This is a genomic window from Streptomyces sp. sk2.1, assembly GCF_008120935.1.
Lineage (GTDB): Bacteria > Actinomycetota > Actinomycetes > Streptomycetales > Streptomycetaceae > Streptomyces.
The window spans coordinates 132,008-187,084 of sequence record NZ_RDBO01000055.1; the positions used below are offsets into that span (position 1 = coordinate 132,008).

Consider the following 55,077-nt stretch of genomic DNA (forward strand, 5'->3'; position numbering starts at 1 on the left):
GCCCCTGCCCGCACGGTCGGCCGGCAGAAAACGTCGCACCGGCCTCGCGACACAACGCACAAGGCCCGTATCTCCGAAGAGATACGGGCCTTGTGTTGTCACTGTGGGGCTAACAGGATTTGAACCTGTGGCCTCATCCTTATCAGGGATGCGCTCTAACCAACTGAGCTATAGCCCCGCCGCGCTGCGCGCTGACATCTGAAGATTAGCGCACGTCGGGGCCAGTCCCAAAATCGATACCCCGCGCCCTACTCGTCCTCGGCCAGCGTGAGCTCGACACCGCCCACGAAACCGGCCGACAGGTTGTAGATGAAGGCCCCGAGCGTCGCCAGCGCGGTCGCCAGGACCACGTCGATCACCGCGATGACCGAGGTGAAGATCAGGACCCTCGGCAGCGACAGGAACGACTGGAGGTCGAAACCGTTGCTCTCGTTGGAACCGGTGGCCTCGCTGATCGTGCCGCCCACGGTGGAGAAGACGCCCATCGCGTCCATCACCATCCACAGCACCGCCGCCGCCACCACCGTGCAGATGCCCAGCGCGATGGACAGCAGGAAGCTGACCTTCATCACCGACCACGGGTCGGCCTTGGCCACCCGCAGCCGTGCCTTGCGGGTGCGCGGGGTCGTCCGCGCACCCGTACGCGGCCGACGGGCCGCCTGAGCGGTTCCCGAGCCCCGTGCGCCGCCCTGCGTCCCGCCCGCGGGCGAGGGGTACGCCTGCGGCGGGTGGTACGGCCCGCTCGCCTGCCCCGGCCCGGGTGCGCGCTCGCCCGGCAACGGCCCGGCCGCGTAACCCTCGTACTGGGGCTGAGGCCCCCGGGTGTCCGTCACAGTGCCCCCTTGGGAGTCCGTGGCAGGGCCACGGGCACCGTTCGCTCCGGAAGCGGCCGAACCGGCGCCCGTGGCTCCACTCACGCTCTACTCCTCGTGCTCCCCGGCCGAAGGCGACGTGCCTTCGACATTGCCCTCGGCGTCCTCCGCCGTCGCGGCCCCGGTGTCCTCGGACCCCTCGGCCTCGTCGGCCTCTTCGGCCTCGGCTTCGGCATTGCGCGCGATGCCCACGACGGCATCCCGCTTGCCCAGGTTGATCAGTTGGACGCCCATGGTGTCACGGCCCGTCTCCCTGACTTCATTGACTCGCGTGCGAATCACACCACCGCCGAGCGTGATGGCGAGGATCTCGTCCGACTCCTCGACCACCAGCGCGCCGACCAGCGAACCACGGTCCTCCACGATCTTGGCGGCCTTGATACCCAGACCGCCGCGGCCCTGGACGCGGTACTCGTCGACGGGGGTCCGCTTCGCGTACCCGCCGTCGGTGGCAGTGAACACGAACGTACCGGGCCGGACAACATTCATCGAGAGCAGTTCGTCGCCCTCGCGGAAACTCATGCCCTTGACACCCGAGGTCGCACGGCCCATCGGGCGCAGCGCGTCGTCCGTCGCAGTGAACCTGATCGACTGGGCCTTCTTGCTGATGAGCAGCAGGTCGTCCTCGGCCGAGACCAGCTCCGCGCCGATCAGCTCGTCGGCCGTGCCCTCGGCGCCGTCCGCCGTCTCCCGCAGGTTGATGGCGATGACACCGCCGGAACGGGGCGAGTCGTAGTCCTTCAGCGCGGTCTTCTTCACCAGACCGCCCTTCGTGGCCAGGATCAGGTACGGCGCGGCCTCGTAGTCGCGGATCGCCAGGATCTGGGCGATCCGCTCGTCCGGCTGGAAGGCCAGCAGGTTGGCGACGTGCTGGCCGCGGGCGTCCCGGCCGGCGTCCGGCAGCTCGTAGGCCTTCGCCCGGTAGACCCGGCCCTTGTTGGTGAAGAACAGCAGCCAGTGGTGGGTCGTCGACACGAAGAAGTGGTCGACGATGTCGTCTTCCTTGAGCTTCGTGCCCCGCACGCCCTTGCCGCCGCGCTTCTGCGAGCGGTAGTCGTCCGTCTTCGTGCGCTTCACGTAGCCGCCACGCGTGATCGTGACGACGATGTCCTCCTCGGCGATCAGGTCCTCGATGGACATGTCGCCCTCGAAGGGCACCAGCTTGGAACGCCGGTCGTCGCCGAACTTCTCGACGATCGCCGCCAGTTCCTCGCTGACGATCTGCCGCTGCCGCTCGGGTGACACCAGGATCGCGTTGTACTCGTTGATCTTCGCCTGGAGCTCGTCGTGCTCCGCCGTGATCTTCTGGTGCTCCAGCGCGGCCAGCCGGCGCAGCTGCATCTCCAGGATCGCGTTCGCCTGGAGCTCGTCGATCTCCAGCAGGCCCATCAGGCCCTCGCGCGCCACCTCGACCGTCTGGCTGCTGCGGATGAGCGCGATGACCTCGTCGATCGCGTCCAGGGCCTTGAGCAGGCCGCGCAGGATGTGCGCCCGCTCCTCCGCCTTGCGCAGCCGGAAGCGCGTGCGCCGGACGATGACCTCGATCTGGTGCGTCACCCAGTGCCGGATGAACGCGTCGATCGAGAGGGTGCGCGGCACGCCGTCGACCAGCGCCAGCATGTTGGCGCCGAAGTTGGTCTGGAGGTCGGTGTGCTTGTACAGGTTGTTCAGGACGACCTTGGCGACCGCGTCCCGCTTCAGCACGACGACCAGTCGCTGGCCGGTGCGCGAGGAGGTCTCGTCACGGACGTCGGCGATCCCGCCGATCTTGCCGTCCTTCACCAGGTCGGCGATCTTCTGCGCCAGGTTGTCCGGGTTGGTCTGGTACGGAAGCTCCGTGACGACCAGGCACTGCCGGTTCTGGACCTCCTCGACCGCGACCACCGCGCGCATCGTGATCGAGCCGCGGCCCGTCCGGTACGCCTCCTCGATGCCCTTGCGGCCCACGACGAGCGCGCCGGTCGGGAAGTCCGGCCCCTTGATCCGCTCGATCAGCGCGTCCAGGAGCTCCTCCTGCGAGGCGTCCGGGTGCTCCAGGTACCACTGCGCGCCGTCCGCGACCTCGCGCAGGTTGTGCGGCGGGATGTTGGTCGCCATGCCGACCGCGATGCCCGCGGAACCGTTGACCAGCAGGTTCGGGAACCGCGCCGGCAGGACCGTCGGCTCCTGGTTGCGGCCGTCGTAGTTGTCCTGGAAGTCGACGGTCTCCTCGTCGATGTCCCGGACCATCTCCATGGACAGCGGCATCATCTTGCACTCGGTGTACCGCATGGCCGCGGCCGGGTCGTTGCCCGGGGAACCGAAGTTGCCGTTGGAGTCCACCAGCGGCATCCGCATCGACCACGGCTGCGCCAGGCGCACCAGTGCGTCGTAGATCGAGGAGTCGCCGTGCGGGTGGTACGTGCCCATGACGTCGCCGACGACGCGGGCGCACTTGTAGAAGCCCTTCTCGGGCCGGTAGCCGCCGTCGTACATCGCGTACAGCACCCGACGGTGGACCGGCTTGAGGCCGTCCCGCACGTCCGGCAGCGCACGCGAGACGATCACGGACATCGCGTAGTCGAGGTAGGAGCGCTGCATCTCCGTCTCGAGCCCCACGGGCTCGACACGCATGCCCACACCGGCGGCGGGCTCCTCTTCAGGTGTCACAGGGGTGTTCTCGTCGGCCATTGCTGGTCAAAGTCCTTTCGAGCGGCGGCTTGGCTGGTACGGCCGACTCAGATGTCGAGGAAGCGGACGTCCTTGGCGTTGCGCTGGATGAACGAGCGCCGCGCCTCGACGTCCTCGCCCATCAGCACCGAGAAGAGGTCGTCGGCCTGCGCCGCGTCGTCCAGCGTGACCTGGCCGAGCACCCGGTGGTCGACGTCCATCGTGGTGACGCGCAGCTCCTCGGCGTTCATCTCGCCGAGGCCCTTGAAGCGCTGGATGGAGTCTTCCTTGATCCGCTTGCCGTTCTGCTTGCCCAGCTCGACCAGGGCGTCGCGCTCCCGGTCCGAGTACGCGTACTCGAAGTCGTCCCGGCCCCACTTGATCTTGTAGAGCGGCGGGCGGGAGAGGTACACGTGCCCGGCCTCGACCAGCGGACGCATGAAGCGGAAGAGGAACGTCAGCAGCAGGGTGTTGATGTGCTGACCGTCGACGTCGGCGTCCGCCATCAGGATGATCTTGTGATAGCGGAGCTTCTCGATGTCGAAGTCCTCGTGGACCCCGGTGCCGAAGGCCGAGATCAGCGCCTGGACCTCGGTGTTCTGCAGGATCTTGTCGACCCGGGCCTTCTCGACGTTCAGGATCTTGCCGCGGATCGGCAGGATCGCCTGGTACATCGGGTTGCGGCCGGACTTCGCCGAACCACCGGCGGAGTCGCCCTCGACGATGAAGATCTCGCACTTCGTCGGGTCGTTGGACTGGCAGTCGCTCAGCTTGCCCGGCAGCGAGGCGCTCTCCAGCAGCCCCTTGCGGCGGGTCAGGTCGCGTGCCTTGCGGGCCGCCACACGCGCGGTGGCCGCCGCGATGCCCTTGCGGACGATGTCGGCGGCCTCGTTCGGATTGCGGTCGAACCAGTCCGTGAGGTGCTCGTGGACCACCTTCTGGACGAAGGTCTTCGCCTCCGTGTTGCCCAGCTTGGTCTTCGTCTGCCCCTCGAACTGCGGCTCGCCCAGCTTCACCGAGATGATCGCCGTCAGACCCTCGCGGATGTCGTCGCCCGTGAGGTTGTCGTCCTTCTCGCGCAGCAGCTTCTTGTCCCGCGCGTACTTGTTGACCAGCGTGGTCAGCGCGGCGCGGAAGCCCTCCTCGTGGGTACCGCCCTCATGCGTGTGGATCGTGTTCGCGAAGGAGTAGACACCCTCGCTGTACTGCGTGTTCCACTGCATGGCGATCTCGGCCGAGAGCAGACGCTCCTTGTCCTCGGCCTCGATGTCGATCACCGACTGGTGAATGACGTCGCCCTTGCGGGAGTTGAGGTACTTCACGAAGTCGACGATGCCGCCCTCGTAGTGGTACGTGACCGTGCGGACCTGCTCCGCCTCGGCGCCCTCGGCCACCTCGGCGACGTCCGCGCCCAGTGTCGCCTTCGCCGACTCGCGCTCGTCGGTGAGCCTGATCGTCAGGCCCTTGTTGAGGAACGCCATCTCCTGGAAGCGGCGCGACAGGGTCTCGAAGGAGTACTCGGTCGTCTCGAAGATGTCCCCGTCGGCCCAGAAGGTGACGGACGTGCCCGTCTCCTCGGTGGCCTCGTTGCGGGCCAGCGGGGCGGTGGGCACACCGAGCTTGTAGTCCTGCGTCCAGCGGTAGCCGTCCGTCCTGACCTCGACGGCCACCCGCGTGGACAGGGCGTTGACGACGGAGACGCCGACGCCGTGCAGACCGCCGGAGACCGCGTAGCCGCCCCCTCCGAACTTGCCGCCGGCGTGCAGCACCGTCAGCACGACCTCGACGGCGGGCTTCTTCTCCGACGGCACGATGCCGACCGGGATGCCGCGGCCGTTGTCGATCACGCGGACCCCGCCGTCGGCGAGGATCGTGACGTCGATCGTGTCCGCGTGCCCGGCCAGGGCCTCGTCGACCGAGTTGTCGACGACCTCGTACACGAGGTGGTGGAGGCCGCGCTCACCGGTCGAGCCGATGTACATGCCGGGTCGCTTGCGGACCGCGTCCAGGCCCTCCAGGACAGTGATCGCACTGGCGTCGTACGAGGCGGACGCCTCGCCGGTGCCCGAGGTCTCGCCCATGGCGGCGTCCTCGGCGTCCTCGCCGGGTGCGGACGGAATGTTCTCGTTGGGGTTGCCGGAATCGGCCACGAAGCGCCCTTTCTGGCACAGCACAGGCCGTTCTCCGGGCAAACGGGAGCGGCTGCGTCGTTCGGCTTGTAATCGACGACTCCCGCAAGGATGCGGGATTGTTCACCAGTCTACCGGTAGCGCTGACATGAATGGGGGTTTGCGGGTACCTGAGTCCGCATGTGCCGCCCTCAACGAGCGGCTGACGACTCCCCATATTCAGGATGGTGCCTCAAGCGGCTCACGCGGGCCTTGAGCGCTTCGGCCTGTCAACCTCCCGCTACCGTGAGGGACGCCCCATTCCTCCCACCCGGATCCGACCTCCGCACACCCCCGACCCCGGTCCGGCGGACCCCGTCCCACCCGGGCCGCACAAGGACACGACGGCCCCGCCCCGATACCGGAAACAGCGCCCCCAGAAGAGCACGGGGCATGCCTCGAAGACCCCTGAGGCAGGGAAAAGCGCAGGTCAGCCGTAGGTGTCGCCCGGTCCCGTACTCCCCGGCGCGCGCAGCGGACCGAACCTGCGCTGCGGACCGCCGGGCCCCAGCACCTTGATCATCCGGACCGTGCCGTGCCCCAGATCCGCGTTCAGCCGGGCCACCAGCTGGGGCGCCAGCAACCGCAGCTGCGTCGCCCACGCCGTCGAATCGCACTGCACCGTGAGCACCCGCTCGTCCGGCTCCTCGTCGTACCGCAACGGCACGCAGTGTTTGGCCAGATCCTCACCGACGATCTGCGGCCAGCGCCCCATCACCCCGCCCACCGCGGCAGGCGTCTCCCAGCCGCGCTCGGTGATCAGCCGGTTGATCGCCGCGCCCAGCGGCAGCGGATCGCGCCCGTCCGCCCGCGCCCCCRACCGCAGGCCGCCGCCCCGCCTGGCCTGTTTCCTCTGCTGCGCCGCCGCGCCCCGCGCCCGCGCCTGCTCCTTCGCCGCGCGCAGCGCCACCCGCGCCAGATCGACCCCCGACGGCTCCGGCACGCTCTTCTTGCCGGGGTGCTCCCGCGCCGGCTCCCCGGCCGCGCCCGCCATCTCGCCGAAACCGCTCACAGCCGCTCCACCGCCCCCGCGGACACCGCGTACCGCGCCCCCGTCAGCACCCCCGGGACGTCGTCGTCCACCGCGGCCGTCACCAGCACCTGCTCGCCCGGGGCCACCAGCTCGGCCAGCCGCTCGCGGCGCCGTGCGTCCAGCTCCGCGAAGACGTCGTCGAGCACCAGCACCGGCTCGTTGCCCTCGCCGCGCAGCAGCTCGTACGAGGCCAGCCGCAGCGCCAGCGCGTACGACCAGGACTCGCCGTGGCTCGCGTACCCCTTGGCCGGCATCCCCCGCAGCCCCAGCAGCACGTCGTCGCGATGCGGACCGACCAGCGTCACGCCCCGCTCGATCTCCTGCTTGCGCACGTCCGCCAGGGCGGCGATCAGCCGCTCGTACAGCTCCTCGCGGCCCCGGGCCGCCCCCACGTCCGCCCCGACCGAACTGCGGTACTCCAGCGCCACCGGGCCGCCGCCCGGTGCGACGTCCCCGTACGCCTTGTCCGTCAGCGGCTGCAGGATGGCGATCAGATCCAGCCGCTGCGCCAGCAGCTCCGCGCCCACCCGGCCCAGATGCTGGTCCCACACGTCCAGCGTGGACAGGTCCATCGACCGGCCACCGTGCCGACGTGCCATCGCCGCCGACTTCAGCAGGGTGTTGCGCTGCTTGAGCACCCGTTCGTAGTCCGAACGCACCCCGGCCATCCGCGGCGAACGCGCCGTGATCAGCTCGTCGAGGAAGCGCCGGCGCTCCCCGGGGTCGCCCTTGACCAGCGCCAGATCCTCCGGCGCGAACAGCACCGACCGCACGATCCCCAGCACATCACGCGGTCTGACCTGCGACGATCTATTGATGCGGGCCCGATTGGCCCGGCCGGGATTGAGCTCCAGCTCGATCAGCTGGGAACGCTCTCCCTGGGTCACGGCGGCCCGTATGACGGCCCGCTCCGCGCCCATCCGCACCAGCGGGGCGTCGGAGGAGACCCGGTGGCTGCCGAGCGTCGCGAGATAGCCGACCGCCTCGACCAGGTTCGTCTTGCCCTGGCCGTTGGCCCCCACGAACACGGTGACGCCCGGGTCGAGAGGCACCTCGACCCGGGCGTACGAGCGGAAATCGGCCAGCGAGAGATGCGTGACATGCATGGTGTACGCCGACCTTTCCGGCTTCCTGCTCCGTGCTTCGTGGAGGGGCCGGACGCCAGGTCCGGCCGCTTCCCGTGCGGCTACTTCTTGCTCTCGACCGCGTGGCCGCCGAACTGGTTGCGCAGCGCGGCGATCATCTTCATCTGCGGGGAGTCCTCCTGGCGCGAGGCGAACCGCGCGAAGAGCGACGCCGTGATCGCGGGCAGCGGCACCGCGTTGTCGATCGCGGCCTCCACCGTCCACCGGCCCTCGCCGGAGTCGGCGGCGTAGCCGCGGAGCTTGTCCAGGTGCTCGTCGTCGTCCAGCGCGTTGACCGCCAGGTCGAGCAGCCAGGAACGGATGACCGTGCCCTCCTGCCAGGACCGGAAGACCTCGCGCACGTCGGTGACGGAGTCGACCTTCTCCAGGAGCTCCCAGCCCTCGGCGTAGGCCTGCATCATGGCGTACTCGATGCCGTTGTGGACCATCTTCGCGAAGTGGCCGGCGCCGACCTTGCCCGCGTGGACGGAACCGAAGTCGCCCTCGGGCTTCAGCGCGTCGAAGATCGGCTGGACCTTCGCCACGTTCTCGGCGTCGCCGCCGTACATGAGCGCGTAGCCGTTCTCCAGGCCCCAGACACCGCCGGAGACTCCGCAGTCCACGAAGCCGATGCCCTTGATACCCAGCTCGACGGCGTGCTTCTCGTCGTCGGTCCAGCGGGAGTTCCCGCCGTCCACGACGATGTCGCCGGGCGACAGGAGACCGGCCAGCTCGTCGATGGTGGCCTGGGTCGGGGCTCCGGCCGGAACCATCACCCAGACGACCCGGGGGCCCTTCAGCTTGCCCACGAGCTCTTCGAGACTCTGGACATCGGAGACGTCCGGGTTGCGGTCGTAACCGATGACGGTGTGGCCTGCGCGGCGGATGCGCTCGCGCATGTTGCCGCCCATCTTGCCGAGGCCGACGAGACCGAGCTCCATCAGAGATTCCTTAAGCGTTGTGCCGATTCGTACCCAGGGCCGAGCCTACGCCCGGCCGGGGACGGACCGCCGGACGGACCGACGGGCACGCCCGGCACCGAGCGGGCCCGTCGGGACTGTTTCGACAGGCCCCGTCCGGGGCCCGGCCGCGAGGTCAGCCGGAGAGGCGGACCGGCATGATCAGGTACTTGTAGGCCTCGTCCGCCTCGGCGTCCACGGCCGGACGACCGCTGAGCAGCGCGGGCTTCGTGGACGTCGTGAAGGAGAGCTGGGCGACCGGGGAGTCGATGGCGCTGAGCCCGTCCAGCAGGAAGGTCGGGTTGAAGGCGATCGAGATGTCGTCGCCCTCCAGGACCGCGTCGACCCGCTCCACAGCCTGTGCGTCGTCGCTGGAACCCGCCTCCAGGATCAGCACGCCCTGCTCGAAGCTGAGCCGCACCGGGGTGTTCCGCTCGGCGACGAGGGCCACACGCTTGACGGCCTCGACGAACGGGGCGGTCTCGATGACCGCGACCGAGTTGAACTCGGTGGGGAACAGCGTGCGGTACTTCGGCAGGTCGCCTTCGAGCAGTCGCGTGGTCGTCCGCCGGCCCGCGCCCTCGAAACCGATCAGGCCCTCACCGGCACCCGAGCCGGACAGCGCCAGCGTCACCGTGTCACCGCTGGTCAGGGCCTTGGCGGTGTCCAGCAGCGTCTTGGCGGGCACCAGGGCGACGGCCGAGGCGTCCGGGTTCTCCGGCTTCCAGAGGAACTCGCGGACCGCGAAGCGGTAGCGGTCGGTGGAGGCCAGGGTGACGGTGTCGCCCTCGATCTCGATGCGCACACCGGTCAGCACCGGCAGCGTGTCGTCGCGGCCGGCGGCGATGGCGACCTGGGCGGCGGCGGAGGCGAAGACCTCACCGGGAACGGTGCCCGTGGCGGTCGGCATCTCCGGCAGCGCCGGGTACTCCTCCACAGGAAGGGTGTGGAGGGTGAACCGCGAGGAGCCGCAGACCACGGTCGCCCGTACACCGTCTGTGGAAATCTCCACCGGACGGTTGGGGAGGGCGCGGCAGATGTCGGCGAGCAGTCGGCCGGAGACGAGCACCGTGCCGTCCTCCTCGACCTCGGCGTCCACCGAGACCCGGGCCGACACCTCGTAGTCGAAGCTGGAGAAGCTGAGGGCGCCGTCCTCGGCCTTCAGCAGAAGGCCCGCGAGAACGGGCGCCGGCGGACGGGCCGGGAGGCTACGGGCCACCCAGGCCACAGCCTCCGCGAGTACATCGCGCTCCACCCGGATCTTCACCGGAACCGCCTCCTGCTGTTGCTCGCTCGCCCTGCTGGCCTTCGTCGTCTGGATCGGGTCTCCCGCCGACTGGGGAGGGAGGACGCCGGGAACCAGTCTGACGTACGGCACCGACACTCGGTGCTGCTCGGGGTCAAGTCGCGACAAGGGGCTCGGAGCGCTCCGGCCCCGAGTTGTGCACAGGCCCCACTTCGAAGCGAATCCCGAGCTAACTCTAGTCGGCAGTAGTAGTAGGGCCTGTGGAAACCGTGGATAACGTCGTTGCCGCAGGTCAGGCCCAGTTTTTTGTCCACTGCCCCTGTGGGCGGCACCGGTGGACAACACGGTGCTTCTGTGGACGCCCGAAAGTTCTGCACACCCGATGCACAGGGCAGGGCACTTTCTCCCCAGGGCTGTCCCCAGCTTTACCCAGGTTCCCCACAGCCCAACCGACCCTCTTGGTGTGACGCCTTTCACTCGGCGCGGTGACGAGCGGTGTCGTGTTGCCGAACAGTGGACAGAGGTGTGGAGAAGCTCGAGAAAGTTGGGGACAACGAGGCCGCGTCTGTGGGCCACCGGTGGACAACATCATCGGCGACCTGTGGACGAATATTTTGTCCACAGGCTGTGGATGGTTGTTGGCCACAAATCCCCAGGGCCTTGACCTGGCCTGATGGAGTATCGGTAGTCGCCCCTGTGGAAGCAATATGGACAACTTCCGGATCCCCAGGCTGTGGAGGGAAAAAACTGCCCAGATCTGTGGAGAACAGCAGGTCGGCGGCAGGTATTCGAACACCGAGGTGCCGCCGGAGCCCCGAAGAAGGGTCCGAGCAGGGGTCCGGAGCGGTCGCGGAGGCGGTCCTGCGGGGGTTCCACAGGCGATTCCGGCCCCTTCCGGCCCGGCGCAGAACGGTTCTGGGCGAAGACACCGGAGCATCCGGGACGGCCGGGGCGGGCGGTCCGGACGGGGCGCGGACCGGGGCGGGGGACGTGCGGGCGCGGCCGGCCGTGAGCGGGCCGGGGACGGAACGCACGAAGGCGCCCGGGAGACCCTGCTGAGGGGTCCTCAGGCGCCTTCATGACGCGTACGGAGCACGGGGGACGGGGAAGACGGTGCGCGAGGCACGGGGACGCGGGGACGCCGTGGGTATGGCCGCCCGCGCCGGTGCTCCGCGTCCGGGCGCGTCCGGACGCGCGCCTGGTCCGTCAGCCGTTCTTGATGCGGTTGGTGAGCTCGGTGACCTGGTTGTAGATGGAACGCCGCTCCGCCATCAGCGCGCGGATCTTCCGGTCCGCGTGCATGACCGTCGTGTGGTCGCGGCCGCCGAACTGCGCGCCGATCTTGGGCAGTGAGAGGTCGGTGAGCTCCCGGCAGAGGTACATGGCGATCTGGCGCGCCGTCACCAGCACCCGGCTGCGCGACGTTCCGCAGAGGTCGTCCACCGTCAGGCCGAAGTAGTCCGCGGTCGCCGCCATGATGGCCGTCGCCGTGATCTCCGGCGCCGAGTCCTCGCCGCCCGGGATCAGGTCCTTCAGCACGTGCTCGGTCAGCCCGAGGTCCACCGGCTGGCGGTTGAGGCTGGCGAAGGCCGTGACCCGGATCAGCGCCCCCTCCAGCTCCCGGATGTTCCGGGAGATGCGGGAGGCGATGAACTCCAGTACCTCCGGCGGGGCGTTGAGCTGCTCCTGCACCGCCTTCTTGCGGAGGATCGCGATCCGCGTCTCCAGCTCCGGCGGCTGCACGTCGGTGGTCAGGCCCCACTCGAACCGGTTGCGCAACCGGTCCTCCAGGGTCACCAGCTGCTTGGGCGGCCGGTCCGAGGAGAGCACGATCTGCTTGTTGGCGTTGTGAAGCGTGTTGAAGGTGTGGAAGAACTCCTCCTGCGTCGACTCCTTGCTCGCCAGGAACTGGATGTCGTCGACCAGCAGGATGTCCACGTCGCGGTAGCGCTTGCGGAAGGTGTCGCCCTTGCCGTCGCGGATCGAGTTGATGAACTCGTTGGTGAACTCCTCGGAGCTCACGTACCGCACCCGGGTGCCCGGGTAGAGGCTGCGGGCGTAATGCCCGATGGCGTGCAGCAGGTGGGTCTTGCCGAGCCCGGACTCCCCGTAGATGAAGAGCGGGTTGTACGCCTTGGCGGGCGCCTCGGCGACCGCGACCGCGGCGGCGTGCGCGAACCGGTTGGACGCGCCGATGACGAAGGTGTCGAAGAGGTACTTCGGGTTCAGCCGGGCCGCCGGTTCGCCGGGGCCGGGCGTGGCGGCGGGCTGCGAGGAGCCCATCGGGCCCCCGCCGCCGGGACGCCCGGTGCCGGCGCCGCCCTGGCGGTGCTGGGGCTGGGGCTCCGGCAGCTCGGGGCGCTGCGGCTCGTAGCCCTGGCGTTCGGGCGGCTGCGGACGGTAGTCGTGCTGCGGCTGCTGGGGACGGCCGCCGCCGTACGGCTCGCGCCACTGCTCCGCGGCGCCCTCGCGGTCCTGGAACCCGCCGAGCCGGGGCTGCTGCCAGGAGAGGTCTTCCTGGGTGCGCGGCCAGGCGCCGGGCTCGGGGCGCTGCTGCTGGTACTCGGGGTAGGCCGGCCGCGCGGTCGGCATGCCGTCGTCCGAGGGCCGGTGCCCGTATCCGTCGTAGGCGTCGCCGTGCTGCCGCTCGTCGTGCTGCTGGCCCGGGTAGCGGTGCTGCTGGGGCTGCGGGGGCTGGTGCATCGGCGGTGCAAGCGGGCTCGGGGGCTCGCCCGCGGAGTCGTCGACGGTGATCGCGATGCGGATCGGACGGCCGCACTCCCGGCTCAGCGTCTCGCTGATGAGTGGCGCGAGCCGGCCCTCCAGGACGCGCTTGCCCCATTCATTGGGGACGGCGAGCAGGGCCGTGTCGGCCACCAGCGCGAGCGGCTGGCAGCGCTCGATCCACTGCTTGTCCTTCGGCTCGATGCCCTGCTGGCCATCCCCGAGGAGTTGTTCCAGCACGCGTGGCCACACTGCGGCAAGATCGGCAGGTACGTCAGCCACAGGGCACGCTCTCTCGCTGGTCCCACGAATGTGTGGTTCTCGGGACGGGATGGTTCGGGATGGGTGAGGACCGGCAGGCAGGAAGAAAAAGCACCGGAGCCCAGCCACGGTAGTCAGGGCGACCCGCGTCGTTCAAGTTGTTGTCCACAGCCTGTGCACAGTGGCGGGTGTCGAGGAGCCGGTTTGACCGGATGGCGTAGCCGCGCGTACCGTGACCAGGTCGAGTTGTCGATGGCTGCTGCCGCCTGCCTCCGATGGGCAAAGATCACGATCTGTGATCGTGAAGCGGTGCACTAGAGCGTTTACGCGAGTCTCTCGTGGGCGCACGGTGACAGCCAGGCGATGTCCCGCCAACACACGAGTCATTTCTGGAGCCCCCGAGTGAGCAAGCGCACCTTCCAGCCGAACAACCGTCGTCGCGCGAAGACCCACGGCTTCCGGCTGCGTATGCGCACCCGTGCCGGCCGCGCGATCCTCGCGTCCCGCCGCAGCAAGGGTCGCGCCAGCCTGTCCGCCTGATCGCTTTAACAGGTCATGACGTGCTGCCTACCGAGAATCGGCTGAGGCGGCGCGAGGACTTCGCGACCGCGGTACGTCGAGGACGCAGGGCAGGCCGCCCGCTTCTCGTCGTCCACCTACGCAGCGGTTCAACGGACCCGCACGCAACTGGGGAGAACGCTCCCCCGCCGCGTGCGGGTTTCGTTGTCAGCAAAGCAGTGGGTGGAGCGGTGATACGCACAGCGGTGAAGCGCAGGCTTCGCCATCTGGTCCGCGATCGGCTCGCGCTGCTGCCCCCCGGTAGCCTGGTTGTCGTACGGGCGCTGCCCGGAGCGGGCGACGCCGACCATGATCAGCTGGCCCGAGACCTGGATGCCGCTCTCCAGCGGCTGCTGGGAGGGGGCGCGCGATGAAGTACCCGCTGCTGGCTCTCATCAAGCTGTACCAGTGGACGATCAGCCCACTCCTCGGGCCTGTCTGCCGCTACTACCCGTCGTGTTCCCACTATGGATACACGTCGATCGACCGGCACGGGGCGATCAAGGGGACTGCGTTGACGGCCTGGCGCATCCTGCGGTGCAATCCGTGGTCACCCGGTGGCGTGGACCATGTTCCACCACGCAAACGTCCGCGTTGGCATGAGCTCCTGCGTAATGCCATGCGCGGTGGCAAGGGCGGGGACTCCGCCGCTGACGTGCCTGCTCGGGAATCGGCTTCCGAATCCCGGAGCTCGGCCGCAGAGACTTCGCCCAATGCTCAAGGAGCCTGATTAGTGGACACGATTGCCAGTCTGTTCAGCTTCATCACCTGGCCCGTCTCATGGGTCATCGTCCAGTTCCACAAGTTGTACGGGGCGATCTTCGGTGACGACACCGGGTGGGCCTGGGGCCTGTCCATCGTGTCCCTGGTGGTGTTGATCCGGATCTGCCTGATCCCGCTTTTCGTCAAGCAGATCAAGTCGACCCGCAACATGCAGGTGCTCCAGCCGAAGATGAAGGCGATCCAGGAGCGCTACAAGAGCGACAAGCAGCGTCAGTCCGAAGAGATGATGAAGCTGTACAAGGAGACGGGTACCAACCCGCTCTCCTCGTGCCTTCCCATCCTGGCGCAGTCGCCGTTCTTCTTCGCCCTGTACCACGTGCTCTCGTCGATCGCCTCGAACAAGAAGATCGGCGTGATCGACCAGTCGCTGCTCGACAGCGCCCGTCAGGCCCACATCTTCGGTGCCCCGCTCGCCGCCAAGTTCATGGACAGCGAGGAGAAGGTCCAGGCTCTCGGCGCCTCGCTGACCGATGTCAGGGTCGTCACCGCGGTCATGATCGTGCTGATGTCGGCCTCGCAGTTCTTCACCCAGCGCCAGCTGATGACGAAGAACGTCGACCTGACGGTCAAGACGCCGTACATGCAGCAGCAGAAGATGCTGATGTACATCTTCCCGGTGATCTTCGCCGTGATGGGCATCAACTTCCCCGTCGGTGTCCTCGTCTACTGGCTGACCACCAACGTCTGGACCATGGGTCAGCAGATGTACGTGATCAACCAGAACCCGACCCCGGGCAGCAAGGCGCAGGACCAGTACCTGGGACGTCTGCTGAAGAGCGTCACCACGCACGGCGAGGTCCGCGGAAGGACCCGTCGCAACACCGTCAAGCGGATCGTGGCCAAGGGCCCGGACCGCAACGACATCGAGCGGAAGTTCATCACGGGGCTCGCCAAGCTGGGGCTCGTCGCCCAGGAGGACGGCACGGTCATCAAGGGCGAGACGTCCGATGCCGATGCCGAGGGCACGGCCGCGCAGCGTCGTCAGCAGCCCAAGCGCCAGACCAAGGCCCAGCGTCAGACCGGTGGCACGGCGGCCAAGGGCGCCGATTCCACCGAGTCGGACTCCAAGACTTCCCTGCAGAAGGGGAAGGCCCCGCAGGACGAGAAGCCCAAGCCGGCGGGCAAGCCTGCGTCCGGCTCCTCACGCCAAGCCAAGTCCGGGCAGCGCAAGGGTCCGCAGCGGCCCAAGCACCCGTCCAAGAAGTAAGAAGGAGTCCATCCGTGACGGAAGGCACCACCTCCACGGCCGCTGAGGGCAGCGACACCTTGACCCGCCTCGAGCAGGAGGGCGAGATCGCAGCGGACTACCTCGAGGGCCTGCTCGACATCGCCGATCTCGACGGCGACATCGACATGGACGTCGAGGCGGACCGGGCCGCGGTCTCGATCATCAGCGACTCGGCACGTGAACTGCAGAAGCTCGTGGGCCGCGACGGTGAGGTGCTGGAGGCGCTCCAGGAGCTGACGCGACTCGCCGTGCACCGGGAGACCGGGGACCGCAGCCGGCTGATGCTGGACATCGCGGGCTTCCGGGCCAAGAAGCGGGCGGAGCTCGCCGAGCTGGGCGCCAAGGCCGCGGATGAGGTCAAGAGCACCGGCGAGCCGGTGAAGCTGGACCCGATGACTCCGTTCGAGCGCAAGGTCGTGCACGACGCGGTCGCGGCCGCCGGTCTGCGCAGCGAGTCCGAGGGCGAGGAGCCGCAGCGCTTCGTCGTCGTTCTCCCGGCCTGACCGGCCCCTTTGCTCCACCGGCCCCGTCTGTTCGCAGGCGGGGCCGATCTTTGTCAGCCTGATAGTCAGCCACCCACAGTGCGGTAGTGCGGTAAGGAAGGACGGTTCCCGTGACGGCGGAAGTAGAGCTTCCCGAGGCGCCGGAAGAGGCGCGCGCGGTTTTCGGCGAGTTCTTCCCGGAAGCTGTTCGGTACGCGGAACTGCTGGCGGACGCCGGAGTGAAGCGGGGGCTGATCGGGCCGCGCGAGGTCCCCAGGCTGTGGGAGCGGCACCTGCTGAACTGCGCGGTGCTCTCCGAGGTCGTCCCCGAGGGAGTCACCGTCTGCGACGTGGGCTCGGGTGCGGGGCTTCCGGGCATTCCGCTGGCGCTGGTGCGACCGGACCTCAAGATCACCTTGCTGGAACCTCTGCTCCGGCGGACGAATTTCCTCCAGGAAGTCGTCGAGCTGCTGGGCCTGGACCATGTGACGGTCGTGCGCGGCCGAGCCGAGGAGGTCCTGGGGACGCTGCAGCCGGTTCACGTGGTGACGGCCCGCGCGGTGGCCCCGCTGGACCGGCTGGCCGGCTGGGGTGTGCCGCTGCTGCGCCCGTACGGCGAGATGCTGGCGCTGAAGGGGGACACCGCCGAGGAGGAGATCGCCGGGGCACGTGCGGCCCTGAGCAAGCTCGGTGTGGAGGAGACCGAGGTGCTGCACGTCGGCGAGGGGGTGGTCGACCCGATGTCGACGGTGGTGCGTGTGGTGGTCGGGGAGAGCCCCGGCGGTGTGAGGTTCGCCGCAAAGAGGGCCAAGGCCGCGCGGACGAGCCGCACGCGACGTCGTCGCTGACGACTCCGACCATGCGGCGAGGTCAGCCGTAATGGGCGATTACTACCACTTAATGATGGTTCTCTCGGCATGTGGCCATACGTGACCATGCGGAGTGTCGTGCCCCTGCGGCTGGGCCGCAGGGGCATCGTGTTTCACGTGAAACGTCGCTCTCTGCTGCAGGAGTTCATCAGGCGCGGTCGTGCGGCTGCCGCGCCACGGCATCGCAAGCCCGTGAGGGCTACGGAGTTGTCCACAGAAGAGGAATCATCCACAGAAGAACCGACCTCGCTGGTTCACGACCCCGAAAGCATGGCAGGCTCTGTTCATTGCGAGCCTGAAGTCGAGGAGAGTGAATCCTTGCGGTCCGACGCCAACTTCGCGGGACCGATGACCGATCCGGTCCCCGGTCCCCGAACCGAATCGGCGGGGGAGGGTGTTTCACGTGAAACACCACCGCCGATGGACGACACACCCATCGGTCGTGCGGCCCAGCTGGCGGTCGAGGCCCTCGGCCGCGCCGGCGAGGGCATGCCCCGGCCTGACCGTACGCGCGTCATGGTGGTGGCCAACCAGAAGGGCGGGGTGGGCAAGACCACCACGACGGTCAACCTTGCCGCCTCGCTCGCGCTCCACGGCGCGCGCGTTCTGGTGGTCGACCTCGACCCGCAGGGGAACGCCTCCACGGCTCTGGGCATCGATCACCATGCCGAAGTCCCCTCCATCTATGACGTCCTGGTGGACAGCAGGCCACTTTCCGAAGTGGTCCAGCCCGTTCGGGACGTCGAAGGTCTCTTCTGTGCCCCCGCCACCATCGATCTCGCCGGTGCGGAGATCGAGCTGGTGTCGCTGGTGGCACGGGAGAGCCGGTTGCAGCGGGCGCTCCAGGCGTACGAGCAGCCGCTGGACTACATCCTCATCGACTGCCCGCCCTCGCTCGGCCTGCTGACGGTCAACGCCATGGTCGCCGGTGCAGAGGTGCTGATCCCCATCCAATGCGAGTACTACGCGCTTGAAGGACTGGGGCAGCTGCTGCGCAACGTGGATCTGGTGCGAGGGCACCTCAACCCCGATCTTCATGTGTCGACGATCCTGCTCACCATGTACGACGGCAGGACCAGGCTCGCGTCGCAGGTTGCGGAGGAGGTGCGCACGCACTTCGGCAAGGAGGTGCTGCGGACGAGCATTCCGCGATCGGTGAGGATCTCGGAGGCGCCGAGCTATGGGCAGACGGTTCTGACCTACGACCCGGGTTCCAGCGGGTCGTTGTCGTACCTCGAAGCAGCGCGTGAGATCGCCCTGCGGGGTGTCGGGGTCCAGTACGAGGCCCAGCACGCCCACGCGGGCACTGGGAACAGCCAGCAGAGCATTTCGGAGGGTATTCAGTGAGCGAGCGTCGAAGAGGGTTGGGGCGTGGGCTGGGTGCTCTGATCCCCGCCGCTCCGCAGGAGAAGCAGGTGCCGTCCACAGGGATGGGCTCGGCCTCCTCCGGGGCGGGGCCCGTGATGACGGCGGATCGAGGAGTGGCTGCGGCGAAGGTGGCCACCCTCGCGAACACTCCGGTGGTGCCGGAGCCGAGCGCGCCGGTCCTGGAGAACGATGTGGCCCCCGGGCCGGCAACGGTTTCCGGGGCGTACTTCGCCGAGGTACCCCTCGACTCGATCACCCCGAACCCTCGTCAGCCCCGTGAGGTGTTCGACGAGGACGCACTCGCGGAGCTGGTGACCTCCATCAAGGAGGTGGGCCTGCTCCAGCCCGTCGTGGTGCGGAAGGTGGGGCCGGAGCGCTTTGAGCTCATCATGGGTGAGCGGCGCTGGAGGGCCTGCCGAGAGGCGGGTCTGGAGCGGATCCCGGCCATCGTCCGGGCCACGGAGGACGAGAAGCTTCTCCTGGACGCGCTCCTGGAGAACCTCCACCGGGCCCAGCTGAACCCGCTGGAGGAGGCAGCCGCGTACGACCAGCTGCTCAAGGACTTCAAGTGCACGCATGACCAGTTGGCCGACCGGATCGGGCGCTCGCGCCCGCAGGTGTCGAACACGCTGCGTCTGCTGAGGCTGTCGGCTCCGGTACAGCGGAGGGTCGCGGCCGGGGTGCTGTCGGCGGGCCACGCACGGGCGCTGCTGTCCGTGGAGGACTCGGATGAGCAGGACAGGCTCGCCCACCGCATCGTGGCCGAGGGGCTGTCGGTGCGTGCGGTCGAAGAGATCGTGACTCTCATGGGTTCCAACCCCACGAGCTCCGCCAAGCCCAAGGGGCCGCGGGCCGGCGGCCGGGTCTCGCCCGCGCTGTCCGATCTCGCCTCCCGGCTGTCGGATCGCTTCGAGACCAGGGTGAAGGTCGACCTCGGGCAGAAGAAGGGAAAGATCGTCGTCGAGTTCGCCTCGATGGAGGATCTCGACCGGATCCTCAGCAGCCTGGCACCGGGCGAGGAGCGCGTGCTGGACCGGACGTCCTCCGAGGAATCCGCAAAGGACGACGAGGACTGATCCCGGACCGACGGGATGGTGGGCGGGTTGTGCTTCCGGTGGTTGCCGGAACACAGCCCGCCCTTTGCTTTCTCCCGGTGTCGGCTTCATCTTCGGGTGGATACGATGCGTTCCGGTATGGCACATCCGGCTTGAGCCGCCTCGGTGGAGAGGGCCATGCGACCAGTGAGCCGCAGTCGATCGATGACGGTGGAACCGGGCCCGGGAACCTGCGAGGGCTTTGCCGGTGGCCTGCTTCTCGAACGGGGTGCACTGACCGTCGTACGCGATGCGACGAGTGAAGGAAGCGAGGAACAGCCTTCATGGGGCGTCGGTTCGTACCGCTCACATTGGACAACCTTTCCGATATCCCAGGGCGCTGCCGATCGTGCGTTTTCTGGGAGCTCGATCCCGTCAGCGGGGAAGCCGCGCTGAGGGCGGGGACACCTGCGCTGGAGAAGGAGGCGTGGATCTCGGCTGTTCTCCTGGAGTGGGGATCGTGCGGCCGTGTGGTCTACGTCGATGATGTGCCGGTGGGCTTCGTCCTCTACGCGCCACCGGCCTATGTGCCGAGGTCGACGGCGTTTCCCACCAGTCCGGTCTCCCCCGATGCCGTGCAGCTGATGACTTCCTGGATCGTGCCCGGCTATCAGGGGCAGGGGCTCGGCCGGGTCATGGTGCAGACCGTCGCCAAGGATCTGCTGCGACGGGGGTTCAAGGCGATCGAAGCGTTCGGCGACGCCCGCTGGAAAGAGCCTGCCTGTGTGCTCCCCGCGGATCATCTGCTGGCGGTCGGCTTCAAGACCGTACGACCGCATCCGGTCCATCCCCGGCTGCGGCTGGAGCTGCGGACGACGCTTTCCTGGAAGGAAGACGTCGAGCTGGCGCTGGACCGGTTGCTGGGCGCGGTGCAGAAGGAACCTGCCCTCAGACCGCTGTGATCCACGTGCCCATGGAAAAGCGAAACGGGTCCGTCCCCGAGGGACGGACCCGTTTCACGTGAAACATCGTGCTGCGGTGCTACGCGCCGATGAAGTCTTCGAGGTCGCGGAGGATCGCGGCCTTCGGCTTGGCGCCGACGATGGTCTTGGCGACCTCGCCGCCCCGGTAGACGTTCAGGGTCGGGATGGACATGACGCCGTACTTGGCAGCCGTGGCCGGGTTCTCGTCGATGTTGAGCTTGACGACCTCGATCTGCTCGCCGTGCTCGGCGGCGATGGCCTCCAGGGAGGGGGCGATCTGACGGCACGGACCGCACCAGGCGGCCCAGAAGTCCACCAGTACGGGCTTCTCGCTCTTCAGGACGACCTCGTCGAAGGAGTCGTCGGTCACGTTCTTCAGGGCGCCGGCCACGGCGACCTCCTTAACTTCTCGGGGTGTGGGGTGAGAGGCGTGGATCAGACGGCGGCCGCGGCGGCCTTCTCGTCGTCGGCGAGCGCGGCAAGGAAGCGCTCGGCGTCGAGAGCGGCCGAGCAGCCCGTGCCGGCAGCGGTGATGGCCTGCCGGTAGGTGTGGTCGACGACGTCACCGGCACCGAAGACACCGGTGAGGTTGGTGCGGGTCGAGGGGGCCTCGACCTTGAGGTAACCCTCTTCGTCGAGGTCGAGCTGGCCCTTGAAGAGCTCGGTGCGCGGGTCGTGGCCCACCGCGATGAACAGGCCGGTCACCGCGAGCTCGGAGGTCTCGCCGGTCTTGGTGTTCCGAAGGGTCAGGCCGGACAGCTTCTGCTCGCCGTGGACCTCGGCGACCTCGCTGTCCCAGGCGAACTTGATCTTCGGGTCGGCGAAGGCGCGCTCCTGCATGGCCTTGGAGGCACGCAGCGTGTCCCGGCGGTGGACGATGGTGACCGACTTGGCGAAGCGGGAGAGGAAGGTCGCCTCCTCCATCGCGGTGTCGCCGCCGCCCACCACGGCGATGTCCTGGTCCTTGAAGAAGAACCCGTCGCAGGTGGCGCACCAGGAGACGCCGCGTCCGGAGAGGGCGTCCTCGTTGGGCAGACCGAGCTTGCGGTGCTGGGAGCCGGTCGTGACGATGACGGCCTTGGCACGGTGGACCGTGCCGGCCGTGTCGGTGACCGTCTTGATGTCTCCGGTGAGGTCCACGGAGACGACGTCGTCAGGGACGAGCTCGGCACCGAAGCGCTCGGCCTGGGCACGCATGTTGTCCATGAGCTCGGGGCCCATGATCCCGTCCTGGAAGCCCGGGAAGTTCTCCACGTCGGTGGTGTTCATCAGCGCGCCACCGGCGGTGACGGCGCCCTCGAACACCAGCGGCTTCAGCGAGGCGCGTGCGGTGTAAAGGGCGGCCGTGTAGCCCGCGGGGCCGGAGCCGATGATGATCACGTTACGGACGTCGCTCACGGGTTTCTTCCTCGTCTCTGCAGACTGCCTACTGTCCACGCCTACTGGGGTCGGTTCAACGACTCTCACCCCACCCAACGGATCCTACGGGGGATGCATTCCCCGACGTGTCGGAGCGGCGCCGGGAGCGTTTCTCAGGGGCGCGTGTAGGTGCGGGTCAGCAGGAGCTCGCCCTTGCCCGTGGAGTTCTGGACGCAGGTGGCATCGACGACGTACGCCTGCACACGGCCGGTGTCGGAAGGGTGCGGAAGGACGACGAGGAAGGCGTTCGTGCCTTTGTAGGTCCCGGATTCCGCGGCGAGGGCCGGGGTCTCGCGTCCGATGCCCTGCTGCACACAGGTCGGCACGGACACGGTAGGTGCTCGCAACGGCGCCTGGGACGGTGCGGTCGACTCGCCCGTGGGGGTCGACTGGGCTCCGACGGACGGGGCCTGCTTCTCGGCGTGGAGACCGTCCGGGCCCGACGGCTTCGTGCCGCCGTCCAGGAGGGTGCGTACCCGGCCTTCGAGCGAGGAGTCGGAGAAGGTGTCCTCGCTGTTCGTCGTGGAGCCGGACCGACGGTCCGAGGCGCTGACGCCCGCGGAATCGTGGGTCGGCTGGAGCCCCTGAAGGATGAAGACGCTCATCCCGATCATGGCTGCGCCGAGAGCGGCACCGAGCACGGCGAAACGGCGGCGGCGCCGGACCGGCCGACGGCCGGGGCCCGTGGTCGCGCGGGGACGGCCTGCCGGGCGGCCCGGGGCACTCCCGGGCTCCGGGACGGACTTCTGTATCGGCAGAAGCTCTGTTTCACGTGAAACATGTGCGGAGTTGTCGAGTGCCCCGGTGTCCGTGAGAGCGGCTTCGGCGGCAAGCGCGGCGTCGATGCGGTCCGCGACGTCGTCGGGCATGAGCTGGGGCTCGGGCGCGGAGCCGAGCAGTTCCCGGATCTCCTGGAGAGCGGCATGGACCTCGCCGCAGGGCTCGCATCCCTCCACGTGCCGGTGGACCTCTGCCGCACGCGACGGCGGGAGCAGCCCCTCCGTGAGATCGGAGATCTCCGTGACATCCGGATGCCGGGTCGTGTCGGTCGTTGATGTCATGCGTGTCCACCTCCGCCCTTCACTACTGCAGCGGGATCGCCCGTGCCTGCGTTACTCGGCCCCGATGCCGGTGGGACGGATGAGCGCCCCGTCCGGTTCCTTTCCGTGCCGAGTCCGTCGGTTCCCGCGTTCTCGCTGCGGAGGTGGACGAGGAGGGGTGCCAGTCGGGCCCGCCCCCGTGCGCAGCGGCTCTTCACGGTGCCCGCCGGTACGTCGAGGATGCGTGCCGCCTCGGCCACGGGGTAGCCCTGCATGTCCACGAGGACGAGCGCGGCCCGTTGCTCGGCGGGGAGAGTGGCGAGCGCGGCCAGCAGCTCGCGGTGGAGGTCCCGGCGTTCCGCGGGGGCCTCCGCGGACTCATGCGGTTCGAGGAGCTGCTCGAACCGTTCGGTGTCGTCGATGGGCGCCGTTTTCCGGGTGGCTGCCTTGCGGACCCGGTCGAGGCAGGCGTTGACGGTGATGCGGTGCAGCCAAGTGGTGACGGCGGACTGGCCGCGGAAGGTGTGTGCGGCCCGGAACGCGGAGACGAGGGCGTCCTGGACGGCGTCGGCGGCTTCCTCGCGGTCGCCCAGGGTGCGCAGTGCCACGGCCCACAGCCGGTCGCGGTGACGCCTCACGATCTCGCCGAAGGCATCGGGGTCCCCGGCCACATGGCGAGCGAGGAGGTCTGAGTCGCTGAGTGGTTCTGACGGCTCGGCGGCCACCTCCCCCTCCCTCCCTTTCTCCATGTCGCGGTGCGTCTGTCTATCACGATTTCGAGCGGGCGGGGCAGGGGGCATGGGGCCGCCGTCCGACGTGGGCACCGGATGTACGGGAGGCCGGTGGGGCGCCCCACCAGCCTCTTCGTCAGTTGAGTACGGAGATCTCCGAGATCCCGCCCCGATAGCCGCCCGTTCCGTCCGCCGGGAGCTCGGTGACATGGATCAGGACGTAGCGGGTCCGTACGGGCTTGTCCAAGGTCTTCTTCAGCTCGTTCCCCGCCGTTTCGAGTTCCGTGAGGCGCTGCGGGAAGTCCGAGAGCGACGACGGGGCGGAGGCATCCGCACCGGCCGCGAGAACCTCGATCTTCTGTCCGCTGCGGTACATGCCGATCTCGAGGCCGGAGACGTCCTGGACGCTGCCCAGATCGACGACTATGCCGCTGCCGTCCCTGCGGGGCGCGAGATTGCCGAAGTTCGCGTACCCCTTGTAGCGGGGGGTGACCCAGGCGGTGCTCGCGTCACCGTCGATGCTCTTCGGCACGTCCTCCTGCTTGATGCCCGAGCCGCTGGGCATGAATTCCGTCGCGCCGTTGATCCGCAGCGGCTTGAGCGGGGCCGGTGCCTTGTCGTCGCCGTCCTTTGGAGTGGTCTGCGTGGTCTCCTCGGGCTCCGAGCCCTTGAGACGGTCGATGAGCGTTTCGGCGAGCTGCCAGCTGCCGAGGCCCAGCGCGACGATGAGCAGCGCGGAAACGGCCCACTTGAGGACCTTGCCGGTGCGGCTCTGGAGCGGGGCCGGCGGCACGGCGACCACGGGCTGCGTGGGAACGGGCCCGCTCGGCGGGCGGCCGTAGGAGCCCTGCTGGTAGGTCGTGCGCTGGTACTCGGGCGGTGCCGTGAAGGCGGGCTCCGGCGGACGGATGCGGGGCATCGCGGCCACGGCCTTGGCCAGCTCGTCCGGCGTGGTGCACGGCTGTTCCTGCCGGGAGGCGGTGGCGCCGTCGTTGGCCAGCGCGCGCATGGCGATCTCGGAAAGGCCGCGGTGGACACCGGCCCGCACCTGGTCGGGGGCGATCAGCCCCACTCCCTTGGGGAGCCCCGTGAGGCCGTACGCGTCGTTCTCGTACGGCCAGCGCTGGGTCAGCGCGGCGTAGAGAAGGGCGCCGATCGCCTCGGTGTCCGCACGCTGCGGGCCCTCGGAGGTGATGCCCCGCAGGGCGGCGTTCACCGCGAGACCGCGGATCCGGTACTGCCCGGTCGAGCTGCGCAGCACCGCACCCGGGGTGAGCCGCAGATGCGCGAGCCCTTCCCGGTGTGCGGCGGCCATGGCCTGGGAGACCTGGCTGACGAGCTGGTACGCGTCGTGCGCGTCCATCGGTCCCGAGGCCAGCAGGGAGGTGAGCTCGGTGGCGTCGGGGAGCCATTCGTGGACGACGTAGACGAGGTCGTCCTCCTCCACCGCGTCGAGCACCTGCACGAAGCGCGGGTCGCCGAGCAGGGCGGAGGACCGGGCCGCGGCCAGCACGGAACGGGCGCGGGGATGGTCGGCGGGGAGCAGATGGACGCCCACCGCGCGGCGCAGTTTCTCGTCCACGGCCCGCCAGCTGCTGAATCCGTCCAGACGGGTGACGCATTCCTCGAGCCGGTAGCGTCTGGCAAGTTTGTGGCCGCTGTGCAGATCAGGGGTCGGCAGGGTGGGCCTGGAGCCGATGCGCTCGCCGTCCGTCCCCTGTGGTTCCGAGCTCGTCTTGTCCTGAGCTTCTGCCGTCCCGTCGGCCGTGGCCTCGTCCGCCTTGGCGGTCAGCGGCTCGTCGCCGCTGTTGTCGGCCACGTCGACGGCAGCCGTGCTACGTTCCGCCACCGTCGTTCCTGCCTCCCCATCCGTTGCGCGATGCCAGCCAGCTCTGCACAGTCACGCCAATTGTGCCCACACTCCGGCGCTATGCACGACACGCAAGGGGCAGGGATGGTTGTGCGGCCGGTGGACGTCAGCGTCCGAGACGTCCTCGAACCATGCCGACCATGCCGTTGATCTCCTCGATCCGCATGCGCTTGGCGGCGACGAAGAAGACGCCCAGCAGTACGGCCCCGCCGCAGATCAGCGCGACGAGCGAGCCGAAGGCACCTTCGCCCAGGCCCAGGAGCACGGCGAAGCCCACGCCTCCGCCGAGCACCGCCGCCGGGACGGCGGCCATGCACAGCCTGGCGTAGGTGCGCACGACGTGGGCTCCGTCCAGGTCCCCGCCCAGACGGTTGCGCAGCCGCCGCCAGGCGATGCCCACACCGACGGCGTAGGCGAGTCCGTACGAGGCGGCCATGCCGACCACGGCCCATTCGGCGGGCAGCACCACGTAGCAGAGGGCCGACGCGGCGGCGTTGACCGCGGCGACGATGACCGTGTTGTAGAAGGGGGTGCGGGTGTCCTCGTAGGCGTAGAAGCCGCGCAGCACCACGTACTGCACGGAGTACGGGATCAGGCCGAGGCCGAAGGCCATGAGGATGTAACCCATCGACCGGGCCGCCTCGGTTCCGGCGGAGGAGTACATCAGGGTGCACATCGGCAGGCCGAGGGCGAGGAACATGAAGGCCACCGGCACGATCGCGACGGCCGAGTTCCGCAGACCCTGCGAGATGTCGTCCCGGACGGCACCCGGGTCGTTGTCGTGGGCGGCGCGGGAGATGCGGGGCAGCAGGGCCGCCATGACGGACACGGTGATGATCGCCTGCGGCATGCCCCAGATGAGCTGGGCGTTGGAGTAGCCGAGGAATCCGGCGCCGTCCTTGCCGGACAGCTTGCCCGCCGAGGTCGCGAGCTGGGTGACGACGATCACGCCCGCCTGGTTCGCCAGGACGAACAGGACGGTCCACTTGGCCAGCTTGATCGTCTTGCCGAGGCCGTGTCCCTTCCAGTCGAAGCGCGGACGGAAACGGAATCCCGCCTCGCGCAGGTACGGGATCATGGCCAGGGCCTGCACGACGAGACCGAGCAGTGTGCCGATGCCGAGGAGCCGGACGCCCTCCGCCGGAATCGTCTCGACACCCATCCGGGACTCGGCGGACGTGCCGTAGACCCAGATGAACATGCCGAACGTGAAGATCATGACGATGTTGTTGAGGACCGGGGTCCACATCATCGCGCCGAACTTGCCGCGGGCGTTGAGGATCTGGCCCATCACGACGTGCACGCCCATGAAGAAGATGGTCGGCAGGCAGTACCGGGCGAAGGTCACGGCGACGCTGTTGGCCGCCGCGTCCTGGGCGATCGTCGGCGACATCATGTGGATCAGCCATGGGGCGGCGAAGACCGCAATCGCGACGATCACGCCGAGCGCGACCATCACGAGGGTCAGCAGCCGGTTGGCATAGGCCTCGCCACCGTCCTCGTCGTCCTTCATGGAGCGGACGAGCTGGGGCACGAAGACCGAGTTGAGACCGCCGCCCACGGTGAGGATGTAGATCATCGTGGGCAGGGTGTACGCGATGGTGAAGCTGTCGCCGAGCAGGGCCGCACCGAGCGCGGCGGTGATCACGAGGCTGCGGACGAACCCCGTCAGGCGGGACACCAGGGTGCCGGCCGCCATCAGGGCGCTGGACTTCAGCAGCCCGGAGACCCGGCCGCCGGACTTCGGCGGAGCGGCCGCCGGAGCCGGTTCGGGCGCCGCGGGGGCGGGTGCCGCGCCGGACGGGCCCTCCTGGTCCCGGAAGAGGTGTGCGAAGGCGTCGGGCTGCTCCTCGTCCCGGGACGCCTGGCTGACGAGGTCGTCCACCCCGACGAACTGAGTGGTCGCCGCGTTGTCGCCGTACGGCAGGTGCCGCGACGGGCCGTCGGGCTCGGGAGGCGGGGTCTGTGCCCAGATGCGCGGGTCGGGCGGGTACTGCGCCGCGGGCGGCTGCTGGTAGAGCGGATGGGGCTGCTGGTAGGTGCCCGGGGGCGGCGGTGGGTGCGCGGCGCGGTCGTACAGAGCCTCGGTCACCGGGTCCTGGACGGTCAGGTCCTGGGCGCGGTAGGGGTCGCGGTCGTAGGCGTCCTGGAGGTACGGGTCGGGCGTCGGCGGAACCTGGCCGGGGCCCTGGGGCACCGGAGGCCCGCCGGAGGGCCCGGCTCCGCCCGCACCCTGACCGCGGTCACCGTCGTACGGCGCGTTCATCGAAACCCCACCTCATCGTCCCCGGCCGACCGGCCACGACAGACATCGCTCAACGTTCCACTTTCTCACCCGGGGCCGAAGGCTCCCCGCTTTCCGGACCGGTGTCCGGCGTCGGGTCACTCGGCTGCTCGGGTTCGCCGCCACCGTCGTCCGGGCCGTCCGCGTTGACGCGCTTGCGCTGGGTGTACATCCTGACGCCCGCGAGGACCAGGAGCAGCAGCCCTCCGGCGATGACCAGCAGCACGGTCGGGGTGAGCTCGGAGACCTTCACGGTGAAGGTCATCTCCTCGCCGTACGGTGTGCCGTCCTCCGTGTAGAGCTGTGCCGTCATCCGCACCTGGCCGTTGATGTTGGCCGCGGCGTCGAACTTCACGGACTGGCTGTGGCCGGGGCCGATGCGGATCGGCTGTTCCGCCACGGCTCCGCCGTCGTTCAGCTTGAGGCGGGTGGCGTTCTCCGACTTCAGCCGGAGGACCAGGTGGTCCACGCCCTGCAGCAGCCGGTTCTGCACGGTCACGGGGATGGTGGCGCTGCGGCCGGACAGGGTGACGTCGGACTTCGTGATGAGCTGGACCTCGTTGATGAGGCCCTGCAGATAGGTGCGGACCGAGTCCCGGTACTGCTGGGCCTCGAGCGGCCGGCCGCGCCACGACGTCGACATGGAGCGGTTGAGCGCGTTGCCGAAGGGGGTCACGACCCGCTCGGTCTGGGTGAGGATGACCTGGAAGTTGTCCAGCGAGACCTGGGTGGACTTGATGTCCTGGAAGGCCTGGGTGGGCAGCTCCTGGCTGCGGAGCTTCTTCGGGTACTTGGAGGCCCCGGGGACGCTCGTCGTGGCGTTGGTGTCGGGCTTCGCCCCGGCCGCTTCCACGAGCCCGAGCGGCTGCGTCCAGCGCTCGTCGTCGAGCCCGTGCAGAGCGCGGGCCATCGACTGCGCCTGGGCGACCGTGGGCATCCGCTGCGGTGCGACGACGATGCTCCGCTCCGTGTCGGTGTCCTGCTCGGCCAGTGCGAGGGTCAGCGCGAGGAACTTCTGCACGGCGAGGGTGGAGTCCTCCGCCTTCGACATGTCGCCCTGGAAGGCCGTGGAGAGCCGGGCGTCGGCGACCACCGCAGTGGTGCCGCCACCGATGGGCCGGGCTGCGGTCGGGGTGTAGGACAGGTTGCCCGTCTCCTGGAGGCTGTCGCTGCGGGCGATCACCTTGTGGGCGCCGGCCGAGGTGGCGACATCGACGATCGACGGGTCGATCGCGCCGTCGACGGGCCAGGCGAAGTCGGTCGACGGTTTCACGTGGAGCACGGTCTGCACCGTCGTCGCCGCCGCCTCCGTGGCGGTCTGGAGGTGGCTGAGGGTGCCCGAGACGTTCTTGCCGCGGTGTGCGATGGACGCCAGGTCGGGATCGGCGAACGGCAGCGCGACGACCTTTCCGTCCGCCACGGCGGCTTCGAGGGAGGTGAGCCACTTCTTGGCGACGGCCTGGTTCTTCCCGGCGACGGTGGTGTCACCGGACTTCACGCGGTAGTCCCCCGCCATCGCGTCGGCGCTGGCCAGCAGGTCCGGGTCGATCACCCAGGTCACCGGCAACCGGCTGCCCAGCGAGACCAGCTGTTCGAGGCGCCCGCCCGGAGCCAGCTCGGTGGCCAGGCTGTCGTCCGCGAAGACGGGGGTCCGCTGGTCGTCGGTGTCCGTCTCGGCGGTGACATGGGCCGACGCGATGAGCGGCCAGAGGTAGGTGACCTTGGTCCTGGAGTCGCGCTCCTCCTCCTGCCAGGGCAGGAAGGTCCGCTCGATCCCCAGCACCTGTTCGTACGGGACCCGAGAGGTCTGCCCCGACAGCGAGACGCCGAGCTGGTAGACGCCGTCGTCGCCGAGCCCCAGCTTGCCGACCGGGACGGACAGCGTGAAGTCCTGACTGATGCCGGAGGGGAGCTTCGCGAACTTCACCGTGTACTTGCCGCCGAGCGGGGCGGGGTCGCTGCCGAGCACGAAGTCGGTGCGTTTGGCGGCGGCGTCGATCGCCGTCCTGCTGGGGAGCTTCGAACCCACCCGCAGATCGACCGTGGCCCGGGTGATCGCTTCCTTGCCCCGGTTGGTCACCGTGCCGGAGATGGTCAGGGTGTCCCCCTTGACCGGGGCGCTCGGGGCCACCCCGTCCAGGGACACGTCGACCGTCCGGGATCCGGTGGGGGCCTTGCCGATCTCGCCCGCCCGCGCCGCGGGCGCGGCCGGACCGGCCAGCAGTCCCGCGACGAGCGGCACGCCGATCATCAGGGCTGCGGTGCGCCGCAACCACCGGCGGGCAGGAGAGGTACCGATCCCCTGGATGTCTGCCGGCTCGGCCACGCGCTTACCCGTCCCTCGTCGTCGTCAGCTGGTGTCGATGGTTGTCGGTTGCTGCGTCCAGGCATGGTAACGATGTGCGCGGGTGCCCGTGGCCGGGGAGTGCACTACAAGATCGGGAAGAGCCCCGCGGGGTGTGACGAAACCAGGACGACCGGGCCGGTCCGGGCACGTACCCTTTTCTGTTGTGTCGAACGCCAATGAAGACAGCTCCCGTGCCCTGACCCAGGTGCAGCACCGCGCAGTCAGCGAACTGCTGCGGGTCTCCCCGGTCGCCGACGACCTCGCCCGCCGTTTCCAGGACGCCGGCTTCAGCCTGGCGCTGGTCGGCGGTTCGGTCCGGGACGCACTTCTCGGCCGGCTCGGGAACGACCTGGACTTCACGACCGATGCCCGCCCCGAGGCCGTGCTGAAGATCGTCCGGCCGTGGGCCGACTCGGTGTGGGAGGTCGGGATCGCCTTCGGCACGGTGGGCGCCCAGAAGGACGGCTACCAGATCGAGGTCACCACCTACAGGTCGGAGGCGTACGACAGGACCTCGCGCAAGCCCGAGGTGTCCTACGGCGACTCCATCGAGGCCGACCTCGTCCGCCGCGACTTCACGGTCAACGCGATGGCCGTCGCGCTCCCGCAGAAGCACTTCATCGACCCCCACGGCGGTCTGGAGGACCTGGCGGAGCGCGTCCTGCGCACCCCGGGAACGCCCGAGGAATCGTTCTCCGACGACCCGCTGCGCATGCTGCGCGCCGCTCGTTTCGCCGCCCAGCTGGACTTCGACGTTGCTCCGGATGTCGTCACCGCGATGACGGAGATGTCCGGGCGCATCGAGATCGTCTCCGCCGAGCGGGTCAGGGAGGAGCTCAACAAGCTCCTGCTCTCCGCCCACCCCCGCAAGGGGCTCGGGCTGCTCGTCGGCACGGGGCTGGCGCAGCAGGTGCTGCCGGAGCTCCCCGCGCTGCGTCTGGAGAGTGACGAGCATCACCGTCACAAGGACGTCTACGAGCACTCTCTGACCGTCCTGGAGCAGGCGATCGACCTGGAGAAGGACGGCCCGGACCTGACTCTGCGCCTGGCAGCTCTCCTCCATGACATCGGCAAGCCGAGGACGCGACGCTTCGAGAAGGACGGCCGCGTCTCGTTCCACCATCACGAGGTGGTGGGCGCCAAGATGGTCAAGAAGCGGATGACGGCGCTCAAGTACTCCAACGACATGGTCAAGGACGTCTCGAAGCTGGTGGAGCTCCATCTGCGCTTCCACGGCTACGGAGACGGCGAATGGACCGACTCCGCGGTCCGGCGGTACGTGCGCGATGCCGGCCCCCTGCTGGAACGTCTGCACAAGCTGACCCGTTCGGACTGCACCACGCGGAACAAGCGCAAGGCCGCTGCCCTCTCGCGGACCTACGACGGTCTTGAGGAGCGCATTGCCCAGTTGCAGGAGCAGGAGGAGCTGGATGCCATCCGCCCCGACCTCGACGGCAACGAGATCATGAAGATTCTGGGTGTCGGCCCCGGGCCGGTGATCGGCAAGGCGTACGCGTTCCTGCTGGAGCTGCGGCTGGAGCATGGGCCGATGGAGCATGAGGCGGCGGTCGGGAAGCTCAAGGAGTGGTGGGCCGCGCAGGGCTGAGAGCTCCTGGTCTCCGGGGTGGAGTGACGAGGGGGCGACGTGCGGTCATGTTTCACGTGAAACATGACCGCGCTCTTGGTTCCGCGCCCCTGGCCCGTTGAACCTGTGGCCCGGGCACCGCATGCCTGGATCACAGGTGCCGGGTGTCAGGCATGGACTTCCGTTCGACGGGGGCGATGTTTCACGTGAAACATCAGCCCGCCTCCTTCCGCCCCGGAGACCGGAGTGCCGTACTGGTGGCGCGGCTCCACCGGAACATCGCCGCGGCGACGGCCGCGTAGAGGATGGCCACTCCGATCACCACCACGGGAGACCGTCCGTCGGGCGGCAGCGTCACGGCGGCGACCGCGGCGGCCCCCACGAAGGCGACGTTGAAGAGCACGTCGTAGAGGGAGAAGACCCGGCCTCGGTAGGAGTCGTCCACCGAGGTCTGCACCACCGTGTCCGTCGCGATCTTCGAGCCCTGGGTGACCAGCCCGAGAACGAACGCCGCGACCAGCATCGGGGCGGGGACGAACCACAGGCCCAGCGCGGGTACGAGGGCGGCGGCCGTCGCCGCGCACACCGCCGTCCAGCCGAACCGTCCGAACCGGCCCACCGCCCAGGGGGACAGCACGGCTGCCGCGAAGAACCCCGCACCGGAGGCGCCCACCGCCAGTCCGAGAAGGGCCAGCCCCTCGGAATCGGTACCGGCCCAGGCGTACCGGCAGAGCATCAGCACCGTCACGGTCAGGGCCCCGTAGCAGAAGCGGATCACGGCCATGGCGGCCAGCGCCCGCCCGGCCGGCTTCCGCTCCGCCAGGTGACGCAGACCGTCGACGAGGCCCCGTGCGGTGATTGCCAGGGCCGCTCCCAGCCGGGCGCGGCGCTCTTCCCGGTCCGGTCCGAGCAACCGGATGCCGAGCGTCAGGGAGGCCAGGGCCGAGGAGAGGTAGAGCAGCGCGGCCAGCAGCACCACCGCGGCGTCGGAGTCCGAGACCAGCAGCCGCACGACGAAGGCGAGACCGCCGCCGGCCGTGGCGGCGAGCGTTCCGGCGGTGGGCGAGAGCGAGTTGGCCAGCACCAGTCGGTCGTCGTCGACCACTCGTGGCAGCGCCGCCGAGAGACCGGCCAGTACGAAGCGGTTCACCGCGGTGACGCACAGGGCCGAGGTGTAGAAGAGCCATTCGGGCGCGGAGCCGAGGATCAGGAGCGCGGTGCAGCAGGCGAGTGCGGCGCGCAGCAGGTTCCCGTACAGGAAGACCTGGCGGCGCGACCAGCGGTCCAGCAGGACGCCGGCGAAGGGGCCGATGAGCGAGTACGGCAGCAGCAGAACGGCCATCGCCGAGGCGATGGCACCGGCCGAGGCCTGTTTCTCCGGGGAGAAGACGACGTGTGCCGCCAGCGCCACCTGGTAGACACCGTCGGCGGACTGGGAGAGGAGTCGTACGGCGAGCAGGCGACGGAAGTTCCGAAGGCGCAGAAGAACGCGCAGATCACCGACGACGGCCATGCGATCAAGAGTCACATACGTCGAGGGCCCCCGGGCGGATTGCCCGGGGGCCCTCGACGATGTGGAGGGGCGGGAGCGTTGCCGCTCCTCACCGGCTCGCGCCGACGTACCGTGTCCGGTCGCGTCAGTTGGAGACCTCGCCGCGGATGAACTTCTCGACGTTCTCGCGGGCCTCGTCGTCGAAGTACTGGACCGGCGGGGACTTCATGAAGTACGAGGACGCGGAGAGGATCGGGCCACCGATGCCGCGGTCCTTGGCGATCTTCGCGGCACGAAGGGCGTCGATGATGACACCGGCGGAGTTCGGGGAGTCCCACACCTCGAGCTTGTACTCCAGGTTCAGCGGAACGTCACCGAAGGCGCGACCCTCCAGACGCACGTAGGCCCACTTGCGGTCGTCCAGCCAGGCGACGTAGTCCGACGGACCGATGTGGACGTTGTTCTCGCCGAGCTCGCGGTCCCGGATCTGGGAGGTGACGGCCTGCGTCTTGGAGATCTTCTTGGACTCCAGGCGCTCGCGCTCGAGCATGTTCTTGAAGTCCATGTTGCCGCCGACGTTCAGCTGCATCGTGCGGTCCAGGATGACGCCCCGGTCCTCGAAGAGCTTCGCCATCACGCGGTGCGTGATGGTGGCGCCGACCTGCGACTTGATGTCGTCACCGACGATCGGGACACCGGCCTCGGTGAACTTGTCCGCCCACTCCTTGGTGCCGGCGATGAAGACCGGGAGGGCGTTGACGAACGCGACCTTGGCGTCGATGGCGCACTGCGCGTAGAACTTCGCAGCGACCTCGGAGCCGACCGGCAGGTAGCAGATGAGGACGTCGACCTCGCGGTCCTTGAGGACCTGGACGATGTCGACCGGGGTCTCGGAGGACTCCTCGATCGTCTGGCGGTAGTACTTGCCGAGACCGTCGTGGGTGTGGCCGCGCTGGACGGTGACGCCGGAGGCCGGCACGTCGCAGAGCTTGATGGTGTTGTTCTCGCTGGCACCGATGGCGTCCGCGAGGTCGAGGCCGACCTTCTTCGCGTCGACGTCGAAGGCGGCGACGAACTCGACGTCACGCACGTGGTAGTCGCCGAACTGGACGTGCATCAGGCCGGGCACCTTGCCGGCCGGATCGGCGTCCTTGTAGTACTCGACGCCCTGGACCAGCGAGGCGGCGCAGTTGCCCACGCCGACGATGGCTACGCGAACCGAACCCATTCCGGTTGCTCCCTGTGTGTTTTGGATGTTCCCTATGAAGCCCCGCGGATCTGCGGGGGCCTCACTTTGCGGTGTCGTCGGACGGATCCGGCGGGGAGTCACCCCGGCGCCGGGGCAGGCCGCCCGTCTCTCCTGCTGTGTTCTGCTGAGCTTCGCTCCCGGGCGAGGACCGTCGCTGATCCCGTCCCGACCGCTCGCTCTCGATGAGCTCGTTCAGCCAGCGCACTTCGCGCTCCACGGATTCCATGCCGTGTCGCTGCAGCTCAAGCGTGTAGTCGTCGAGGCGCTCGCGAGTGCGGGCCAAGGAGGCCCGCATCTTCTCCAGGCGTTCCTCCAGCCGGCTGCGCCGGCCCTCCAGCACACGCATCCGCACCTCGCGCTCCGTCTGGCCGAAGAAGGCGAAACGGGCCGCGAAGTGCTCGTCCTCCCAGGAATCGGGACCGGTGTGCGAGAGCAGCTCCTCGAAGTGCTCCTTACCTTCCGCCGTCAGCCGGTAGACGATCTTCGCGCGGCGTCCGGCCAGTGAGGAGGCGGGAGCGGGCGCACGGCCGGTGGCGGGCGGGAGGTCGGCGGGAGCGGTACCCGGCTCCTCGATCAACCAGCCGTTGGCGACCAGCGTCTTGAGGCAGGGATAGAGGGTGCCGTAACTGAAGGCGCGGAAGATCCCCAATGAGGTGTTGAGGCGTTTGCGCAGCTCGTACCCGTGCATCGGGGATTCACGGAGCAGACCGAGAACGGCGAATTCGAGGATGCCGGAGCGCCTGCTCAACTTCGCCTCCTCGTTCTCCGAGTGCTCCCGGGGAACCTCCGAAGCGGTTCCTCGGAACCCTGTGCCGGGCTGATGTACCGAGCTGATGTATCGACTCGATACATCACGACGATAGATCGGTGACAGCGTTGCGACAAGAGGGGCCATCGTGAACGGCGTCACATCGTGAATTCGTAGGCACCGACTTGCGTTGTTTGAGGTGAAGTTCGGCCCTAGGTGGGTTTTGACCGTGCGTAGTCTGTGCGGCATGCAGACCACCGGGAACCGCGAGACGCCCCCACGCGTCAGTTTTCGCGGACTAGCCGGACGCACTGCGGGCGGGCCCGTCACCGGGCTGGTCCGTCATTCGGGGGGACCGGATCTCAACTGCCGCTTCCAGGCGCTCTCGCCTGCCCGAGGAGTAGTCGTTCGATGAGCGAGCACCGTCGCAAAGCGCCGCAGCCACAGGGTGGCGGGCGTGCCGCGGCCAGACGAGCAGCCCCGCGTTCCTCAGGACGCCGCGCAGCTCCGTCACATGGAGTGACGTCTGAAACACCTTCCGATTCGTACGGCGGACGCGCCGAGGCCAGACGCGCCGCCCAGCGGGGCGGCGGAAGCCGTCGTGCCGCCGAGGGCGGCGGGGCGGGCCGCGGAGGCGGTGGCCGTCGCCGCGGTGGCGGCAGCGGAGGGCACGAGGAGCCGGGCCGGGGGCGGGGCCGTGGCCCCCGGCGGCCGAGCAAGAAACGCTTCATCGACTACCCCCGCGCCGACAAGGACGGCTTCCGGCGCTGGGTTCCGTCCTGGAAGCTGGTCTCCGCCCTCTCCATCGGGTTCCTCGGCCTGCTCATGGGCCTCGCCGGTCTCGCCTACGCGATGGTCGACAAGCCCAAGGTGAACGAGGCCGCGAAGGCGCAGAACAACGTCTACTACTGGGACGACAACACACAGATGGTCGCCACGGGTGGTGAGGTCAACCGCCAGATCATCAACTACGAGCAGATCCCCAAGGCGATGCGGGACGCCGTCATCTCGGCCGAGAACAAGACCTTCGAGCACGACCGGGGCATCGACCCCATGGGCATCGCCCGAGCCGTGTTCAACATGGCCACCGGGGGCGAGACGCAGGGCGGTTCCACGATCACCCAGCAGTACGTGAAGAACTCGCGTCTGTCCCAGGAACAGACCCTGAGCCGGAAGTTCCAGGAACTCTTCATCACGCTCAAGGTCAGCAATGACATGAAGAAGAGCCAGATCATCACGGGCTACCTGAACGTCTCGTACTACGGGCGAGGTGCTTCGGGGCTCCAGGCGGCGGCCCGTACGTACTACGGCAAGGACGCGATAGACCTGGACCCGAGCGAGTGCGCGTTCCTGGCGACGCTGCTCAAGGGCGCGTCCTACTACGACCCGGCGGGCGCTCCCGACGTCGACTCCAAGCAGGCGACCAAGGAGCTGAACACCGAGCGGGCCAAGAAGCGCTGGAAGTGGATCCTCGACGAAGAGGTGAAGGACGGCCGCCTCTCGAAGGCGGAGCGCGCCAAGTACACCGAGTTCCCGATGCCCGATCCGCCGCGGAAGAACGCCCAGCTGGGCGGTCAGGTCGGTTACCTGGTCGACCTCGCCAAGAAGTCCTTCCTCAACAACAACGACCGGGGCGTCACGGCGGACATGCTGGCCCAGGGCGGCTACGAGATCCACACCACCTTCAACAAGAAGAAGGTCGAGCAGCTCGAAGCCGCAGTCCAGAAGGTCTACGACAGCAAGATCAAGCCGAAGGAACGCCCCAAGACGGACACCCACGTCCAGTTCGGCGGCGGGTCGGTGGATCCCAAGACCGGTGCCATCGTGGCGATCTACGGCGGCCAGGACGCGACCAAGCACTTCACCAACAACGCCGATCCGACCGGTGCGCAGGTCGGTTCGACCTTCAAGCCCTTCGTGCTCGCGGCGGCGATGCAGTACGGCAAGCGCGACCCCTCGCTCGGCGAGGAGCAGAACGAGTCGCAGCGCACGAAGGTCTCGCCGCTCAGCATCTACAACGCCGACGACATGCTGAAGATCAAGAAGTACAACGGCGAGATCTGGACCGACGAGAACGGCAAGGAGTGGCTGCAGGCCAACGACGGCCATGAGTCGAAGGGCAACATCACCCTCCGCGAGGCCATGCAGTGGTCCGCCAACTCCCCGTACGTGCAGCTCGGCATGGACGTCGGCACCGACAAGGTGAAGGACGTCGCCATGGCCGCGGGGCTCAGGGACGACGACCAGATGGCGGACTCGCACGTGCCGTCGTTCTCCATCGGTACGTCCTCGCCCAGTGCGATCCGCATGGCCGGCGCGTACGCGACCTTCGCGGACAGCGGCAAGCAGCGCGAGCCCTACTCGGTCACCGAGGTGAAGCACGGCGGCGCGGTGATCTACCAGCACAAGGGGGTCGTCAAGAGCGCCTTCGACCCCGCGATCGCCGACAACGTCACCGACGTCCTGAAGAACGTCGTCGACAAGGGGACGGGTACCCCCGCGCAGCTCCCCGGCCGGGATGTGGCGGGCAAGACGGGTACGACGGACGACAACAAGTCCGCCTGGTTCGTCGGTTACACGCCGCAGCTGTCCACGGCCATCAGCATGTACCGGCTCGACGACGACGCGAACAACAAGAACCGCGCGTTCGAGAAGATGTACGGCACGGGTGGCGAGCGGACGATCCACGGAGCCTCGTTCCCGGCCCAGATCTGGCACGACTACATGGCCGATGCGATGAAGGGGAAGAAGGTCCTTTCCTTCCCCGAGCCGGGAGAGATCGGCGACAAGGTCTACGGCGGCGGCGCGCAGAGCCCCAAGCCGACGCCCACCAAGGAAGTGACGCCCACGCCGACCGAGACGGAGACCGAGACGCCTCCGGCGAGCACGACCCCGTCGCCGCCCGATCCGACCAGTAGCTGCGATACGTGGGACTGGGACTGCCAGCACAACAACGGCGGCACCAACAGCGGTGCCAACGGTGGGGACTCGGGCGACATCGGCGGCTTCCCGACCACGTCGCCCTCGCCACCGAACGGTGGCGGTGGCAACGGCGGCAACGGAAACGGCGGCAACGGAAACGGGGCGAACGGCGGATTCATCGCCGGACCGGCCGGATAGCCCCCGCCGGGTCCACGGGGCCGACCGGCAGTGAGGGCCGCCGCACCACGTGGTGCGGCGGCCCTCGTCGTTTCCACGGGCCCGTACGGCAGTATGAGCGGCATGCCGAGCGCAGAAGACACGAGTGTGCACCAGCCGCAGGACCAGTCCGTCGTGCGGCCCACGCACGAGGACGAGATCGCCGAGGCCGGCAGCGAGCTGATCGGCGGACGGCCGGGGTACTGGGCGAGACTCGGCGGCACGACGCTCACGCCCGTGGCCGTCGTCGCGCTGGTGGCCCTCGGGATGTTCGCGCTGGGCATGGTGCAGAAGCTGCCCTGCTACAACTGGGCCTGGTTCAGGGGAGCGGGCTCGCAGTACACCCACGCCTGCTACTCGGACATCCCGCACCTCTACGTGGCCCGCGGCTTCTCCGACGGCCTCGTGCCGTACTTCGACCGGCTGCCCGGCGACATGCAGTACCTGGAGTACCCCGTGCTGACGGGGGTGTTCATGCAGGTCGCTTCCTGGCTGACGCCGGGCGGGTCGATCCAGTACCGCGAGCAGATGTACTGGATGGTCAACGCGAGCATGCTGATGATCTGCGCAGTGATCATCGCCGTCTGCGTCGCCCGCACGCACCGGCGCCGCCCCTGGGACGCGCTGCTGGTCGCCCTCGCCCCGGCCTTCGCGCTCACCGCCACGATCAACTGGGACCTGCTGGCCATCGCGCTGACGGCCGCGGGGATGCTCATGTGGTCCAGGGGCCGGGCCCTGGCGTTCGGCGTCCTCATCGGGCTCGCCACGGCCGCCAAGCTCTATCCCGTGTTCCTGCTGGGGCCGGTGTTCGTCCTGTGCTGGCGGGCGGGCAAATGGCGGGAGTTCGGCACGGCCACACTTGGGGCGGCGGTGGCCTGGCTGGTGGTGAACCTGCCGGTGATGGCCTTCGCGCCCGAGGGGTGGAAGAAGTTCTACACGTTCAGCGAGGAACGGGGCATCGACTTCGGTTCCTTCTGGCTGATCATCACGCAGCGCACCGGTGAGAGCATCGAGGTGTCGACCGTCAACACCGTCTCGACCCTGGTGACGGTCCTGCTGTGCGCGGGCGTCGGGGCGCTGACCCTGATGGCACCGCGCAGGCCGCGCTTCGCGCAGCTCGCCTTCCTCGTCGTCGCGGCGTTCATCCTCGTCAACAAGGTCTACTCGCCGCAGTACGTGCTGTGGCTGATTCCCCTGGCCGCCCTGGCCAGGCCGCGCTGGCGCGATTTCCTGATCTGGCAGGCGTGCGAGGTCATGTACTTCCTGGGGATCTGGATGTACCTCGCGTACACGACGAGCGGAGACAAGCACCAGGGGCTGCCCACGGAGGGGTATCAGCTGGCGATCGCCCTGCACCTGCTGGGCACGCTGTACCTCTGTGCCGTCGTCGTGCGGGACATCCTCGTGCCGGAGCGGGACGTCGTACGGCTCGACGGGTCGGACGACCCGTCCGGCGGGGTGCTCGACGGGGCCCCGGACGCGTTCGTACTGGGCCGGGCGGCCCGGCCGTCGCGGCACGCACACCCCGAGGCCGAAGCACCGAGGGTGGAGTGGGGCGCGGCGCGGGGGCCGGCCGCGGACTGAGGACGGACCGGCCCCGGGGGAATGTCCGCTCCCGGGGCCGGTGCCTTTGTCAGCGGTCGACCAGGCGGTCGAACTGGGTGGTGGTGTGGCGCAGGTGGGCCACCAGTTCGTCGCCCACCTTCGGCTCCTGCGCGTCCGCCGGGACGAACAGGATCGACACCTGCATGTGCGGCGGCTCGGCGAACCAGCGCTGCTTGCCGGCCCAGACGAACGGCGACAGGTTGCGGTTGACGGTGGCCAGGCCCGCGCGGGCGACGCCCTTGGCCCGCGGCATCACGCCGTGCAGGGCCTTCGGGGCCTCCAGGCCCACCCCGTGCGACGTGCCGCCGGCGACGACCACCAGCCAGCCGTCCGAGGCGGCCTTCTGCTGGCGGTAGCCGAAGCGGTCCCCCTTGGCCACGCGCGTGACGTCCAGGACGGAACCCCGGTATTCCGTCGCCTCGTGGTCACCGAGCCACAGCCGGGTGCCGATACGGGCGCGGAAACGGGTCTGCGGGAACTGCTGCTGGAGTCGGCCCAGCTCCTCGGCGCGCAGATGGCTGACGAACATGGTGTGCAGCGGCAGCCGGGCCGCGCGCAGCCGGTCCATCCAGGCGATGACCTCCTCGACCGCGTCCGAGCCGTCCGTGCGGTCCAGCGGGAGGTGCAGGGCGAAGCCCTCGAGCCGTACGTCCTCGATGGCGGCGTGCAGCTGCCCGAGCTCCTCCTCCTTGACGCCGTGGCGCTTCATCGAGCTCATGCATTCGATGACGACCCGTGCGCCCACCAGGGCGTGCACGCCGTCCACGGAGGAGACGGACCGGATGACGCGGTCGGGCAGCGGCACCGGCTCCTCGCCCCGGCGGAACGGGGTGAGGACCAGGAGGTCGCCGCTGAACCAGTCCTTGACGCGGGCGGCCTCGTAGGTGGTGCCGACGGCGAGCATGTCGGAGCCGAAACGGATGGCCTCGTCGGCCAGCCGCTCGTGACCGAAGCCGTATCCGTTGCCCTTGCAGACCGGGACGAGGCCGGGGAACTGGTCGAGGACGGACTTCTGGTGCGCCCGCCAGCGCGCGGTGTCGACGTAGAGGGAGAGCGCCATGGCCGGTCCGGAACCTTTCTGGTGGCTGCGATGTGTCAGCGGTGCGCGGAGCCTGCCCGGGGGCCGCCCGCGGTGGTCGCTGGAGGGTCTGTCGGTGGAAGAACTGTCGCGATGCCCATTGAAACGAACGAAACCGGTTTCGTCAGCGGGGCGACGGGGGTCAGCGGCGGGACATGTAGATGTCGAGCGCCTTGTGGAGCAGCTTGTTGAGCGGGAAGTCCCACTCGCCGAGGTACTCGGCGGCCTGTCCGCCGGTGCCGACCTTGAACTGGATGAGGCCGAAGAGGTGGTCGGTCTCGTCCAGCGAGTCGGAGATGCCGCGCAGGTCGTAGACGGTGGCGCCCATGGCGTACGCGTCGCGCAGCATCCGCCACTGCATCGCGTTCGAGGGCCGGACCTCGCGCTTGTGGTTGGCGGACGCCCCGTAGGAGTACCAGACGTGCCCGCCGACGATCAGCATCGTCGCGGCGGCGACGTTCTCGCCCTCGTGACGGGCGAAGTACAGCCGCATCCGGTTGGGGTCCTCGTTGTTGAGGGTCGTCCACATGCGCTGGAAGTAGGCCAGCGGACGCGGCCGGAAGCGGTCGCGCTCCGCCGTGATCTCGTAGAGCCGCTGCCACTCGGCGAGGTCCCCGTATCCGCCCTGGACGACCTCGACGCCGGCCTTCTCGGCCTTCTTGATGTTGCGGCGCCACAGCTGGTTGAAGCCCTTGTGGACGTCTTCGAGCGACCGGTTCGCCAGCGGCACCTGGAAGATGTAGCGGGGTTGTACGTCACCGAAGCCGGCGCCGCCGTCCTCGCCCTGCTGCCAGCCCATCTTCCGCAGCCTGTCCGCCACCTCGAAGGCCTGGGGCTCGATGTGGGTGGCCTTGACGTCGCGCAGCCGCTTCACCTCCGGGTCCTGGATGCCCGACTTGATCGCGGCCGCGTCCCAGCGGCGGATGACGACGGGCGGGCCCATCTTCACGGAGAAGGCGCCCTGCTGCTTGAGGTGCGCCAGCATCGGACGGAGCCAGTCGTCCAGGTTCGGGGCGAACCAGTCGATGACCGGGCCCTCGGGCAGGTAGGCGAGATACCGCTTGATCTTGGGAAGCTGCCGGTAGAGCACCAGGCCGACACCGACCAGCTGCCCCTCCTTGCTGAACCAGCCGAGGCTCTCCGAGCGCCACTCGGCCTTCACGTCCGCCCACGCCGGAACCTGCATGTGACTCGCCGCGGGCAGGCTCTGGATATATGCCAGATGCTGCTCTCGGCTGATGGTCCTCAGGGTCAGGCTCATGCGGGGCGCTCCTCGGCAGGTGTGTCCCCATGGGTCAGGGGCTCCGGCTCTCGCGCCGAAGCCTACTGTGACCGTGAAGCGCGCCGTCCGGCCCTATGGGGCCTTTTCGCTCCGCCATCGGCGGGGCGCGGGGCGCCGGAACCCGCGCAGGGAGCGGTGCGGGGCCCGGAGAAGGACCCCGCACCGGCCCAGGTGTCGGGTTGCGGCTCCCGCGGCTGTCGTGACGAACCCGACCCCGTCCGCCGGGGCCCGTCGTCCGTCAGCCCACTATGCCGCCGAAGAGGCCGCCGTGGGCCATGCCCAGGAAGAAGCCGATGGCGGAGGCGCCGATACCGATGATCAGCGGGAACCTCTCGCGCGTGGTGGCCGAGATGTACTGCCCGTAGGCGCCCGTGAGGATGCCGATGAGCCCTGCCCAGGAACTGATCAGATGAAGGTGGTGGAACATCGCCGTCACGAAGGCGAGCGTCCCCAGGACCAGGGTCACGATGACCAGGGTGTCCTGGAGCGGATGGGGTTTGCCGTCGGTGGCGAAGAGCGAGACGGCGGGGCGGGGTCGTACTGCCTGTGCCATGGAGCACCTCCTGGCCGAAAGGCGGCGCTTCGTGGCGCCGCTCACACCCGATGTGTCCAGATTGCGTCTCCTGACCACCGGATTTCAACCGGAAGCGGTTGTGCGGGTACTCTGTACGGTCTGCACTGGTGTCTGCCCAGGCCAGCACGTCGACTTCCTCGTCATCGAGGGCGCTGTCAGTGGCGGCTGTTCTGCTCGGGGACACTGGTGCTCACGCATCACGACCCTCCTGCCACGGAACGACCGTGGCCGCTGAGTCCAAAGGAGGTGGGTTCCACATGCGTCACTACGAGGTGATGGTCATCCTCGACCCCGATCTCGAGGAGCGCGCTGTCTCCCCGCTGATCGAGAACTTCCTCTCCGTCGTCCGTGAGGGCAACGGAAAGGTCGAGAAGGTCGACACCTGGGGCCGTCGTCGTCTCGCTTACGAGATCAAGAAGAAGCCCGAGGGCATCTACTCGGTCATCGACCTGCAGGCCGAGCCTGCGGTCGTCAAGGAGCTCGACCGCCAGATGAACCTGAACGAGTCGGTCCTCCGGACCAAGGTCCTCCGTCCCGAGATCCACTGAGCGTCTAGCTCAGAGGTCATCGGGTTCGAGTAGCAAGCAGCCAGAAGCAATCCCCGCCGAGAGGTTCATCCATGGCAGGCGAGACCGTCATCACGGTCGTCGGCAATCTCGTCGACGACCCCGAGCTGCGCTTCACCCCGTCCGGTGCGGCGGTCGCGAAGTTCCGCGTCGCGTCCACTCCCCGCATCTTCGACCGGCAGACCAATGAGTGGAAGGACGGCGAAGGCCTGTTCCTCACCTGCTCGGTCTGGCGGCAGGCGGCGGAGAACGTCGCCGAGTCGCTCCAGCGAGGCATGCGCGTCGTCGTGCAGGGCCGGCTGAAGCAGCGGTCGTACGAGGACCGCGAGGGCGTCAAGCGCACGGTCTACGAGCTGGACGTCGAGGAAGTCGGCCCCAGTCTCAAGAACGCCACGGCCAAGGTCACCAAGACCACCGGTCGCGGTGGCCAGGGTGGATACGGCGGAGGCCAGCAGGGCGGCGGCAACTGGGGCGGCGGTCCCGGTGGCGGTGGCCAGCAGGGTGGCGGCGGCGCTCCCGCCGACGACCCGTGGGCCACGAGCGCGCCGTCCGGCGGTCAGCAGGGCGGGGGCCAGCAGGGTGGCGGCTGGGGCGGAAGCTCCGGCGGCTCCGGCGGCGGCTACTCGGACGAGCCGCCCTTCTAGGGCGACTCGTACCCCCACTTCTTGATCACACAGGAGAAACATCATGGCGAAGCCGCCTGTGCGCAAGCCTAAGAAGAAGGTCTGCGCGTTCTGCAAGGACAAGACCCAGTACGTGGACTACAAGGACACGAACATGCTGCGGAAGTTCATTTCCGACCGCGGCAAGATCCGTGCCCGCCGCGTGACCGGCAACTGCACGCAGCACCAGCGTGACGTCGCCACGGCCGTCAAGAACAGCCGTGAGATGGCGCTGCTGCCCTACACGTCCACCGCGCGATAAGGGAAGGGTGACCGAATCATGAAGATCATCCTCACCCACGAGGTCTCCGGCCTCGGTGCTGCGGGCGACGTCGTCGACGTCAAGGACGGGTACGCCCGTAACTACCTGGTTCCGCGTGGCTTCGCCATCCGCTGGACCAAGGGTGGCGAGAAGGACGTGGCGCAGATCCGCCGCGCCCGCAAGATCCACGAGATCGCCACGATCGAGCAGGCCAACGAGATCAAGGCCAAGCTCGAGGCCGTGAAGGTCCGTCTGGCTGTTCGCTCCGGCGACGCCGGCCGCCTCTTCGGCTCCGTGACCCCGGCCGACATCGCCTCGGCGATCAAGGACGCGGGTGGCCCCGACGTCGACAAGCGTCGCGTCGAGCTCGGCTCGCCGATCAAGACGCTCGGCGGACACCAGGTGTCCGTGCGTCTGCACCCCGAGGTCGCTGCGAACCTCGGCATCGAGGTTGTTGCCGCCTGAGGCACAGCTCCTCGGAGCAGATGAAGGGCCGCACCCCTCGGGGTGCGGCCCTTCGCCGTTTCCGTTGCTTCGGTGGTTTCTCGAAGGCGGAGGAACACAGGCCACGGATCGACCCATGGGGTCGTGTTTCACGTGAAACCGTCGTTTCACGTGAAACACGGACATGGAATCGGGGTCAGCGCATGGCCCCGGTGACGAGCCACCGGCCCGACCGGGTGCGCAGCCAGAGCGTCACCAGGCGGATGACCATCATGAGGGTCATGGCCCACCACAGTGCGGTCAGACCGCCGCCGATCACCGGCACCAGCAGCGCGACCGGGGCGAAGATCGCGAGCGTGACGAGCATGGCCCAGGCCAGGTAAGGCCCGTCCCCCGCCCCCATCAGCACGCCGTCCAGGACGAACACCACACCGGCGATCGGCTGGGACAGCGCCACCACGAGGAGCGCCGGGAGCAGGGTGTCCTGCACGGCCCGGTCACTGGTGAACAGGGGAACGAACAGCGGTCGGGCAAGGATGAGCAGTACTCCGAACACCACTCCGGAGGCGATGCCCCACTGCACCATCCGGCGGCATGCCTCGCGCGCTCCCTTGGTGTCGTCGGCTCCCAGGTAGCGGCCGATGATGGCCTGCCCCGCGATGGCGATGGCGTCGAGGGCGAAGGCCATCAGGTTCCAGAGGGAGATAATGACCTGGTGCGCGGCGATCTCGGTGTCGCCGAGACGTGCGGCGACGGCGGTGGCGATCATCAGGACGGCGCGGAGCGAGAGCGTACGGACCAGCAGCGGAACGCCCGCCTGGGCGCTGGCCCTGATGCCCGCGGCATCGGGGCGCAGCGAGGCGCCGTGCTTCCGTGCTCCTCGCACCACCACGATCAGGTAGGCGGTGGCCATCGAGACCTGGGCGATCACGGTTCCCCAGGCCGATCCGGCGATCCCGAACCCGGCGCCGTAGACCAGTCCCACGTTGAGGGCCCCATTGGCGGCGAAGCCCCCGATGGCGACGTACAGCGGGGTCCTGGTGTCCTGCAGTCCGCGGAGCACGCCGGTCGCGGCCATCACCACGAGCATGGCCGGTATGCCGAGGCTGGAGATCCTCAGATATGTGGTGGCGTAGGGCGCCGCCGTGTCGGAGGCGCCGAAGACGTCCACGAGCCAGGGGGCGGTCGGGAACACCGCGACGATGACGACCACGCCCAACAGGAGGGCCAGCCAGATGCCGTCCATGCCCTGCCGGATGGCGGCGGCCGGATCGCCCGCGCCGATCCGCCGTGACACGGCGGCGGTGGTGGCGTACGCGAGGAAGACGAAGATGCTGACGGCGGTGGTCAGCAGTGCGGCGGCGACGGCCAGGCCGGCCAGTTGCGGAGTGCCGAGATGACCGACGATGGCGCTGTCGACCATCACGAAGAGCGGCTCGGCGACAAGCGCGCCGAAGGCGGGGACGGCGAGGGCGATGATCTCGCGGTCGTGCCGTCGACGACTGGACGGTGGTGATGCCGGGGCCTGAGTCATGGGGGTCAATCTAATCTTCCACAGGTAATAGATGCAATGCCTTAGTGATCCTTACTTATGTTGAGGTGGGGCGCTCTCCTGTGTGCTGTTTGTCGTGATCTTGCGCCGAGGCGTGAAGTTTTTCTCCCCCACAGTCGGTGGATGAGAAAAGCCCAGCTCAGCGCGGTGGTGGCGGATGAGTTATGAGTTTGTCCACAGTGCTGTCCCCCGCTCCGTGCACAGGTTCTGCGGAGTTCTCCACAGCATCTGGTCAGTCGTCCACATGCCCTGTGGATAACCAGATTGGCTGACGGTGCGGAGCGGCCTACCGTGGTCCGGCGCCCGCACCCCGTTCCGGTCCTGGAACCACGCATAACTCGACGCGCCGGAACCGGAGTCGGGCGTCTTGTTTGTCGGTGCTGTGCCGTAAGAAAGAGTGGCGTGGCGAGGTCCGCTGAGCGGACGGGAGGAGGTGGCCCGGTGAGCATTCCCGAGCCTTTGGACGACCCCTGGGCCGACACCGGTCCCGGTGACCGTCTGCCCGTTTCCCGTCGCCGCCGAGGTGAGGGCAGGGACCGCGGCGAGCAGCACGACCGTGAGGCGCGGGGCGACATCTGGGAGGGCGGTTCCGCCGGTTTCGAACGGGTGCCGCCCCAGGACCTCGACGCCGAGCAGTCGGTCCTCGGCGGCATGCTCCTGTCCAAGGACGCCATCGCCGATGTCGTGGAGATCATCAAGGGGCACGACTTCTACCGCCCCGCGCACGAGACCGTCTACCAGGCGATCCTCGACCTCTACGCCAAGGGCGAGCCGGCCGACCCGATCACGGTGGCGGCCGAGCTGGTCAAGCGCGGCGAGATCACCAAGGTGGGCGGGGCGCCGTATCTGCACACTCTCGTCCAGTCCGTGCCGACCGCGGCCAACGCCTCGTACTACGCGGAGATCGTCCATGAGCGGGCGGTGCTGAGGCGGCTCGTCGAGGCCGGTACGAAGATCACGCAGATGGGATACGCGGCCGACGGCGATGTCGACGACATCGTGAACTCCGCGCAGGCCGAGATCTACGCCGTCACCGAGCAGCGCACCAGCGAGGACTACCTGCCGCTCGGCGACATCATGGAGGGCGCCCTCGACGAGATCGAGGCGATCGGTTCGCGCAGCGGCGAGATGACCGGTGTGCCCACGGGCTTCACCGATCTCGACTCCCTCACCAACGGCCTGCACCCCGGCCAGATGATCGTCATCGCGGCCCGTCCGGCCATGGGAAAGTCCACGCTCGCCCTGGACTTCGCACGGGCCGCGTCGATCAAGAACAACCTGCCGAGCGTCATCTTCTCCCTCGAAATGGGTCGCAACGAGATCGCCATGCGTCTGCTGTCCGCCGAGGCCCGGGTCGCCCTGCACCACATGCGGTCCGGCACGATGACGGACGAGGACTGGACGCGGCTGGCCCGCCGGATGCCCGAGGTGTCGACCGCGCCGCTCTACATCGACGACTCCCCCAACCTGTCGATGATGGAGATCCGGGCGAAGTGCCGTCGGCTCAAGCAGCGCAACGGCATCAAGCTCGTGATCATCGACTACCTGCAGCTGATGCAGGCCGGTGGCTCCAAGCGCTCCGAGAGCCGCCAGCAGGAAGTCTCGGACATGTCCCGAAACCTCAAGCTCCTGGCCAAGGAGCTGGAGGTCCCGGTGATCGCGCTCTCGCAGCTGAACCGTGGCCCCGAGCAGCGCACCGACAAGAAGCCGATGGTGTCCGACCTGCGTGAGTCCGGCTCCATCGAGCAGGACGCCGACATGGTGATCCTGCTGCATCGCGAGGACGCGTACGAGAAGGAGTCCCCGCGCGCCGGCGAGGCGGACATCATCGTCGGCAAGCACCGTAACGGTCCGACGGCGACGATCACCGTGGCCTTCCAGGGCCACTACTCGCGCTTCGTGGACATGGCACAGACCTGACGACGGGAGCCCCGCAGGCGGTGGGAGCCCTGCGGGTTCTCGTTCGTGCTTGCCGGGCTTCGGCGGCGGTGTCCCGGGCTCCCGGAGCGGTGCCCACCGCGACGGCGGGTGGGCACCGCACCATCCCGTTCGTTCGGCGGCCGGAGCCACATGTCAGGGCCGGCCCCTGAAGCGCTGCTCGGGCCCCGGCCCCGGCCGAAGCGCGGTCAGTGGTCCCAGACGGCCGGTACGAAACGGAAGGTGTCGCCGGAGTCCGCCACGTGGCAGACGGACGGGAACGGCAGGTGGGTGGCCATCAGCTGTTCGCCGTTGGCCGCCAGCTCCTTCAGGAGGCGGATCCGGACACGGGCCGATTCCTCGGGGTCGTGGTCGAAGCCGTTGTGCCAGTCGGGCTTGTCGAACCCGGTCTGGAACACGGCGTCGCCGGCGAACGTCAGCCGTTCGCCGCCGGACTCCAGGCGGATGATGCTGTGGCCGGGGGTGTGACCGCCGGTGCGCTGCATCACCACTCCCGGCGCCACCTCGTACTCCGTCTCGAACGGCCGCAGCTGGCCGCGGTACACGTCCAGGAACTGCGAGGCGGTCTTCCGCAGCACGTCCGGCACCGGTGTCGGCATGACGGTGCGGGAGAAGTCCGGCGCGTCCCAGAACTCGGCCTCGGCCGCCGCAAGGTGCACGCGCAGGTCCTGGCGCAGCCGACCCCTCAGCCCCTCGACGAGCAGCCCGCCGATGTGGTCCATGTGCAGATGGGTGAGCACCACGTCGGTCACGGAGCCGGGATCGATCCCGGCGGCGTCCAGCCGTATGGCCAGCTGCCCGGCTCGCGGGAAGCCCGGGAACTCCGTCCCCAGCCCGGAATCGACGAGGACGGTCCGGTCACCGCTGCGCACCACGGCGACGTTCAGCGGCCAGTTGCACACCTCCGGCGGCAGGAACATGTCGCCGAGCCAGGCCGCCAGGTCGTCCTCGGCGGCGTTGGTGGCCAGCGTCGTGGTGGTGATCGGCAGCACGCCGTCGCTGATCACCGTCACATCGATGTCGCCGACCTTCAGTGCGTAGCGCGACGGGACCAGTTCGTCGTGTCCCGCCGGGTGGGAGTGCGCGGTGCTGACTCGGCTCATGTTGTTCTCCTCCTGAAGAGAGTCGACCGAAGACATCGACGGCGCCATGGGGCGCATCGTCCGGTCACTCCTCAAGACCGGGCAGCAGAGCGGGTTGTGACAACCGATCTGCTGCCTCGCACCCACCCGGCCCCGCCCGGTCGGACCGGGTCACCGGCCGCGCGGTCGCTCACCCGGTTCCGCGGCCCCTGCCTCGTCGTACGACCGCGACTCCCACAGGCCCTGGACCAGGCGGTCCGTCGCGGAGGCGAAGCCGAGCCAGGTGTGCCGGTTGCCCGCCCAGCACCAGCCGACCTTGGGGGCGTCGCGGCGCTCGCGGCCGTCCCGCCCGGTGCCGTTGCTGATCCAGATCGCCGGTGTGCGGGCGTCCAGCGCGCTGTCGGTCCTGCGCAGTCGGGAGCCGATGGTCATGAAGCAGTGGTTGCGCTCCAGGACGGCGGGCTGCTGGAGCACCCAGTGGATGCCCTCGGTGAGCAACAGCGGGGTGCGGGCCTTCGCGGTGAGGGCGGGCAGCGCCTCGTTCGGGCTCCAGTCGGCCATCTCGTCGCCGCGGTCGACGCCGGTGAGGAGGTAGAGCGGAGCGTCGGGCAGTGCGACGGTGTCGAGCGGGGTGAAGAGGTCGACGTCGGACATGTCGGTGACGACGAAGCCCTGCTTGTCGTCGCGGCGCAGCATCGGTGCCAGGGCGGAGGCGGGCGCGCGGTCCGGGTGAACGGCGAGCAGGGCGCCGTCGCCGCCCGCAGGGACCTCGGCGGTCTCGGCGAAGGTGCGCAGATCGTCGGCGGACAGCCCGGCGATCTCGTGCACCCCCAGTTCGATCAGCCGCTCGGCCTGTGCGCTCAGGACCGGAAGTGCGGGGAGAACGGCGGGGACGGCGGACACGGCTTCGGACACGATGCTCCCAGGAGTCGCGACGTGCAGGGCGCAGAGGCAACGAAGCCGCCCGCCGGAACATTCCCGCACACCGGGGGAGACGACGCGCAGCGGCGGAACGGCGCGGATGCGGGGACGGCGGCGCTCTCGTGCCCGGGAACCACCTCGTACGGCCCGATCGTCGGTTACAGGTGTGACTGAAGTGACGCCTGCTCTGACTGACGAACACAGCGAACTGATCTCCGACCTGTCCGGAATCGTCAGTGACTACCCCTACGTGGATCCCGAGGCGACCCTTGCCGTTCTCGCCGACGACGCGACGGACGCGCTCGGCCGCGTCGGCTCCCCGGAAGGCCGCCGCGAGCGGACCGGGTACACGATCCTCCTGTACGCCACGTGCTGGTACGTGGCGGCACGCGTCTTCAACAAGTCCCTGTTCGTGTCGTACACGGAGGCCCTGGACGGGTTCCGGGCCACGCTGGACCCGGCCGGCTGCACCTGCCCGGCCGACTCCCACCCCTCGGACCTGGACTCGGAGTACGGGATCGAGGCCGGGGTGAGTCTGCTGACCGGGGCCGGCCGGGCCGTGTTCGCCGAGGACTACGACCTGGAGGACGAGGAACTGGCGGCGTTCGACTGCGAGGGGTTCCTCGCGGACCTCGTCGACCAGGCCGCGGGCCATGTGCGCGAGGCGTACCGGAGCAACTTCGGCGGAGTCGACGTCTCCCACCTCGACGCGCGGTTCGTCCGGGACGACGGCGGCATCGACATCGTCGCCATGCAGGAGGCGATCAGCCGCTCCTGGGAGAACAACACGGGTCCGGTCGCACTGTGGTCGGCCCGCCGCCGGCTTTCCGGACAAGTGCGGGACGAGGAGCGGCTCGGCCTGTTCCTGTGCATGTGGATGGGCATCGCCCAGACCTACGAGGGGCTGCCGCCCTCCTACGCCCGAGACCTGGTCGCCGCTCTCGACACCGTCGACCTGGACGTCTCCTGCGACCATCCGAAGCACCCCTGGTCCACCGCCGACGGCTCCGTGCAGAGCCGGTACCGCGCGGTGGTCCATCTGTACGCGCCGGAGGACCACCCGGACACTCCCGTGCCCGCCGAACTCTCGGCCCGTGAGCTGTGGGAATGCCCGGTCCAGTACGCCGAGTTGACACGCAAGGCGCAGGAGAACATCAAGGGGTGGCGCGTCATGCGCGGCGGTGAGGACGAGGACTGGGAGGACTGAGCAGCCTCTGCCTCGGAGTCGGTGACGACGGTCGGCTGCCGGTCGGGTCCCGCCATGACCGTGGCGGGACCCGCGGGGGCGCCACGAAATGAGGTCGCCGCCGCAGGCTTCTCCGGGTAGTTCTTGAGCATGACCTCCCTACCCGAACAGTTGCTTCCCGGTACCCGGCGCGCCCTGCTGCACCGCATCGCCACCGCGCAGTCGGAAGGCCGTGCGCCCTCGCTCGTCGCCGCGGTGCAGCGACAGGGGCAGATCGTCTGGAGCGGTTCCCGCAGCTGCGTCGACGACCATGCCCCCGACACCGACACACAGTTCCGGATCGGCTCCATCACCAAGACCTTCACCGCCGTGCTGGTGCTGCGCCTGCGGGACGAAGGTCTTCTGAACCTGGACGACCCGCTGGAGAAGCACCTGCCGGGCACCGGCGTCGGCGACGTGACGATCCACCAACTGCTGGGCCACAGCGCGGGACTCGCCGCCGAATCCCCCGGGCCCTGGTGGGAGCGGACTCCGGGCGCGCTGCGGCCCGAGCTGGCTGACGTGCTCGGCGAACAGACGCGGATGCACGTCCCCGGCCACCGCCACCACTATTCGAACCCCGGCTACACCCTGCTGGGCGCGCTGATCGAGAAGGTGCGCGGGGCGAGCTGGGAGCAGGCGCTGCAACGGGAGATCCTGGAACCGTTGGACATGCGTCGTACGAGTTCCCAGCCGCGGTCCCCGCACGCGGGGGGCTGGGCCGTGCATCCCTGGGCCGATGTCATGCTGCCCGAACCGATGGAGGACCTCGGGCTGATGGCTCCGGCCGGTCAACTCTGGTCGACGACCGGTGATCTCCTGCGCTTCGCGGCCTTCCTGGCCGAGGGGGACGACCGGGTGCTCAGCGCCGCCTCCGTACGGCAGATGCGCGAACCGTCCGCGCCGGGCGAGTCCGGTGACTGGGAGATCGCCTACGGGCTGGGCCTCCAGGTGCTGCGGACGGACGGCCGCACGCTCATCGGGCACACGGGCTCGCTGCCGGGCTTCCTGGCGTCCCTGTGGATCGACATCGAGAACGATGTGTCGGCCGTCGTGCTCACCAATACGACGGCCGGTGTGGTGGTCGGGGGCGTCGCCGCCGACCTCGTGGGCATCGTGGCCGAGGCCGAGCCCCGCATTCCCGAGCCCTGGCGTCCGCTGCCGGAGGTGGACACCGAACTGCTCGCGCTGACCGGCCCCTGGTACTGGGGCACCCGGGCGAACATCCTGCGCATGACCGCGGGCGGCGGGGTGGAGCTCCGGCCCATGCAGGGCGGTGGCCGCGGCGCCCGGTTCATCGCGCGGCCCGACGGCACCTGGGTCGGCCTCGACGGCTATTACGCGGGGGAGACGCTGCGTGTGGTCCGGAACGAGGACGGCAGTGTGAACCATCTCGATCTCGGTTCGTTCGTCTTCACACGGGAGCCGTACGACCCCGCGGCGGCCGTTCCCGGCGGCGTCGACGGGGGCGGGTGGCGGGGCCTCGAAGTCTGAGTGCCACGTTTCACGTGAAACATGGGCGGTCCGATCGGGCCGCCGGCTTCCGCTCCAGCGGGGTACGGAGGCACGGGGGTGGCCCGTGAGCGCCCATCCCGTCCAGCGGGGCGGGCACTCACGGACTGTGGATCAGAGTGCGAGTTTGAAACCGACGTGGCTGGCGGTGAAACCGAGCCGCTCGTAGAAACGATGGGCGTCGGTCCGGGTGGCGTCGGACGTCAGCTGGACCAACTGGCAGTCCTGGCGCCGGGATTCCTCCACGGCCCATTCGATCAACAGGGTGCCCAGGCCGCTGCCGCGCTCGTCGGCGTGGATGCGCACGCCCTCGATGACCGAGCGGGTCGAGCCGCGCCGGGAGAGCCCCGGGATCACGGTCAGTTGCAGCGTTCCGACGACACGACCCTCGCGCACGGCGACGACCACGCGCTGGTTCGGGTCGTCCGCCAGCCGCTGGAACGCGGTGTGGTACGGGGCGAGATCGTCCGGCGACTCCCGCTGTGCCCCCAGCGGGTCGTCGGCGAGCATGGCCACGATTGCCGGGATGTCGGTGAGGCCCGCAGGGCGTATTTCCAGGTCGCTCATGATCGGCAGACTATGCAGAACGGCCGGGCGGTGCATCCGGGTTCGGGCTGCCCAAGCGGCCGGTGGCGCCCGGTTCGGTTCACACGGTCGGTGCGGGTGCCTTCAGCGTCTTGACGGCCTCGACCAGCGGGGCCAGCTCAGGGTTCCTGGCGGCTTCGTCGAGCGCGGTACGCAGCGCGCTGTCGTTGGTCGGCCGGGCCTCGGCGAGCAGGGCGAGGCCGGATTCGGTGACATCGGTGTAGATGCCGCGACGGTCGGTGGCGCAGAGGTACCGGGTCAGCAGCCCGCGGTCCTCAAGACGGGTGACCAGACGGGTCGTGGCGCTCTGGCTGAGGACGACGGCATCCGCGACCTGCTTCATCTGGAGATGTCCCCCGGGGCCGCTGTGCTGCCTGCTCAGGACGTCGAGCAGGGAGTACTCCCGCACGCTGAGACCATGCCCGGACTGCAGGGCCCGCTCGATGCGGGCCTCGATCTTCCCGTGAAGCAGGGAGAGGGCGCACCACCCCTGGGAGAGGGCGGCCAGCGCGGGGTCCGTCTCTGTCATGGGTCTCTCTTCCGGGTCGGAGCCGCTTTCATCCAGGGTAGGCGACTTCCGAAACAGCCCCCGCTCGCAATTGATCAGTGATCGCAGGCATGGGTGACACGCGTGAAGCACCACTCGTGCTCCGTGCCATCAGGGCCGCCGGGACCGGCCGTCAGCCCATCGCCACGGTCAGTGGGGCGTAGCGGCGGCTCCAGTCACCGGGCAGGCCGGAAGCCCCGCGAACCATGAGAGTGGTCGTGGGTCCGGTCCGCAGACCGCACTCCTCGAACCAGGCGAGCAGTTCCGAATGGCGTGCGTCGATGTCCGTGCGCAGGGGGCGATCCGTCGTTCCGGCGAGAGAGGCGACGAGTGCCCGGGTCGTGGCGGTGTCGCGAGCGATCAGCGGGCCGATCACCTGGGTGCCCGCGCTCGGCCAGGTCGCCGCGTAACCGACGAGGTCTCCACCGTCCTCGGCGACCCGGATGTGGTCGGCGTACGCGGGCAGCCGGGCGAGGACGTGGGTCCGGTCGGTGCCGAAGACCTCCGCGTCCAGCCGGACCAGGGCGCGCAGGTCCTCCGCCGCGGCCGGGCGGACGGACACGGTGGAGGGCCTGTCCCCGGTCGGTCGGAGGAAGCCGGTGACCCGCTCGATACGGCCCACGGCGGTGAACCCGAGCTGTTCGTAGAGCGGCTGTCCCGCGGCCGTCGCGTAGAGGCTGAGCGGTATGTCCCCGGTCTCGGCCAGCACGTGGTTCATCAGTCGTCGGCCGATGCCCTGCCGCGCGTATCGTTCCGCGACGAGCAGCATGCCGACGGCGGCCAGCCGCGAACCGTAGGAGGTCACCACACAGGTCGCCATCAGCCCCTTTCCCTCGGGGGCGTCCATGCCGTAGGCCGTTCCCGCGGCCAGGAGGAGACCCCATCTGTGCTCGTCGCGGAACGATACGCGCGGCAGGGCATCGGCCGACGACTGATGAACCACGTGCTGGCCGAGACCGGGGACATACCGCTCAGCCTCTACGCGACGGCCGCGGGAC

At 68.9% G+C, this 55,077-nt stretch carries 46 protein-coding genes and 1 tRNA gene; 19 read left to right on the forward strand and 28 right to left on the reverse strand.

Features of this window, described 5'->3' with window-relative positions; all coding sequences use genetic code 11:
- Positions 1-104: 104 nt before the first annotated feature.
- From EAO76_RS17845 to dnaA, 9 genes are all read right to left on the reverse strand, one after another.
- Positions 105-178: transfer RNA gene (locus EAO76_RS17845), tRNA-Ile, on the reverse strand.
- A 70-nt stretch (positions 179-248) separates the two neighbouring features.
- The gene (locus EAO76_RS17850; protein ID WP_148836946.1) at positions 249-833 is read right to left on the reverse strand and encodes a DUF3566 domain-containing protein; all 585 of its coding nucleotides are present in this window, start codon (positions 831-833) and stop codon (positions 249-251) included.
- An 87-nt stretch (positions 834-920) separates the two neighbouring features.
- Positions 921-3,542 (reverse strand): DNA gyrase subunit A, encoded by a 2,622-nt coding sequence (gene gyrA / locus EAO76_RS17855; protein WP_148836947.1) that lies wholly within the window; start codon positions 3,540-3,542, stop codon positions 921-923.
- A gap of 47 nt (positions 3,543-3,589) precedes the next feature.
- Positions 3,590-5,695: a DNA topoisomerase (ATP-hydrolyzing) subunit B gene (gene gyrB / locus EAO76_RS17860; RefSeq protein WP_148836948.1), complete on the reverse strand. Its 2,106-nt coding sequence runs from the start codon at positions 5,693-5,695 to the stop codon at positions 3,590-3,592.
- Between the two features lie 424 nt (positions 5,696-6,119).
- Complete coding sequence (locus EAO76_RS17865) at positions 6,120-6,683, reverse strand: DUF721 domain-containing protein (protein WP_148837379.1); 564 nt, start codon at positions 6,681-6,683, stop codon at positions 6,120-6,122.
- Between the two features lie 14 nt (positions 6,684-6,697).
- Positions 6,698-7,828: a DNA replication/repair protein RecF gene (recF, locus tag EAO76_RS17870; RefSeq protein ID WP_148836949.1), complete on the reverse strand. Its 1,131-nt coding sequence runs from the start codon at positions 7,826-7,828 to the stop codon at positions 6,698-6,700.
- Between the two features lie 80 nt (positions 7,829-7,908).
- Entirely contained in the window at positions 7,909-8,787 is an 879-nt protein-coding gene (gnd, locus tag EAO76_RS17875) for a phosphogluconate dehydrogenase (NAD(+)-dependent, decarboxylating) (protein WP_148836950.1), read from the reverse strand.
- Positions 8,788-8,941: 154 nt separating this feature from the next.
- The gene (gene dnaN / locus EAO76_RS17880) at positions 8,942-10,072 is read right to left on the reverse strand and encodes a DNA polymerase III subunit beta (RefSeq protein WP_148837380.1); all 1,131 of its coding nucleotides are present in this window, start codon (positions 10,070-10,072) and stop codon (positions 8,942-8,944) included.
- 1,185 nt (positions 10,073-11,257) lie between these two features.
- The gene (dnaA, locus tag EAO76_RS17890; protein WP_148836951.1) at positions 11,258-13,057 is read right to left on the reverse strand and encodes a chromosomal replication initiator protein DnaA; all 1,800 of its coding nucleotides are present in this window, start codon (positions 13,055-13,057) and stop codon (positions 11,258-11,260) included.
- Between the two features lie 381 nt (positions 13,058-13,438).
- Between dnaA and rpmH the strand changes: the two genes are divergently transcribed.
- The 9 genes from rpmH to EAO76_RS17935 all read left to right on the forward strand — a co-directional run bounded on the left by rpmH (position 13,439) and on the right by EAO76_RS17935 (position 20,320).
- Entirely contained in the window at positions 13,439-13,576 is a 138-nt protein-coding gene (gene rpmH / locus EAO76_RS17895; RefSeq protein ID WP_006348049.1) for a 50S ribosomal protein L34, read from the forward strand.
- Between the two features lie 20 nt (positions 13,577-13,596).
- Positions 13,597-13,968, forward strand: coding sequence for a ribonuclease P protein component (rnpA, locus tag EAO76_RS17900; protein ID WP_148836952.1), 372 nt, complete (start codon positions 13,597-13,599; stop codon positions 13,966-13,968).
- Complete coding sequence (gene yidD / locus EAO76_RS17905) at positions 13,965-14,324, forward strand: membrane protein insertion efficiency factor YidD (protein ID WP_148836953.1); 360 nt, start codon at positions 13,965-13,967, stop codon at positions 14,322-14,324. The genes rnpA and yidD overlap by 4 nt, the downstream gene beginning before the upstream one ends.
- A gap of 3 nt (positions 14,325-14,327) precedes the next feature.
- Positions 14,328-15,584 (forward strand): membrane protein insertase YidC, encoded by a 1,257-nt coding sequence (gene yidC, locus EAO76_RS17910; RefSeq protein WP_148836954.1) that lies wholly within the window; start codon positions 14,328-14,330, stop codon positions 15,582-15,584.
- Between the two features lie 14 nt (positions 15,585-15,598).
- Positions 15,599-16,108, forward strand: coding sequence for a R3H domain-containing nucleic acid-binding protein (locus EAO76_RS17915; protein WP_148836955.1), 510 nt, complete (start codon positions 15,599-15,601; stop codon positions 16,106-16,108).
- Between the two features lie 110 nt (positions 16,109-16,218).
- Complete coding sequence (gene rsmG / locus EAO76_RS17920) at positions 16,219-16,935, forward strand: 16S rRNA (guanine(527)-N(7))-methyltransferase RsmG (protein WP_148836956.1); 717 nt, start codon at positions 16,219-16,221, stop codon at positions 16,933-16,935.
- Between the two features lie 291 nt (positions 16,936-17,226).
- Entirely contained in the window at positions 17,227-18,303 is a 1,077-nt protein-coding gene (locus EAO76_RS17925; RefSeq protein ID WP_148837382.1) for a ParA family protein, read from the forward strand.
- Positions 18,300-19,400 carry a ParB/RepB/Spo0J family partition protein gene (locus tag EAO76_RS17930; protein ID WP_148836957.1) on the forward strand — a complete coding sequence of 367 codons (1,101 nt, stop codon included), beginning with the start codon at positions 18,300-18,302 and terminating at the stop codon, positions 19,398-19,400. Before EAO76_RS17925 ends, EAO76_RS17930 begins: the two co-directional genes overlap by 4 nt.
- Positions 19,401-19,702: 302 nt before the next feature.
- Positions 19,703-20,320: a GNAT family N-acetyltransferase gene (locus tag EAO76_RS17935; protein WP_148836958.1), complete on the forward strand. Its 618-nt coding sequence runs from the start codon at positions 19,703-19,705 to the stop codon at positions 20,318-20,320.
- A 79-nt stretch (positions 20,321-20,399) separates the two neighbouring features.
- Here the strand turns inward: EAO76_RS17935 and trxA are convergent, their stop codons facing one another.
- The 7 genes from trxA to EAO76_RS17970 all read right to left on the reverse strand — a co-directional run bounded on the left by trxA (position 20,400) and on the right by EAO76_RS17970 (position 30,011).
- Positions 20,400-20,732 (reverse strand): thioredoxin, encoded by a 333-nt coding sequence (gene trxA / locus EAO76_RS17940; RefSeq protein ID WP_148836959.1) that lies wholly within the window; start codon positions 20,730-20,732, stop codon positions 20,400-20,402.
- Between the two features lie 44 nt (positions 20,733-20,776).
- Positions 20,777-21,739, reverse strand: a complete 963-nt coding sequence (trxB, locus tag EAO76_RS17945; protein WP_148836960.1) for a thioredoxin-disulfide reductase — start codon at positions 21,737-21,739, stop codon at positions 20,777-20,779.
- A 134-nt stretch (positions 21,740-21,873) separates the two neighbouring features.
- Positions 21,874-22,821: an anti-sigma factor gene (locus EAO76_RS17950; protein WP_148836961.1), complete on the reverse strand. Its 948-nt coding sequence runs from the start codon at positions 22,819-22,821 to the stop codon at positions 21,874-21,876.
- Positions 22,818-23,549, reverse strand: coding sequence for an RNA polymerase sigma factor SigM (gene sigM, locus EAO76_RS17955; protein ID WP_148836962.1), 732 nt, complete (start codon positions 23,547-23,549; stop codon positions 22,818-22,820). The genes EAO76_RS17950 and sigM overlap by 4 nt, the downstream gene beginning before the upstream one ends.
- Positions 23,550-23,667: 118 nt before the next feature.
- Positions 23,668-25,380: a protein kinase family protein gene (locus tag EAO76_RS17960; RefSeq protein WP_148836963.1), complete on the reverse strand. Its 1,713-nt coding sequence runs from the start codon at positions 25,378-25,380 to the stop codon at positions 23,668-23,670.
- A 127-nt stretch (positions 25,381-25,507) separates the two neighbouring features.
- Positions 25,508-27,667, reverse strand: coding sequence for a murein biosynthesis integral membrane protein MurJ (murJ, locus tag EAO76_RS17965; RefSeq protein ID WP_148836964.1), 2,160 nt, complete (start codon positions 27,665-27,667; stop codon positions 25,508-25,510).
- 49 nt (positions 27,668-27,716) lie between these two features.
- Positions 27,717-30,011, reverse strand: coding sequence for a DUF6049 family protein (locus EAO76_RS17970; RefSeq protein ID WP_148836965.1), 2,295 nt, complete (start codon positions 30,009-30,011; stop codon positions 27,717-27,719).
- A 184-nt stretch (positions 30,012-30,195) separates the two neighbouring features.
- Here EAO76_RS17970 and EAO76_RS17975 point away from each other — a divergent pair, with 184 nt between their 5' ends.
- Positions 30,196-31,638 carry a CCA tRNA nucleotidyltransferase gene (locus EAO76_RS17975; RefSeq protein WP_148836966.1) on the forward strand — a complete coding sequence of 481 codons (1,443 nt, stop codon included), beginning with the start codon at positions 30,196-30,198 and terminating at the stop codon, positions 31,636-31,638.
- Positions 31,639-31,831: 193 nt separating this feature from the next.
- Here EAO76_RS17975 and EAO76_RS17980 read toward each other — a convergent pair whose 3' ends face one another.
- The 3 genes from EAO76_RS17980 to EAO76_RS17990 all read right to left on the reverse strand — a co-directional run bounded on the left by EAO76_RS17980 (position 31,832) and on the right by EAO76_RS17990 (position 35,106).
- Positions 31,832-33,130 (reverse strand): MFS transporter, encoded by a 1,299-nt coding sequence (locus tag EAO76_RS17980; protein WP_148836967.1) that lies wholly within the window; start codon positions 33,128-33,130, stop codon positions 31,832-31,834.
- A gap of 124 nt (positions 33,131-33,254) precedes the next feature.
- Positions 33,255-34,337 carry an inositol-3-phosphate synthase gene (locus tag EAO76_RS17985; RefSeq protein WP_148836968.1) on the reverse strand — a complete coding sequence of 361 codons (1,083 nt, stop codon included), beginning with the start codon at positions 34,335-34,337 and terminating at the stop codon, positions 33,255-33,257.
- A gap of 61 nt (positions 34,338-34,398) precedes the next feature.
- The gene (locus tag EAO76_RS17990) at positions 34,399-35,106 is read right to left on the reverse strand and encodes a PadR family transcriptional regulator (RefSeq protein ID WP_148836969.1); all 708 of its coding nucleotides are present in this window, start codon (positions 35,104-35,106) and stop codon (positions 34,399-34,401) included.
- A gap of 411 nt (positions 35,107-35,517) precedes the next feature.
- On the opposite strand from EAO76_RS17990, the gene EAO76_RS17995 reads away from it, so the two are divergent.
- The gene (locus tag EAO76_RS17995; protein WP_148836970.1) at positions 35,518-38,226 is read left to right on the forward strand and encodes a transglycosylase domain-containing protein; all 2,709 of its coding nucleotides are present in this window, start codon (positions 35,518-35,520) and stop codon (positions 38,224-38,226) included.
- A 102-nt stretch (positions 38,227-38,328) separates the two neighbouring features.
- Positions 38,329-39,828, forward strand: a complete 1,500-nt coding sequence (locus EAO76_RS18000) for a glycosyltransferase family 87 protein (protein WP_148836971.1) — start codon at positions 38,329-38,331, stop codon at positions 39,826-39,828.
- Positions 39,829-39,877: 49 nt separating this feature from the next.
- On the opposite strand, the gene EAO76_RS18005 is transcribed toward EAO76_RS18000, so the two are convergent.
- From EAO76_RS18005 to EAO76_RS18015, 3 genes are all read right to left on the reverse strand, one after another.
- A complete protein-coding gene (locus tag EAO76_RS18005) occupies positions 39,878-40,909 on the reverse strand; it encodes an alanine racemase (RefSeq protein WP_148836972.1) in 1,032 nt (343 codons plus the stop codon).
- Between the two features lie 160 nt (positions 40,910-41,069).
- On the reverse strand, positions 41,070-42,188 hold the full coding sequence (locus EAO76_RS18010) for a peptidoglycan bridge formation glycyltransferase FemA/FemB family protein (protein WP_148836973.1): 1,119 nt from the start codon (positions 42,186-42,188) through the stop codon (positions 41,070-41,072).
- Positions 42,189-42,447: 259 nt separating this feature from the next.
- Complete coding sequence (locus tag EAO76_RS18015) at positions 42,448-42,762, reverse strand: hypothetical protein (RefSeq protein WP_148836974.1); 315 nt, start codon at positions 42,760-42,762, stop codon at positions 42,448-42,450.
- Positions 42,763-43,040: 278 nt separating this feature from the next.
- Here EAO76_RS18015 and rpsF point away from each other — a divergent pair, with 278 nt between their 5' ends.
- The 4 genes from rpsF (at position 43,041) to rplI (ending at position 44,738) form a co-directional block, all read left to right on the forward strand.
- Positions 43,041-43,331: a 30S ribosomal protein S6 gene (rpsF, locus tag EAO76_RS18020; RefSeq protein WP_015609864.1), complete on the forward strand. Its 291-nt coding sequence runs from the start codon at positions 43,041-43,043 to the stop codon at positions 43,329-43,331.
- A 71-nt stretch (positions 43,332-43,402) separates the two neighbouring features.
- Entirely contained in the window at positions 43,403-43,993 is a 591-nt protein-coding gene (locus EAO76_RS18025) for a single-stranded DNA-binding protein (RefSeq protein ID WP_148836975.1), read from the forward strand.
- A gap of 43 nt (positions 43,994-44,036) precedes the next feature.
- Positions 44,037-44,273 carry a 30S ribosomal protein S18 gene (gene rpsR, locus EAO76_RS18030; RefSeq protein ID WP_003967857.1) on the forward strand — a complete coding sequence of 79 codons (237 nt, stop codon included), beginning with the start codon at positions 44,037-44,039 and terminating at the stop codon, positions 44,271-44,273.
- An 18-nt stretch (positions 44,274-44,291) separates the two neighbouring features.
- Positions 44,292-44,738, forward strand: coding sequence for a 50S ribosomal protein L9 (gene rplI, locus EAO76_RS18035; protein WP_148836976.1), 447 nt, complete (start codon positions 44,292-44,294; stop codon positions 44,736-44,738).
- A gap of 175 nt (positions 44,739-44,913) precedes the next feature.
- Here rplI and EAO76_RS18040 read toward each other — a convergent pair whose 3' ends face one another.
- Positions 44,914-46,251, reverse strand: a complete 1,338-nt coding sequence (locus EAO76_RS18040; protein ID WP_148836977.1) for an MATE family efflux transporter — start codon at positions 46,249-46,251, stop codon at positions 44,914-44,916.
- A gap of 459 nt (positions 46,252-46,710) precedes the next feature.
- Between EAO76_RS18040 and dnaB the strand changes: the two genes are divergently transcribed.
- Positions 46,711-48,189 (forward strand): replicative DNA helicase, encoded by a 1,479-nt coding sequence (dnaB, locus tag EAO76_RS18050; protein ID WP_148836978.1) that lies wholly within the window; start codon positions 46,711-46,713, stop codon positions 48,187-48,189.
- 206 nt (positions 48,190-48,395) lie between these two features.
- Here dnaB and EAO76_RS18055 read toward each other — a convergent pair whose 3' ends face one another.
- Together EAO76_RS18055 and EAO76_RS18060 are read right to left on the reverse strand one after the other, a co-directional pair.
- Positions 48,396-49,310 carry an MBL fold metallo-hydrolase gene (locus tag EAO76_RS18055; RefSeq protein ID WP_148836979.1) on the reverse strand — a complete coding sequence of 305 codons (915 nt, stop codon included), beginning with the start codon at positions 49,308-49,310 and terminating at the stop codon, positions 48,396-48,398.
- Positions 49,311-49,460: 150 nt separating this feature from the next.
- Entirely contained in the window at positions 49,461-50,204 is a 744-nt protein-coding gene (locus EAO76_RS18060) for a DUF5701 family protein (RefSeq protein WP_262375571.1), read from the reverse strand.
- A 181-nt stretch (positions 50,205-50,385) separates the two neighbouring features.
- On the opposite strand from EAO76_RS18060, the gene EAO76_RS18065 reads away from it, so the two are divergent.
- Positions 50,386-51,417 (forward strand): hypothetical protein, encoded by a 1,032-nt coding sequence (locus EAO76_RS18065; RefSeq protein ID WP_148836980.1) that lies wholly within the window; start codon positions 50,386-50,388, stop codon positions 51,415-51,417.
- 129 nt (positions 51,418-51,546) lie between these two features.
- Positions 51,547-52,929, forward strand: a complete 1,383-nt coding sequence (locus tag EAO76_RS18070; RefSeq protein ID WP_148836981.1) for a serine hydrolase — start codon at positions 51,547-51,549, stop codon at positions 52,927-52,929.
- Between the two features lie 132 nt (positions 52,930-53,061).
- On the opposite strand, the gene EAO76_RS18075 is transcribed toward EAO76_RS18070, so the two are convergent.
- The 3 genes from EAO76_RS18075 to EAO76_RS18085 form a co-directional block, all read right to left on the reverse strand.
- Entirely contained in the window at positions 53,062-53,514 is a 453-nt protein-coding gene (locus EAO76_RS18075; RefSeq protein ID WP_148836982.1) for a GNAT family N-acetyltransferase, read from the reverse strand.
- Between the two features lie 79 nt (positions 53,515-53,593).
- Positions 53,594-54,061, reverse strand: coding sequence for a MarR family winged helix-turn-helix transcriptional regulator (locus EAO76_RS18080; protein WP_148836983.1), 468 nt, complete (start codon positions 54,059-54,061; stop codon positions 53,594-53,596).
- Between the two features lie 151 nt (positions 54,062-54,212).
- Complete coding sequence (locus tag EAO76_RS18085; RefSeq protein ID WP_399462456.1) at positions 54,213-55,022, reverse strand: GNAT family N-acetyltransferase; 810 nt, start codon at positions 55,020-55,022, stop codon at positions 54,213-54,215.
- Positions 55,023-55,077: the final 55 nt, after the last annotated feature.

Coding starts and splice junctions, on each gene's coding strand:
- EAO76_RS18040 (WP_148836977.1), bottom strand. CDS start 46,251: ATGACTCAGGCCCCGGCATCACCACCGTCCAGTCGTCGACGGCACGAC.
- EAO76_RS18055 (WP_148836979.1), bottom strand. CDS start 49,310: ATGAGCCGAGTCAGCACCGCGCACTCCCACCCGGCGGGACACGACGAA.
- EAO76_RS17985 (WP_148836968.1), bottom strand. CDS start 34,337: ATGGGTTCGGTTCGCGTAGCCATCGTCGGCGTGGGCAACTGCGCCGCC.
- gyrA (WP_148836947.1), bottom strand. CDS start 3,542: ATGGCCGACGAGAACACCCCTGTGACACCTGAAGAGGAGCCCGCCGCC.
- gnd (WP_148836950.1), bottom strand. CDS start 8,787: ATGGAGCTCGGTCTCGTCGGCCTCGGCAAGATGGGCGGCAACATGCGC.
- EAO76_RS18010 (WP_148836973.1), bottom strand. CDS start 42,188: ATGAGCCTGACCCTGAGGACCATCAGCCGAGAGCAGCATCTGGCATAT.
- EAO76_RS18015 (WP_148836974.1), bottom strand. CDS start 42,762: ATGGCACAGGCAGTACGACCCCGCCCCGCCGTCTCGCTCTTCGCCACC.
- sigM (WP_148836962.1), bottom strand. CDS start 23,549: ATGGAGAAAGGGAGGGAGGGGGAGGTGGCCGCCGAGCCGTCAGAACCA.
- EAO76_RS17950 (WP_148836961.1), bottom strand. CDS start 22,821: ATGACATCAACGACCGACACGACCCGGCATCCGGATGTCACGGAGATC.
- rplI (WP_148836976.1), top strand. CDS start 44,292: ATGAAGATCATCCTCACCCACGAGGTCTCCGGCCTCGGTGCTGCGGGC.
- EAO76_RS18080 (WP_148836983.1), bottom strand. CDS start 54,061: ATGACAGAGACGGACCCCGCGCTGGCCGCCCTCTCCCAGGGGTGGTGC.
- EAO76_RS18075 (WP_148836982.1), bottom strand. CDS start 53,514: ATGAGCGACCTGGAAATACGCCCTGCGGGCCTCACCGACATCCCGGCA.
- EAO76_RS18005 (WP_148836972.1), bottom strand. CDS start 40,909: ATGGCGCTCTCCCTCTACGTCGACACCGCGCGCTGGCGGGCGCACCAG.
- EAO76_RS18000 (WP_148836971.1), top strand. CDS start 38,329: ATGCCGAGCGCAGAAGACACGAGTGTGCACCAGCCGCAGGACCAGTCC.
- rpsF (WP_015609864.1), top strand. CDS start 43,041: ATGCGTCACTACGAGGTGATGGTCATCCTCGACCCCGATCTCGAGGAG.
- EAO76_RS17935 (WP_148836958.1), top strand. CDS start 19,703: ATGGGGCGTCGGTTCGTACCGCTCACATTGGACAACCTTTCCGATATC.
- recF (WP_148836949.1), bottom strand. CDS start 7,828: ATGCATGTCACGCATCTCTCGCTGGCCGATTTCCGCTCGTACGCCCGG.
- murJ (WP_148836964.1), bottom strand. CDS start 27,667: ATGAACGCGCCGTACGACGGTGACCGCGGTCAGGGTGCGGGCGGAGCC.
- EAO76_RS17980 (WP_148836967.1), bottom strand. CDS start 33,130: ATGGCCGTCGTCGGTGATCTGCGCGTTCTTCTGCGCCTTCGGAACTTC.
- rpsR (WP_003967857.1), top strand. CDS start 44,037: ATGGCGAAGCCGCCTGTGCGCAAGCCTAAGAAGAAGGTCTGCGCGTTC.
- EAO76_RS18025 (WP_148836975.1), top strand. CDS start 43,403: ATGGCAGGCGAGACCGTCATCACGGTCGTCGGCAATCTCGTCGACGAC.
- EAO76_RS17925 (WP_148837382.1), top strand. CDS start 17,227: ATGGCAGGCTCTGTTCATTGCGAGCCTGAAGTCGAGGAGAGTGAATCC.
- EAO76_RS18070 (WP_148836981.1), top strand. CDS start 51,547: ATGACCTCCCTACCCGAACAGTTGCTTCCCGGTACCCGGCGCGCCCTG.
- yidD (WP_148836953.1), top strand. CDS start 13,965: ATGAAGTACCCGCTGCTGGCTCTCATCAAGCTGTACCAGTGGACGATC.
- EAO76_RS17995 (WP_148836970.1), top strand. CDS start 35,518: ATGAGCGAGCACCGTCGCAAAGCGCCGCAGCCACAGGGTGGCGGGCGT.